Below are 41,402 nucleotides of genomic sequence, written 5' to 3' on the forward strand. Positions count from 1 at the left end.
GATTCGGCCGTCGTCTCTTTCAAAACCGTCCATTTCGGCTAGGATTTGATTGAGGGTCTGCTCTCTTTCCTCGTGGCTGCCAGCTATCCCGAAGCCTCTCATTTTTCCGATACTGTCGATTTCATCAATGAAAATAATTGACCGCCCGGCTTTTTTAGCTTGGTCGAACAAACTCCGTACTCGGCTTGCGCCGACACCAACAAATAGCTCGACGAATTCGGAACCGGAAATGGAAAAGAAAGGAACCCCGGCTTCATTGGCGACGGCACGCGACAACATTGTTTTGCCCGTTCCGGGCGGTCCCACCAATAAAACTCCTTTGGGGATTTTGGCCCCCATAGCCAGGAATTTTTTCGGGTATTTCAGGAAGTCGACAACTTCTTTTAGTTCTTCTTTCGCCTCTTTGAGGCCGGCGACGTCCCGAAAAGTGATTTTTTCTTGGGGATGGCCTTCGGCTCCGAAAAGCCTGGCTTTAGCTTTGGTAAAATCAAAAGCCTGGGCGGCGCCGACTTTCGTCTGGCGGAACATCAGCCAGAAGAACAGCCCGAAAAAGACGAGCGGCAGGATAAAGGATAGGGTTTGGACAATCTCGATCACGGTTTGGTCGTCCTTTTTCACTTCGATCCCCAGCTTTTCAAGTTTTATTTTATCAACGCCGTAGTTGACCAAAGTTTGCGACAAGGATGCTTCTTCTTCTTTCTGGACAGCGGCCTGGCTTTCGTCCACAAAAGTGATTTTGAGATTATTGCCTTCGACGAGAATTGTTTTCACCCTTTCCTGGTTGATTTGGTCTACCAGCTGGGACAGCGAGAGTTGCTGGGGAACGCTTTTCGGCTGGCCGAGAAAAGAAAAAACAGCCGAAACAGCCAGGAAGATCATGACGACGAGGAAGAAATTTTTGAGCAGTTGCTTCATTTGACTTCAGGTTAATTTTAGGGAAATTTTGAACATTAGGCGATCGGCTTTAAAAGGAGGCGGTGCTCCTTAGGATCGATCAAGAGCACCTCAAAACCATATTCAGAGCCTATCTTGAGTGATTCTTCCATTCTTTGCTTGCTTCCGAATTCAGAGATGTGGCAGAGCCCCTGGATTTTCGGCGCCACCTCGACAAAAGCTCCAAAAGGATTGAACTTAGTCACTTTTCCCTTGATGATTTTCCCTTTTTCGTAGTCTTTTTCAATATTTTTCCAGGGGTCTTCTTTCAAAGCTCTCAACGACAAAGAAACCTTATCGTTTGAGATGTCGATAATTTTCAGTTTGGCTTTCTGGCCGACTTTGACAATGTCTACGGGATTTTCGATCAGCTGCCAGTCAAGTTCGGAAATGTGGACTAATCCTTCGATGTTTTCCGGGCCGAATTTGACAAAGGCGCCGAAATCGACAACCCCGGTTATCTCGCCGTCGACAATGTCGCCCGCTTTGTAGTTTTCGAGGATCTCTTTGATTTTCTCCGTTTCTTTGATTTTCTCAGAGAGAATTAGTTTTTCCTCTTTGGGGTCTAGGTCGAGGATTTTTACTTCCATTTCCTGGCCGACGAATTTCTGAAGTTCTCTTAAAATCTTGCCGGCGTCGCCGTCTTCCACTCTTGGGTAGTTGATGGAGCTCAGCTGGGAAACCGGCAGGAAAGCGTTGATGCCGGAAACGCTGGCGAGCAGCCCCCCTTTATTGGCTCCGAGGATTTTTACCGTGATGTTTTCGCTGGCGCCTTTTTTTTCTTTCAGCCTCAGCCAGGTGATTTCGCGGTCGGCCTCAAGAGCCGAGACCTCGAAGAAGCCTTCCTCGTTTTCAAAATCGACAACTTTGACAAAAAGCTCCTCTTCTTCCTTAACTTTCTTTAAAATCTCTTTTGCCTGCAAAAACTCTCTGCCGAAGATCACGCCGGTTCCCCAACCCCCCAAGTCAACATAAACAGAAGATCGGCCCCGGCCGACGACCCTGCCTTTAATGATTTCTCCCATCCTCGGAGGCTTCAGCAGCTCGTTTTTATTTTTCGCTATCTCTTCCATCAACATATTTGGCATATTTTCCAATCTAGCACGCTTTGAGTTTTTTTTCAACAACATAATTGAAAGCAAACTCAAGATATGATAAACTAATTAATAGGTTGCTAACTATTAAATTTAACCTCGATATTTTAGGCATGCCTCGTAGGAAATGATTATGTTTTCGTTGTTTCCCAAGCTAGAGGTTTAAAGATATTTGACTTTAATCTTTCAGGGCAACCGAGAGAAATCATCCTAAAAACATAATTAACAAATATTTTCTTTTCAATTTAATTCTTATCAAATGAAATATCCCTTGCTTTACATAAACAGTCGATTAAGAAAAATAACGGAAAATATTTAATTTCCTACGGGGTATGCAAATTATTTGGAGAGGCCAATCCTGTTTTCAGATTTTGACAACCTCGGGCAAGGACAACCAGGTTTCCTTGGTTATCGACCCTTTTGGCGAAGATTATGGCTTGAGGGTTCCAGATCTGGCGGCCGACATCGTTCTCGTCACCCACGACCATCAAGACCACAACAATCTCGGGGCGGTCAAAGGCAAACCTTTTTTAATTGACGGCCCGGGAGAGTACGAGATAAAAGGCGTTTACGTCCAGGGGGTGCCGGCTTTTCACGACAAGAATTTCGGCAAAGACAGAGGCAGGGTGACGATTTACAGCTTTGAGAGCGAGGGAATGAGGGTCTGCCATTTGGGGGATTTCGGCCAGAAAGAACTCTTCCCGGAGCAGATCGAGGACATCGGCGAAGTCGACGTCCTGCTGATTCCGGTCGGCGGCGTCTATACGATCGGAGCCCAAGAAGCCCTGAAAGTTATCAGTCAGATCGAGCCGAAGATCGTCATTCCGATGCATTATTCTCTGCCCAAGCTCAAAGTCAAGCTGGAGGGCGTAGATAAGTTCTTGAAAGCCATGGGCAAGAAAGCCCAGGAGCCTTTGCCAAAGCTGACGGTCAAGAAAAAAGACATAATGGCCTCGGAAGAAACAAAAATAATCGTGTTAAGAGCTTAATTGCCTGAATAATGGAAAAGATCAGAGAGATTTTGAAGAGAATCCAGGAAAGGCCGGAGGCCGAAAGAAAGACGATTTTTTGGGTCCTGGCGGTAATTCTCGGGGTCCTGTTTTTCGGAGGCTGGCTGGCGATTACTAAAGAACGCTTGGCCGGCATCAACAAAGAAAAAGTTCGCCAGGATTTAAGGCTACCTGAATTAGAAGAAGAACTTAGCAAATTGCCCAAGCTGGAAATGCCCAAATTCGATCAGGAGCAGATAAAACAATTGGAAGAGCTTCTGCGGCAACAAGGAGAGGTATTGCCTACAGCAACGCCATGAGCAAAAAAAAGTTTAAAAAGCCCGCTTCATCGGCGGGAGCGCGGAAGAAGCGCAAAAAACAAGGCGAAGAAAAACAGAGCTTGGAGTTAAAAAAGCCGAATTTTGGCATCGGCAAGGTTGAAGTGCGGGAGATCGTAGAAGAGATGAAAGATTCCTATATCGACTATGCGATGTCGGTGATCGTTTCGCGTGCTTTGCCGGATGTCAGAGACGGCCTAAAACCGGTCCAGAGAAGAATCCTTTACGCTATGCACGAGATGGGATTGACCCACGCCGCAAAATCCAGAAAGTCGGCAGCAGTTACTGGGGAAGTTTTGGGAAAATTCCATCCTCACGGCGACCAAGCAGTTTATGAGGCGGCCGTCAGAATGGCTCAAGATTTTTCTTTAAGATACCCTTTAATTCAGGGCCAAGGGAATTTTGGCTCAATTGATGACCCAGGAGAATATGCGGCCATGCGTTACTGCGTTTCGGGGGATACGCTTATTCCTACAGAAGATGGCCTTATTTCTATTGGGAAAATTTCTCAAGGACGAGTAGAGAAAATTGAAAAAAGAGTTTTATCTAGAGATAAAGTGGTTAACCGAGCGATAAAATGGTTTGATAGTGGCAGACACCAAACAATAAAAATAAAAACCAACCACGGGTTTTCCCTGAAAGGTACGGCGAATCATCCTATTCTTGTTTGGCGATCTGGTCAGCCGTTTGGCCAACCAGAATTCTGTTGGAAATTATTAGGTGATATCCAAAAAGGAGACGTGGCAGTTTTGGACAGGACGAGCAATATTTTATGGCCGGAGAAGGGAGTTTCGCTCAAAAGTTATTACCCCCGTGATTTTGGCGCCAGGGTACAGGTAAAAAAGCTTCCTGAAAAGCTGGGTGTGGATTTGGCGCATATTCTCGGAGCCTTGGTTTCCGAAGGAACAGTGAAGGAAAAAGAAATCGAATTTTGCAATAGCGATAGTAATTGGATCAACGAATTCCAGCATCGGTGGCAAAGGATTTTTCCCGATTGCCGTTTGCACCATTTTCAACGGCAGCCCAACTCTTTCGGGAAAAAGTCTTATGAGACGTTGGAAATTCATTCCCAGTATGTGGTTGAATTTTTGAGGAATTTAGGACTCGTTCCGGTTAAGTCGGCCTTTAAAACCGTTCCTTGGGCCATTCTTGAATCTCCCAAACCCGTTGTTAACGCTTTCTTAAAAGCATTTTTTGAGGGAGATGGAAGTATTAGCTATAGCGGGAAAATGACTGAATTAAGCTGTATTTCAACCAGCGAGGTTCTCGTTAGCCAATTACAGATCCTTTTATTAAGGTTTGGCATAGTTGGCACTAAACGTTTTGATCGTCACCGGAACACTCACAAGCTTTATATCAGGGGGTTGACTAATTACCGGTCGTTCAGAGACGAAATCGGATTTGTTTCTCGTCGCAAGAACGGAAAGTTAAACGCGGCGATTCTTCGCCTTAACAAAGATTATTCGCAGACAGATTGCATTCCATTCCTAAGCGGATTTGTCAGGAGTGGTTTTGGCGAGGAAATTTCGGTCCCGGAAAAGAAGTATCTTATGAGTCATAATTTTGATCGTTATCCTAATTTTAGACGCGAATGCGAAAGAATCGCCTTGGCTGTACGTCCGAATTTAGAACAGGACCCGCGAAATTTATTAGAGAATTTGATCAGCAATAATTATTTATTTGATCCTATTATTGAAAAAGAAGATGGCGGTCTGGAAGAGGTTTATTCTTTGAAAGTAGACAGCCATTGTCATTCGTTTGTCGGTAACGGTTTTATTAACCACAATACGGAAATGCGTTTGTCTAGAATCGGCGAGGAAATACTCAAAGATATTGAAAGGAATACAGTTGATTTTATTGATAATTACGATGGTACCAGAAAAGAACCGAGCGTTTTGCCTTCGCCCCTGCCCAGTCTTCTTTTAAACGGTTCTTTTGGCATTGCCGTCGGCATGGCCACGAGCATTCCGACTCACAATTCGAGAGAAGTCTGCGACGCCCTTGTCTATTTGCTTGACCATCCCAAAGCCGACACCGAAGACCTTTTTCAGTTTATAAAAGGGCCGGATTTTCCGACCGGCGGCCAGATATTTAACCTCAAAGAGATTATCGAAGCCTATTCTCAGGGCAAGGGGCCGGTATTGATGCGCGGCAAGGCTGAGATTGTCGAGCACGAGGGGAGCGGGAAAATGCAGATTATCATTTCGGAAATTCCTTTCCAGGTTCGAAAATCAACCCTGATCGAGCAGCTGGCGAACCTGGTCAGCGAGAAAAAGATCGACGGCATCCGCGATATCAGAGACGAATCTGACAAAGAGGGATTAAGAATCGTCATTGACCTGCAGAAGAGTTCCTATCCCCAGAAGATCTTGAACTATCTCTACAAGTTTACCGAGTTACAAAGAACCTTTCACCTGAACCTTTTGGCTCTGGTTGACGGCATCCAGCCCAAGGTTTTATCTTTAGTGGAACTGCTGAGTTATTTTCTATTGCATCGCAAAGAAGTGGTTTTAAGAAGGACCAAGCACGATCTGGAAAAAGCCAGGGAAAGAGCCCACGTTTTAGAAGGGTTGCATAAATGCCTGGCCAACATCGATGCCGTCATCCGTCTGATCAAGAATTCAGCCAGCAGAGACGAGGCGGAAAAGAACCTGATCAAGCGTTTTAAGCTCAGTAAGATTCAGGCCAACGCCATTCTGGAAACAAAGCTGGCGGCTCTGGCGAAACTGGAAAGGAAGAAAATCGAAGAAGAATTGAAAGCGATTCAGCTGAAGATCAAGGAATTGATAGAGATTCTAAAGAGCCCGGAAAGGATAAAAGCGATTATCAAGAAAGAGCTGGGAGAAATCAAGCAGGTTTTCGGCGACGAAAGAAGAACCAAGCTGGTAGCTCGGGAGGTTGAAGAGATCGCCGAGGCCGACCTCGTTCCCCAGGAAGAAACGGTCATCACTCTGACCGCCGGAGGCTACATCAAAAGGATCAATCCCTCTGTTTACAAACTTCAAAAAAGAGGCGGCAAAGGCATTTTGGGGATGAAGACCGCCCAAGAAGACATTGTCGAGCATTTTGTTCCGGCGATGACTCACGACGACCTCTTCTTTTTCACCGATTCGGGCAAGGTTTTCAGGGCTCAGGCTTTTGAGATTCCGGAGGGCGCCAGAGTCGCCCGCGGCCGGGGACTTCTGAATTTCTTGGAAATCTCTTCCGAAGACAAAATTCTTTCTCTGATCGCCTCGAGCAAAAAGGACAGAGAGGAATCCAAGTATCTGGTCATGGGGACCCAAAACGGTATAATAAAGAAAACCACTATCGAAGGCTTTGCCAACGTCAGGAGGTCAGGATTGATCGCCATCACCCTTAAAAAGGGAGACTTTTTAAGAAAAGTGGTTAAGACCTCAGGAGCAGATGAAATTATCATTGTTACCAGAAAAGGCCAGGCGATCCGCTTCAATGAAAAAGACCTGAGGGAAATGGGAAGACAGGCAGCCGGCATCAGAGGAATTAGGTTGCAAAAAGGAGACGAGGTAGTCGGCATGGGAGTGATTAAGCCTTCGGCCAAGGCCGCGTCGAAGAATATATCAAAGCCGGATAAAAAATACTTGCTAGTGCTCACCGAAAACGGTTACGGCAAGAGAACCGAGATTGAAGATTACAGGTTGCAGAAAAGAGGAGGGTCTGGCATCAAAACCGGCAAAGTTACCCCAAAGACCGGGGCGATCGCTGCCGCCAGAGTCCTTTCGAACGAAGAGGATTTGATAGTCATTTCTCAAAAAGGCCAGGTTATCAGGATCGTCATCGCCCAGATTCCCAAATTATCCAGAGCAACCCAGGGAGTCAGGATCATGAAGCTTGACCAGGGAGACCGTGTTGCTTCCGCAACCTGTATCTAATACTGAGCGACTAGCGTCTAGGGATTAGCGTCTAGTAAAAATTCTAGACGCTAGAAGCTAGTCCCTAATTAACTAGAAAGGAATATGGAATTTTTAAATCCAGAACAAGTCCTTAATCAATTAGAATTGTCAGAAAGCATGCTGGCTGCGGATTTTGGCTGCGGGGCCGGCGGCTGGGCTATTCCTCTGGCGAAAAAGCTGAGAACGGGCAAAGTTTATGCTATCGACATCCAGGAAGAAGCTCTTTCCGCCTTGAGAACAAAAATAGACACGGCAAGATTGAATAATTTAAAATTAATCAGGGCCGATCTAGAACAGGGAGTGGGAAGTTCAATCCAAGCTAATCTTTTGGACTTGGTTTTGGAGACCAATCTTTTGTTTCAGGCGAACGACAAAAAAAAGGTCGTCGAAGAAGCAAAAAGAGTTTTAAAGCAGGGTGGCGAGCTTTTGGTGGTTGATTGGAAACCGCAAGCTAAGATGGGCCCCGAAGGCGGCAGAATCAGCCCCTCGGAAGTAGAAGAACTTGCCAAAAGCCTCGGGTTTGTCTTAGATAGAGAAATCGAGGCTGGAAGCCATCATTACGGATTGCTTTTCAAGAAACCGCGATAAAGCTTGCTTTTTACCGGGATTTAGTTTTAAATATATATATTATGAAAAAAGTTATTTGCGCAGTTTCTTTAATAGCCGCCGGCCTCATAGTTTTTCCGGGGATGAGCTTTGCCGCCGCCAACTGTAGCGCCAGTCCCGCGCCTTGTCCGGCTGGCTCTATTTGCGTTCCCAATCCTTTGAAATACGGCAGTTTTGAGTGTTTGATAGAATCGATTATCAATTTTATTTTCGTAGCCTCCCTTCTTTTGGCTCCTCTGATGGTTTTGGTTGGGGCTTTCTATTTGATGACAGCCGGCGGCAATCCTGCCAGAGTCAAAACAGCCCAATCGATCTTTATCTGGACAGCCGTCGGCCTCTTGATTGTTTTTATGGCCAAGGGTTTGATGTCGGCCATTAAAGCTCTTTTTGGAGTAGTTTAGACTATTGAAAAATGTTAACTTAAAGGTCGATACGAATTACCATTTAAACCTTCTTAAATAATGAAATCTTCTTTTTTCGCGTTATTCTTAATAGTTTTGGTCGCGGGATTAGTGATGCCAGTCGCAACTTTAAGGGCGGCGGACGAACCGGTAGAATGCTGCAGGATGGTTAAAGATATGAAAGTTTCCGGAGTCAACTATAGCAAAAACGATATTGTCGGGCCCGGCGACGCTGCCAGCGCTAATTGTCCCCTTGGCAATATCGTAGCCAATACCGATAACTGGGGAGTTGTCTGCTTTCTGAACATGCTGAATATTGTCATCAACTGGATCTTCATTGCCTTGATGATTTTGGTGATTATCCTGACGCTCAGTGGCGCCTTCAACTTGATGACCTCCGCCGGGGATGTAGAAAAAGTAAAGACAGGCAGGGACAGGATAATGTATGCCGCCATCGGCCTGGTAGTCGCCTTGATAGCTAGAGCCATTCCCTCGATCGTCAAAGCCATCTTCGGTTAATAACATTGATTTAAATTGAATGTTGACAAAGACAGCGATTTGGCTGTCTTTGTTTTGTCCAGAACCTTGATTTTTAAGATATCATAGCTAGAATAACAGATAGCGCGGACGGGGCAGGTTGACAGACGCGTCCCCCACCGATTCTCTTAAATTTGCTCCTGTGGCGGAACTGGAATACGCGCAGCGCTTAGGACGCTGTCCCGTAAGGGTTAGAGGTTCGAATCCTCTCAGGAGCATAAAATTTGGTGGGGGATGGAGAAACCCGTGTGGATTCGACTTCCACCGTCCGCACTAATAATACATGAACAAAGAAAGGGGTAAAAAATTTTGCAAAGATTGCGGGACGCTATCTATCTATCATGTCCAAAACTGGCTGGATGAATTTACAAATAGACTTTTTCCCCCCATATCTTTACCCCGGAAATTTGGATTTCTCTTCGATGCTTTATTAGATAAAATTTTCACCATTTTTAGGCTAGCTTCATGGAAAAACGATTTTAGGCGTTCTGATATTCAACTGCGGAGCACTTGTTTTATTGAAGAGGCCAGAAAACGCGGAGTCGAATTCAAAGCTCTTCGCGGACCTTTCGGTTATACAAATCATTTTCGGGCAGAAATCAACGGGAAGCCTTTTCGATTTGAGAGTTTGCCAATAGCAGACTTTGCCAGCAAGTTAAGCATACAGATTGTTGGTGATAAAGAAAGAACAAAAAAACATCTCAAAAAAGGCGGCTTTCCAATTGCGGACGGAAAAAGCTTTTGGTTTTGGCAAAAGAAAAAAGCTATTCAATTTGGAATAGGAAGACTCGGTTTCCCTTTAGTGGCGAAGCCACGCGGCGGTTCTGTGAGCAGGCATGTTACTACGAATATCCAGGATTCTGAAAAATTGAAAAAGGCGATTGATAACGCCATAACCTATTCGCCAGCCTTTATTATTGAGAGGTTTATTGCCAACGCGTTTGTATATCGAGCAACGGTTATTGATTTCGATTTTGTTGCCTGTGTTAAACAGGTGCCGGCCAATGTTGTGGGCGATAGCATCTCAACAATCCGTGTGTTGATTGATAAGAAAAATGGCGACTCCAATAGAGGCGGGCCGCATCAAAAAGAATTTACGCTTCATAGAATAGTTGAAAACGAAACAACAGAAAAATTATTGAGTGAAAGAGGATACACTTTTTACAGTGTGCCCAAAAAAGACGAGATTGTTTTTTTACAGTACGACCCATTTCTTAAGTTAGGAGGTGATTTAATCGAAATGACGCCACAAGTTCATCCGGACAATCTCAAGCTTTTTCACCAAGTCGCCAGATTTTTTGATATTAAGGTAGTGGGAATAGATTTTTTAGCTTCAGACATTTCTCGCTCCTGGAAAACACAACAGAGCGCCATCCTCGAGCTGAATAGCCTTCCCTGCATCGAACTTCACCATTTTCCATCTTCTGGCAGGCCGCAAAATGTGGCAAAGCCTATTACTGATTTATTTTTTAAATATTATCTGTAAGATTTCCGACACGGAAGCCAATTCATAAAATTGTTACCCACCCAGAGATTTCTGAAAGACACGACCTCGAAACATTGTTTATCTACCTCAAAGAGTAAGCCTGCGCCAACTTAAAACCCCGTCGAAACGACGGGGCTTTAAATTACTCTTTTATCAACAATTTGGTTACCTTTTCCCTTTGGATCTTTGGAATCCTGATAATCAGGATGCCGTCTTTCAGGTTTGCTTCCGCCCTTGAGGCGTCAACCTCGGAAGGCAGGACAAACTGGCGGGAAAAAGACCCCCAGTGGCATTCCTGGATAAAGTAGTTATCTTTTTCAATGGTTTCCGATTTCTGGCGGCTGCCTTTTATCTGAACAATGCCGTTTTCAATGGTAATTTCCAGGTCATTCGGCTTGACTCCGCCGATAGCCGACTGGATGACGATTTCCTTTTCTGTCTGATAAACGTCAATTGCCAGCTGCCCTTCCGACAGGGGCCAGTCACTTTCTTTTAAAGAAGGCTTTTTGACGAGTTTTTCCGCAGGTTCCGTTTCAGCTTCTTCCCAGATTTCCGGCTCTTTTGCCCCCGCCTTAATTTCTTCTTCAATCTGCGGACGGCGGCTCTTCTTTTCACCCTCTTTTGGAGATTCTTCCTCGCCTTCTTCGATGTCTTTCGGCGGGGCCTTGGATTTTAGGCTCTTTTTTGCCGGTTTCTCATAAAAAGATTTCGGAGCAGATTTTTTCTCTGCCGGTTTTTCTTCTTCTTGGTTCTGTCCGCCGATTAGCTTTTCGAAAAATGAAGCCATTTTCGTAGAGTCTAGCGTCTAGTGAATTAGCGTCTAGTAATTAACTAGACGCTAGCCGCTAATTAACTAATTATTGAAGCTCGCAGACGCTTTTTATTTCCCTCAGTTTTTTAAAGCCCAGGGAAAGGACAAGCGCTAGATTAATTAAGATCGCAAGAGGGATTAAGAATCTGGCATTCCCCTCAATTACCATTATAGAGAAGTTATAGAGTCCATGCAAGAAAATGGCCAGGAAAAATCCCAGGATCAGAAACTTATTCCTGTTCTTCGGCTGATAAAGTGAAAGAGCCAGGAAAATTCCCAGAGTTCCCGAAGCCAGGGCATGCAGGAAGACCGCCGAAACAAAGCGGCACAAACTAATAATGATTGTCCGCATCGGCGTCATGGCAAAAAGACCAGGTCCCAGTATGACAAAAATGTTCTCCACGGCGGCAAAGCCTAAGGCCGAAATGATCAAGTAAAGGGGCAGATCCATCGGTTCGTCAAAATGGGGGCTTTTCATGATTTTGTCTTTGACGACCAGATATTTGAGAACCTCTTCTATCAAGGCGACGCCGACAAAGAGAGTCAGAATCGTTTTCCAGGGAGAGTCTTTCAGAAAGGAGGTTAGGTCGAAAATGCCGAGCTGAATCAGGGCTGCCGGCAGGACCGTCAAGGCTCCGTAGATAAAGATTTTGACCACCTGGCGGTTGTCTTCGGGGTGGACGTCTTTGCGCAAGAAGTAGAGCAGCCAAATAATGCTCGGGGCCAGGCCAAAAATGACTAAGAGCAGATAATTCATGTTAATCAGAGACCGATTTTATAGACGGCAGCCTCCTCATCCTCATAGATATTAACGAATAAATTGTTCTTCTTGATATTTTCAGACATTTTGGTAAAATGCTTTTCTTTGGGAACGAGAACGTAATCGGTTCCAAGATCTTCCTTCATGATTACGGGAAGGATCTTGCCGTCGATTTCGCCATTAGTAATTTTCACCCACAACGAATAGAGAACAGGGTCTTTAAGATACATGAAGGTTTGATCAAGGCCGTTTAAATAATAATTGTGGTCGTTATAATAAAACAGCATCGGGAAGTCGTCCCAGGAGCCGTTGAAAACAACGCTGCCTTGAGGGGTGTTGTTTTTGAGGTAGCTGGCGGACTTTTCCAAATAGCTAACTCGGGTGGGGCCGGAAAGCCACGTCTTGACCGAAAAAAGGCTGTCTGAGACAAGCAGGCCAACGGCTATTAGGGCTAGCAATATCCAGTAGCCAATAAAGATGACCAGGTTTGTTATCGGCGGCAAGGACAGGGTTTTTAGGCGCTCGACTAATTTTTGCCAGTCAGCTTCCTGCCAGAAACTGTTTAAGGAAAAGGCCGTTGAAATCAGGGCAAAAGGGATAAAATACTCGCCGTAGCGCTGGGATTTGACCATAATAAGAAATAGGAAAAAGGAAAACAGAAGGAGGCCGAAGCTTTCCCTCGGTTGGCTTTTTATTTTAATGAAGAACCAAACCAGAGAGAACAGCCAGAGAAAAAGGACCAGGGCCATTCCCCAGAACAGCTGGGCAGGATTGAGGGGATACCATTCGCTGCCGACGTCGATAATATATTGAAGGTTGCCGAGGCCGATTTTTACCGCTTGGATCCAGTGAAAAGACAGGTTTTTGGGGAAATAAGGGTTGATTATCAAGCCGGCGGCCGCTCCCGCGAAAACGGCAGAAAGGAGTTTTAAGTTTTCCTTTCTAAGAAAATTCTTTACTAATGCTGTTATCGACTCCCTAATTATTTTAGCCCTGGTTCGGCAGGAACCTATTTTATCAGACAGCAGGAAAAAGCCTTCGCCGGCAATCGTCAGGACGGTTAAAACCAGGATCATTGGCCATCCGCCGTAAGTCCAGACGTAGAAAAACGACAGGAAAAAGAGCCAAGAACTTTTTTTATTCATAACCAAATAAAGAGCCAGAATTAATATCGCTAAAGACAGGGCAGGAGCTTTAACCAGGCTTAGGCGGGAAACCAGAATAGTCGAAGAAAAGAGCAGGAAAGGGTAGAAAAAAGCCCCTTTTAAGCAATATTTCTGGAGAAGCCAGTAAATCAGCCAAACGGCCAGGCTGGCGAAAATAACCTGGGAGATTTTTCCGCCGACAACGGGATTAAAAATCGTCACAAAAGGAATGAGCAGGACGTGGTAGAGAAAGTGATGATCGACAAAATTGTCTTTGAGGACAGTCGCCTGGAGCCAGGGGAAGTTTTGGATAACGCCCTTCTCTTCGATTAAAAGAGCCAGCTTCAAATGGTAAAAGGAGTCCGGGTCGGCAAGAGCAGGAGAAGCTTGGAGCCAGCTAAAAAATAAAACAGCGGTAATGAGCACCAACAGTCCTTGTTTTTTTGGATTAGCCGTGAAGGATTTTAAAGAAATCATTTTAAATCTTTGGCCAAGCCTCGACGCTCAGGCTTTTTTTCTTATTTTTTATCGGCAGTTTCTGGTAGATTTCTTCGGTGACAAAAGGCATGAAAGGATGCAAAAGCTTTAAGGAAACGATCAAGACTTTCAGCAGGGTCGGCTGCGCCTGCTCGCGGCGATCTTTAGTTGATTCGATATATTTGTCGCAGAACTTTTTCCAGAAAAACTGGTAGAGAAATTCAGCTGCCTGGCCGTAAGCATAATTATCCATGAGATCGTTGGTCCTTTTAACGGTTTTTTCCAGCTCTTTCAAAATCCATTCATCGTCTTTATTGGATGGAGGTTTTAGTTTAGAGCCTTTGGTTTTCGGTTCGCAGTCCATCATAACAAACCTGGTCGCATTCCAAATCTTGTTGGTGAAGTTTCTCATCGCCTTGATTTTGTCCTCGCCGATTTTCAAATCGGTTCCGGCGGCGTTTCCATAGACCAGAGCCATTCTCAAGGCATCGGTGCCGTATTTTTGCGTCATTTCCAGGGGATCAAAGCCGATGCCGGCTGTCTTGCTGAACTTTCTTCCCTTTTCGTCCCTGACCAGGCCATGAAGGTAGACGGTCTCAAAAGGAGGCAGGCCTGTCATTTCTAGACACATCATGATTTCTCTGGCAACCCAGAAGAAAAGAATGTCGTAGCCGGTTTCCCTGACAGTTGTCGGGTAAAAATACTGAAAGTCTTTGGTGGTTTTGGGCCAGCCGAAAACCGAGATCGGCCAGAGACTCGAAGAAAACCAGGTGTCTAGGGTATCTTCAACGTTTTTTAAGGGAATTTGGTGGCCCCACCAGAGCTGGCGCGAAATGCACCAGTCTTTGATGTTTTTTAGCCAGTGGAAATAGATTTTTTCAAATCTCTTGGGCAGAATTTTAATCTTTCCGGACTTAACCGCTTTCATAGCTTTTTCAGCCATAGGCTTGGTTTTAACGAACCATTGCTTTGAAATCAGGGGCTCGGTGGGCCTGCCGCATCTCTGGCAATGGCCGAGGCTGTGAACGTGATCTTCAATTTTTTCAATCAACCCCAGGGCTTTCAGGGCCTCGACCGTCTTTTCCCGTCCTTCTTTGACCGAAAGGCCGGCAAATTTCCCGGCCAACTCTGTTAATCTGCCGTCAAAACCGACTGCCTGGAGTTTTTCAAGGTGATGCCTTTCGCCGATTTCAAAATCAAGCTGGTCGTGGGCCGGAGTGATTTTTAAGGCGCCGGTGCCAAAATTGGGATCAACCGAGCTGTCTTCGATCACCGGGATTTCCCTTTTGGTCAAGGGCAGGGGTACTAGTTTCCCGACCAGGCTTTGGTAGTTTTCGTTGGCAGGATTGATGGCCACGGCGACATCGGCAAACATGGTTTCCGGCCTGGTGGTGGCGATCGTAATCGGCCCGTATTTGATGAAGTAGAGTTTTCCCTGTTCTTCCTGGTGTTCGTTCTCAAGATCGGAAATAGCAGTCCGGCAGCCCGGGCACCAGTTGACAATATATTCTCCCTGGTAAATTAAGCCTTTGTCGAAAAGGTTTTTGAAAGCTTGTTTGACAGCGTTAGATCTAAGAGTATCCATAGTGTAAGCTTCTCTGCTCCAGTCCAAAGAAAACCCAAGCTTTTGCAGCTGGTTTTTGATTCCTTTTCTCGAACTCGCGGCAAACTGCCTGGCTTTTTTCAGAAACTCTTTTCTGCCGACGTCCTGCTTGGTCAACCCTTCTTTTCTTATCTGTTTTGAAACCAAATATTCGACGGCGATCGAAGCGTGGTCGAATCCCGGCAGCCACAAAACAGGCAACCCCTGCATTCTTTTCTGGCGGGCCATAATGTCTTCAACTACGTACATGGCGTGGCCGGCGTGAAGGTTGCCGGTGACGTTGGGCGGGGGCAGGGTGATGACAAAAGGCTTTTTGCCCTTGACTATCTTTCCTTTGAAAAAACCGCCCTTTTCCCAAAGGCGGGAAATTTTCCCCTCAACCTTGGTATGATCGTAGGCTTTTGGAATCTCCATAATTATCCATTATATCTTAAATAATTGCTTTTTTACAACTTTTAAATTAAAGTTAAGAAAGTTGGCCCTATACAAGATTTTAAATAAATCTTGTCGGGCTCGACCAAAACTCGGTTTTGGTATAGAGGCCCTATCGTCTAACCTGGTTAGGACACTAGCTTTTCAAGCTAAGAATACCGGTTCAAATCCGGTTAGGGCCGCAGGGTTTTGAGGCCTCGCGGGCCGAAACCCCGTAGCGTCCCGCTTTCAGCGGGACTGCTACTAGGGTGACTCCCACTAGGGCCGCTATTAAACAACGTTGTTTAACTTAGTTAAACAACTAAGCGCCAAATGAAGATTTATTACAAAAGAGTGGTTAGCGATAAAGACTGGCATTGGGTCGCGAAGATTGAGAAAAAAATTGGCCATCGTTATTATCAGCCGTTCGCATTGAATAGGCTTAAAGAATATTTTAGACGGGCGATCGTTTTTCTGATTGAGGTAAGTGACAGGCCTGCGGGCTATTTTGCCTATAAGATTAATAAGAGCAAAAATGATGGCGAAATTCTGGCCATGGGAATCCTTTCCAAACATCGGAGACAGGGAGTGGCAAGTAGGGCTATCAAAAAAGCGTTTGAGGAATTGAAGGACTGTAAGAAAATAATAATCGTTGTCCACCCTGGCAATGTTCCCGCCGTGAATTTTTATCTCAAAAACGGCTTTAAAATTTCTACTTATAAAGAAAATTACTTCGGCGATAAAGAGCCAAGGTTTATTCTTTGCAAAGATAATAATAAATAACAAAAATTTTAAAATTATTATGAAAATCGCTATTTTTCTCGCTCAGTCGCGTTTCACTCCAGAGCAGCAGAAAAAATTAGCTGATTTGGGCCAAGTCGTTTATGTAAAGGATAAAAAAGAACTTTCTTTTAACGAAATCTTGAAATTAGCAGAAGGGTCAGAAATTATTGTCCCTGACCCTGATCCTTTTGGCGGGTTTGAGAAAGCCAAGCCGGTTTTGATGAAACTTATAGAGTCATTGCCGAACTTGAAGGGTGTTTGCCTTTCTACCACTTCTTTTGGCTGGATTGGCTTGGATTATTGCAAAAAAAGAAATTTACCAGTCAGTAATGTTCCCGGTTATTCAAGAGAAGCGGTGGCAGAACACGCTTTAGCTCTTTTATTGTGTTTGGCCAAGAAAATTGTCTTTTTTGACCGTAAGATACAGAAAGGTCAGTTTGAGCTGGAGATGGGTTCTGATTTGAAGGGAAAAACAATGGGCATTATTGGTTTAGGGAATATTGGCAGCAGGGTGGCGGAATTAGCCCAGGGCATTGGTATGAAAGTGATTGCCTATAACCGGAGTCCGGAACAAAAAGATGGCGTAGAAATGAAAACCATGGACGAAGTTCTGAAAGAATCGGACGCAATTTCTATCCATGTTACTCACGAGGATGGTAACCGCGGCATGATTAACACGGACCAGATCGCGAAAATGAAACCAAGTGTATTTATTGTAAATTTAGTTGACCGTGATTTAGTCAATGAAACAGCCATGGCCGAGGCTTTGAAATCCGGTAAGGTTGGTGGTTATGCTTGGGAGGGTACGAATTTACAAGACACGCCTTTGGCCGGTTTGGACAACAGCATAGGTTTAAGGATTTTTGGTTATTATACAAAAGAAACCTTGGATAATCTTTTTCGGATACTTACTGATAATATTATTGCCTCAGCAAGGGGTAATCCTCAAAACAGAGTTGTTTAAAACACTATGCGAAAACCACTTGTTCCCCATAGTTTTAAAGCTCCCCAAAAAGCCGATCTCGGCGATTATTATTTAACTCCCATTTCTACCAAAGACGTTATCGAAGATTGGCTGATCCTCTTGGATAACGCAGAGATGATTAGTCGGCTGCGTCGGGGTGGGTCCCGCCAAGACTGGCCATTTAAGTGTTCTCTAGAGGAAAACTATAAGGATTTAGCGTGGCTGGAGCTTTGCGCAAAATATCATCAGCTTTTCTGTTATATTCTGCGCAGTAAAGAAAACGGCAGCTATTGCGGCGCTGTCTATATCTATCCGATTGAGACTTTCTATCCCGAGATGGCAAGGAAATACGATGTCGATTTTTCTTTTTGGGTTATCAGGAAAGAGTATAACAATGGCAATTACGAAACAATTTTTAAAAACTTGCTAGATTGGCTCGTCAAATATTGGAAATTCCCTCGGAAAAGGATTTATCTGCGGAATAGGGAGATACCAAAGAGTTTAAAATAATGAATCTTAGAATCGCTACCTCCCGCGATTTAGAAGACCCTGGAGACAGACGGCTTTTTCGCTTTTTTGAGATCTTGCCCGGAGCCGTTTCCTGGCTGACTATTGCCTTGGCTGTTTTTCTCTCTTGGCAGCAACCCTTTCTAATCGCCGTTTTTATTCTCGCCTTTGATCTTTACTGGTTTTTCAGAGCAGTCTATTTTTCTTTTCATTTGCATTCAAGCTACAAAAAAATGGAAGAATACCAGAAGATAAACTGGCTGGAAAGGGCAAAAGAAATACCGGGTTGGGAAAGCATCTTCCACCTTTGCCTTTTTACTGTTTGCCACGAGCCCCTGGAAGTGGTCAGGGATGGGTTTTTATCCTTGGCAAAGAGCGATTATCCAAAGGAAAAAATCATTGTCATCCTTTCTGCTGAAGAAAAATACCGCAAAGTCACTGAAAAAACAATCGAGGAAATCTCTAGAGAATTTGGCAGCCAGTTTTTTAAGTTTTTGGCAACCTGGCATCCTCAAGACCTGCCTGGAGAAATTGCCGGCAAGGGCTCTAATGATCGCTGGGCCTCTGAAAAAGCCAAAGAGATTATAGATAGTTTAAAAATCCCTTATGACAAGATTGTTGTTTCTTTCTTTGACGCCGACACCTGCGTCTTTCCCAAATACTTCAGCTGTCTCAGTTGGCATTATTTGAAAGCGGAAAAGCCGACGAGAACGAGCTTTCAACCCATTCCCCTTTTCATCAATAATATCTGGGAAGCTCCTGTTTTTTCCAGGACACTTTCTCTTTCTTCAACTTTTTGGAATACCTTGTGCCAGGAGAGACCGGAGAAACTGGTCACTTTTTCTTCGCACGCCATGAGCTTTAAGACCATGGTTGAAGTTGATTTCAAGCAGCCAGACGTTGTTTCTGACGACTCGAGGATCTTCTGGCTTTGCTATTTAAAATACGGCGGCGATTATTCTGTCCAGCCGCTTTTCTATCCCGTGGGCATGGACGCCAATGTTTCTGATACTCTTTGGAAGACTCTTGTCAGCATTTACAAACAGCAGAGGCGGTGGGCTTACGGCGCGGATGAGATTCCTTACGTCTTTTTCAATTTTCTCAAAAACAAAAAGATATCTTTTAAGAAAAAGCTTTCCCAAAGCCTTTTTCTTTTTGAATCTCACTGGTCTTGGGCGACCAACGCTTTTTTGATTTTCTTTTTAGGTTGGCTGCCTTCGGTTTTGGGAAGCGAAAGGTTTTCCCAGACTTTGATTGCGCACAACCTTCCCCATCTCACTTCAAGACTGATGACAATTACCATGATCGGAATTTTGAGCTCAATCTATCTCAGCTTTTCTTTGCTTTCAATGAAACCAAAGCCAGTCAGGAAAACAAAACACCTAATTTTCGTTTTAGAGTGGCTAATCCTGCCTTTGGCAATGATTTTCTTGTGGGCTATGCCTGCTCTTGACGCCCAAACAAAGCTGATGTTCGGAAAATCCCTCGCTCCCTGGCCGACCGAAAAAGCCAGAAAATCATCCTAGCATTTTAACATTTCAGCATTCTAACATTCGTCTTAATTTGCAATGTTTAGATGTTAAGATGTTAGAATGATTCTATTCAAAATGTGTTTTCTCGCTGAACTGATTTAGTTTTTCCTTAAGCAAGGGGTAGTTTTTCAAAGTAATATCTTTCTCAAGGATTTGCCTGGCCACAGCCTTGGTTTTTTCAACCAGGGCAAAATCTCTCAAGGAATCCATGGCCAAGTCGGGAATCCCCCACTGCCTTCTGCCTCCGAACTCGCCCGGCCCTCTGATTTCCAAGTCTTTTTGGGCGAGCTCAAAGCCGTCTTGGGCTTTTAAGATCGCTCTCAGCCTCTGGCGGGTTTTTTGGCTCGGGGAATCGGTCAGGAGAAAGCAATAAGACTGATGGGAGCTCCGGCCGACCCTGCCTCTTAGCTGGTGCAACTGGGCCAGGCCGAATCGGTCGGCCCCTTCGATGACCATGACCGAGGCGTTGGGAATGTCGATGCCGACCTCAACTACCGAAGTGGCCACCAAAACCTTGATTTTATTATTCTTAAAGTCTTTCATCGTTTTCTCTTTTTCTTTCGGCGTCATTTTCCCGTGAAGCATTTCTACTTTCAGGTCCGGGAAGATTTCTTTGGCCAGCTTTTCTTTTTCTTCTTGCACCGCTTTAACGTCCGCCCAGGACGAGTATCTGGTATCTGGTATTTTGTATTTAGTATTTTTTTCGATTCGAGGACAGATGACAAATGCCTGTTTCCCCAATTCTATCTGGCTTCTGATAAAGTCATAAACGACTTGACGTTCTTTGGGAGGGACCACCTTGGTGATAATTTTTCTTCTGCCTTTCGGGAGTTCGTCGATAATCGACAGGTCCAGGTCTCCGTAGATTGTCATGGCCAGGCTTCTGGGGATAGGAGTGGCGGTCATTGATAACAAATGCGGTATATTAGTATCTAGTATCTTGTATTTAGTATTTTGTATTAACCTTGCGCGCTGTTCTATTCCAAAACGATGCTGCTCATCAATGATGACCAATCCCAAATTTTTGAACTTAACGCTTTTTTGAATTAAGGCGTGGGTGCCGATTAAAATATCAATTTCTCCTTTCAGGCATTTTTCGAGGATTTTCTTTCTCGAGGCTTCAATTATCTCTCCTTTGAGTTTCTTGGCGCAAATCTTGTCGTCTTTGCCGGTCAAGAGGGCGATGGTTAATTTGAAGTCAAAAAGCATCTTTGAAACTTCTCTGAAATGTTGCTTGGCAAGGATTTCTGTCGGCGCCATCATTGCCACTTGTAGATCCGCTTTGGCGCAGTTCAAGGCAGCGATGGCGGCGACCACGGTCTTACCCGATCCCACCTCTCCTTGGCAGAGCCTGTTCATCGGATGAGGCTTTTCCAGATCTTTCAATATCTGCCAGGCCGATTTTCTCTGGGCGTCGGTTAATTTAAAGGGCAGGCTTTTGACGAATTTTTGGACCAGGGGAAGGTTGAGAGGAATTGGTTCGGCTTTGGTTTGGAGAATCTTTATTCTTTCCCTCAAAACAAAGAGTTCGATCAGGAAAAGCTCTTCAAAAGAGAATCTTTCCCTGGCCCTGTTTGCCAGAGATAGGGAATCGGGGAAATGAATCTGCCAGATGGCCCGGGGCAAGTTTAAGAAATTGAACTCTTTCAAAACCGGCAGGGGCAGGAATTCCGGCACCTGGTTTTTAAAGACAGCCAGCAAGGGCCTGATGATATTTCTTAGCCATCTGGAAGGCAGTTTTTCCGTTTCCGGGTAGACAGGCATCAATCCTGCCACTTTTGAACCGTGCAGGAGTCCGACTCCTGTAACTTTTTCATAAGAGGGATTATTGAGATAGAGGCCGTTTTTGCCCTGGCTAACTTTGCCCGCCATAACCACTTCGTTTCCGGTTTCAAGGATGTCGGTGATATAAGGTTTAGCAAACCAGACGATCCTGACCGCTCCGGTTTTGTCGCCCACGACCGCTTGGGTCAGAGTCATTCTTTTTTTCCAGGCAAGGCTGGATTTTATTTCCAGTATTTTTCCCCTGATGGAAACGTTTTCTCTCGCCCTCAACTGGCTGATTTCGGTAAAATGAGAAAAATCCTCATATCTCAGAGGAAAGTGGTAGAGAAGGTCTTTGACGGTTTTAATTCCCAGTTTTTTTAGCCTGGTTTGCAGGACCGGGCCAATTCTAGGGACTTTTTCAACGGGAGTATAGAGGTCCATGATTTTTGTGCAGTATTCTTGAATTAGTCCGAACGCATTTTTCCGGAAAATTCCCCCCGCGAAAATTCGGAAAGGTGGCGCCTGCCCGCCGAAGCCTCGGTGCAGGCGGGGAGCCGCACCGCTGACAATTTTCCGCCAGAGGCGGATCTGCCACAGGCATGACAAGTTTTTCTTTGGCGGCAATAAATGATTTTAAAAATATTAAGAATACCGAATATCAAAATAAAAACAATTATGAAAGAAATTGCAAACTGTGGCCACAATATCCGAGTCGAATTTTCCGCTGCCGAACCTAAACGCACTTGCCATGGCAGTGGCGGATCGTAATGACTTTGATCTTGCACCACAAACCGCAAAGGCAGTCCGAGCTGGACATTCGATAATTCTTTCTGCTCATGAATTGTTACTGGAATAAAAAGCGAGGAAAAAAGAAATAGAAAGACTACTATTAAAGAAGTCGCGACAATGTATTGTCTTTTAATCGCTAGTACTAAAGCAATGGTTACTCCTAAAATAGCTGGTATGGCAATGAAAGAAAACACAAACATGCCGATAACCAATGGCCACAACAAAGTCATGTAGACAAAGGTAAAAAGATGGAAAGGAGCGCCTAGTCCTTGACCGCTCGACCAGAAGAAAAAACCTATCAGCAGATAACAGACAGCTAGAACAATAAACAAAGTTTTCTTATCAAATTTCATAAATATAAAGTTTCAATGATTAAAAAATTTTCTTCCCCCAAAATGCGAAACCGCCAATCCTTCGATACACTCAGGATTGTCCTGAGCGCTGTCGGAGGACAATTCGTTTTTGCCCCCAAAATTGAATACGAATTAGTCGCCGAGTCCTTCGATTTTTCTCAGGATAAACTCCGCGAGGCGAACCAAAACTCTTTGACTTTTCCTGACTGGTGCCCCCAGGAGGAATCGAACCTCCATTCCAGCTTCCGCAAAGCTGTACTTTGTCCGTTAAGTTATGGGGGCCAATTAACTTTAAATTAGCACGATATCCACTTAAATTCAACTTTGCAATACGATTTGAAAGAAGATATAATAGAGATAGGGTGAATCGAATGAGTATATGAGAACTTATTTTAAGAAAAACAAACAAAAGGAGTTTATTAATACGGTTTTAGCCAAGATTACCGTAGTCGAAGCGGCTCGGTTATGCAATCTGTCAACGAGGACGATTAGGGATTGGCGTCGGGAGAAATTTCTAGCCGATTACGACGCCGTAAAAATATTGAGCCGGAGGACAGGGATAAAGATTCCGTCGGATATAAAACTGATACCTGTACACTGGCGAGTTGCTTTAGGAGCTCGTAGAGGAATGATGGCAGTACTAAAAAGGTACGGTAGCGTTGGCGGAGATCCAGAATACCGAAAGCAAAGACGACGCGAGTGGTGGGAGAAAGAAGGAAAGTATCGCTCCGACTCGATTATTAAGGCTCCTTTGCCGTTCAAAAAACCTAGGTTTTCTTCAGAACTCGCTGAGTTTGTGGGTATTCTTCTCGGAGACGGCGGGATAACGAAACAACAGATCGCCATTTCTTTAAATGGCAAGGATGAAAAAGAATATAGTGAATTTGTGTTATCTTTAGCCAAAAGGTTATTCGGTGTTTATGTGGGAGTATACGATAGGAAATCAATGTCTGTAATAATAGTAAAGATTTGTAGGAGTGGGATAGTGCGTTATTGCGTAGAGAAACTGGGTTTAAAAATTGGCAACAAGATAAAGCAACAAGTAGATATTCCGGATTGGATCAAACAAAACAAGAAGTTTTCTATCGCCTGCGTAAGAGGTTTAATTGATACTGATGGCTGTGCCTTTACTCATTATTATAAAGTAAATGGTAAGCTCTACGGCTATAAGAAACTTGCTTTTACTAGTCTGTCAGAGCCATTAAGACAATCTGTTTTTCATATTTTAAAGGACCTCGGAATGAATCCTAGATTATGCAGGCGTAAAGATATATGGCTAGACGGTAAAAGAAGTATGGAACGATATTTTTCTCTCGTCGGTACGCATAATAGAAAACTATTGAAAAAATATCTAAATAAGGTATAGATTAAGATAGAATTGGAGGAGTGCGGCGAATGGTAAGCCAGCAGTTTGCTAAACTGTAACCGTTTAAAAAGCGGTTTGTGGGTTCGACTCCCACCTCCTCCGCTTTGGCAAAATTCATGCCTTCTGGCATTGAATTTTGGCAATAAGTTGGAGTCGAAGGGCGCGAGAGCGCGCAGCGCCCCGGACCCCGAGTCGGAGCGAGGGGGACTCCCACCTCCTCCGCCAGTTGGAAAAAGAAGCGTTTGGCTCGCCCGCCCCGACTTCGCTAAAGCTACGACGGGCAAGTACGCGGGCTCGTCAGCCGATCCTTCGGCCACGCTCAGGACAAGTTTTTGAGCGCAAAATTGAATTTTTTATCTTTACCCTGCTACTGCAGGGCTGGCCAAAAGCGGGCTTATTAAAAAACAAGGAAGGACAAAACGAAATACTTTATCTACACTCGCAAATCAACGGATTCAGAAGAAAGGCAGGTTTTAAGTATTGAAGCTCAGCTTACTGAGCTAAAAGAATTTGCCGCTGAAGAATTATCATGTTTAAAAGAGGGATCAGAATGAATAAAAAATACCTGATTATTATTGCTGCCATAATTATCTTGGCAGTGCTAATTGGTGGCTTTTTTTTATTGCCAAAAATCTCCCAAAAATCAACCCAAAAATCCAATTGTCCAATTAAAACATATAATGGTGTTGCTTGGACCGGTAATGTCAAACCCGAGGAGTTTAAAGAAATCGGCTCGGAGTTTGTGGAAGTAGTGGTTTGGCCGCAGATTTTAGATGATGAGACAATTTTAGTCAGTTCCGAGTCCTATTCGGGCGGGCCAAAATATTCATTAGAACAAATTAAAGCCGATGCCGCAAAAACTGAGGAAACTGTCCGTAATAGAATCCGCCAGTTGAAACAAAATAATCTCAAAATTTATTTAGTGGTCTATCCCGAGTGGCTTTACACTCACGAAAGGAATTATTTAATCAAAGATTCGGATGCTTATGAAAAACGAACATGGGAAATTGCTCTTACTTGGGCGAAAATTGCCGAAGAAGAGAAAGTGGAGATTTACTCGCCCCTAAACGAGCCGTTTTTGCATATCGGCCATCAGAGGTCACTTGCTTGGTACAAGGAAATTTTACCGGAGTTACGCCAAGTTTATCATGGCTTACTTGCTCCGCGCGGTTTGCAGGCCTATCATTTTGAGCCGGATCTGGGTTTGATTGAGCGGCCCGATACCCAGTTTGATTTTACGGGCTGGGATTTAATCGGCTTTGATGTTTTTGCCAGAAATACGCGTAACTTTGACGAATATCGCCAATATGTGCAAGCAGTAATTGCCAAAGCAGAAGAAATTAAAGAAAAAACCGGTGACAAAGGGATAATTCTTGGCGAAATCGGTGCGCCCAACAAAACCGAACAAAGTTTTCCCGGGCTTGATCCAATTGAGCTGACCAAACAATCCTGGCAAGAAATTTATAAGGAAAGTTATGGTTTGGTTGATTATCTGTTCTTTTGGGATTGGACTGGCTCACCGCAGGAAGAAAATGGTCAGCGTATAGATTATCCGGCCGATGGGAAATTAAAAGATACTTTGAAGAATTTATTTACTAAGGCACAAAAATGCGCTTCCACTCCGCAAGCCCTGAAAAGTCCGAATTTTACCATTCAGCCGCCAGAGAAAACGATTTTTGCTGACGATTTGAATGATTTATCGTGGTGGCGAAAAGAACAGGGGGAGTGGCAGATTGAAAACGGTGTAGCCAAAAGCGCCGAACAAGGGAAAAGTTTGCTTACTTATGATCAAAATATTGCCGACGGACAAATAAAAGTTCGCTTTCGGACCACAGACGGCACTTTGGATCTTAAGTTGCGGCGGACGCCGCAGACGCCAGCCGGCTATGAAATAGTGCTTAAACCACAGCGAGCAATGGTGAGTGCTGCGACTAAGAATGATAAAATCACTAAATTAGCCGAGATGCAATTTTATTTTGATACTGGCTGGCATGAGGTAGTTGTTGACTTTCGGGATAATCGGATCGTAGTTAAAGTAGATGATATCGGCGTTTTTGAAATCTTCAATGATTCATATAAAGAAGGCATTATTTCTTTAGGCGCTGACGGTCCGGTAGAGATTGATCGGGTGGAAATTACTGAATGAAATTAAAATTCAAGAATTTGCCGCCAAAGAAAAACTTGCCTGCCCGTCCGAAGCTGAAAGCGAAGGCGGGAAATTGTTCTTTTCGCTTCCGCTTCAAGGCGAGACGGGCCCCGCACAAATCCCTTCGGGATTATGCGGGGTAAACTCCAGGGGGCTAGGGGGAATTTTTACCCCGCACTTCGAGCCTCGCACCAGAGCAAGCTCGGTGCGGGATAAACTCCGCGAGATAGTTGCGGGGCCGCCCGCCCTACAAATTTTGGGCGGAATCAGTTCGAATTTTTTCGAATGCACACCGTTTTGATAAAATTCATGTCTTCTGGCATTGAATTTTGACAATGAGTGGGATTCGAAGGGGTTAAAGCAAGCTTGCTTTAACGGGCGGTTGCGTCGCCCAGGAAGAGAGCGCGCAGCGCCCAGGCTCGAATCGGAGCGAGAGGAATTCCACCCTTTCCGCCATGACAACTTTTTATCGGCATGACCCGAGTGGCATTATGCCCAAACATTCACAAATAGAAACATATAATATCGTGATCATTTTGTGTGCAAGGCCTTTGAATTTGAAAAATATTTAAAATCCGATTCGGGTCGAACTTTTATCAAAAGGCACGCTATCATAAGAGATAGCGTCGGCAGACCTCTGGGGTCTGGGAGAGCTATCATTAAAATTAATTTAGAATACTAATGACCTTAAAGAATAAAGTTATCGTTGTTACCGGAGCGAGTCAGGGATTAGGCGAGGCCCTGGCCCTGAAAGCGGCTGAACTTGGCGCAAGAGTTGTTTTAGTGGCGCACACAGAAAAATTATTACAAAGGGTTAAAGAAAAGATTTTAAAGAATGGCGGTAAGGCCGAGTGTTTTGTCTGCGACATTCGCGACTTAGGGCAGGTGAAAGCCGCGGTCAAGACGATAATTCAAAAATTCGGGACAATTGATATTCTGGTTAACAATGCCGGTGTTTGGACGGACGAGGAGATTGAAAAACAGAGGCCGGAACAAAGAAAAGTTGCTTTAGAAACAAATGTTTTAGGGCAAATCCAAATGACAAAAGAAATCCTACCATTAATGAAAAAGAGAAATGATGGTTATATTTTTAACGTTATTTCAGGCGCTGGATTGGCTGATTCTGACAATACCAGATGGCAAACCTACGGAGCCAGCAAATGGGCAATGACCGGTTTTACCAAGGCTTTAAGAGATTATTTGAAGGGGACTAAAATTAAGGTCACGGGATTTTTTCCCGGAGGCATGGATACCAATCTTTATGAAAATGTCGGCCGTCCAGATGCTCACAAGCAGCCTTGGATGATGAAAAAGGAAGATGTAGCTGACATTATTGTTTTTGCCCTGACCCGGCCAGACGACGTTTTAATGGAAGGGATTACTGTAAGTAAAATTCAATAAGGCCAATAATTTAATAAATAAGAAATGAAAGGATTCATTGATTTTATCAGAAGACAAGGAGTGGTGGGGCTGGCAGTCGGCTTCATCTTAGGCGGCGCCGTCGCCAAATTGGTTTCAGCCCTGATTCAGGACCTGATTAGTCCCTTCATCGGCCTGATTACTGGTTCAGCAGGCGGCTTGGCCGAAGCAGCTTTAAATATTGGCCCTATTAATCTGATGTGGGGGCATTTTTTGAGCGTTTTGATAGATTTTCTGGTTATTGCTATTGTGGTTTATTTTGGAATCAAGGGTTTGGGACTTGATAAATTAGACAAAAAAGATTAAAACCTAAATAAGTTTTAAGGCGGGATGCGAGAGCGGTTTATTCGGATGGTCTTGAAAACCATTGTATCCGCAAGGGTACCGCAGGTTCGAATCCTGCTCCCGCCGCCAAGTCAAACTTGGCTGGCACGTTTGACGTGCCGCAGCCAGCATTTTTTATGAGTCGCCTTTCAGCGCCTCGAAATACGAGAGACCGACTTGCCCTTCCGAAGTTCCGCGAAGCGGAACGAAGGAGGGGATGCCTCAAAAATCGCCATTTAGGCGATTTTAGGTTTAAGATTTATTGTCTATGTTGTTGCAATTTTTACGATACTTCTTTTTCGATAACGTTCAATAACCTCATCAAGCTGTCTTCAAATTTCTCCAACGTTAAAAGATTAGGCAATTCTTTCATAATGTTGGCAATCGAGATATCCCTAATATTCTCGGCGATAGTGTCTATTTCGATCCGGGGATTCAGTTCCACAATGGTGCTGTCTAGTGTTGAGACCGCTCGAAAATATCTTAGTGTATTTGCCGGGACAACGATATTGCATTTCTGCAAGATTTTCAGCGTTTTGAATAGTTTTTTCCCGATTATCTGTTTTAAACCGCTGATATCATTCTCCCCCTGGTGATTTTTAAACGCCCCTAAGGATTCAAGAACAATCCGGTCGTGCTCTTTTTTTAATTCAATTTGGTTTTGAGCAGATGGTATATTACAAAGCTGAACCAGCGCCTCAAAGGCGTTATCGGTGTCGCCGTAACAAACAGAACGTATGTATTTTAAGCAGGCAAAACGGGTTTTTTTATCCAACTTGCCCACTATCCCAAAATCTATATACGCTAATTCATTGTTTGGCATAAAAATGATATTCGCCGGATGAGGATCGGCGTGGAAAAAACCGTCAAGATAGATTTGTTTCAAGCTATTTTTAAGGAGGATTTCGGCTGTTTTCTCTCGGGAAAACTCCATTTTTTCCAATTTATCTAAGACGTCCCTATTATTGTTTCTGATTGCCAAAAGGATATTTGAAAGGGTAATCCCCTCTATAAATTCTGCCGTTAAGATTCGCGGAGAGCAAAACTTACGGTATATTTTAGGTACAGCCATTTTTGTTTTGTCCTTATCGTAGCGGTCGTAAAATTCTTCGGTATAGTTTGCCTCGGTGGCATAATCTAATTCCTCCAAAGTCCATTCTTCAAATTGCCTGACCATCGGCGCGAGCTTATTGGGGCCCAGGGGCAGAAGGTCTATGATTTTAGCCAAAATCTTCATCAATTTAATATCGCGGGCAACCGTTTCTTTAATTCCCGGCCGTTGAATCTTTACCGCCAATTTTTCTCCGCTTTCTAAGTACGCTTCGTGCGCTTGGCCGAAGGAAGCGGCGGCAAAAGAAGTTGTTTTGAATACAGAAAAAAGTTTGTCCGGCGTGGTATTAAAATCCTCCTTGAACGCCTTTATGACTTCTGCGGATGAAAAAGGGGGTACGTTCTCCAGCAGGTAGAAAAGCTCTCGGCAATACTCCGGAGGCATAAAGTCCGGTCTCAAAGATAGAAATTGACCGAATTTAATAAAAACAGAACCCAGGTTTTCTAGAGTCTGCCTCAAAAGGAAAGCTCTTTTTTGAGTGGCTTCCGACGTATTCCCCCTGGTTTTAACAAAAGCCCGCCAGAAGTAAGAGTAAAAGGCAGAGATTATTTTAGAGAACCTTTTTAGGCGACTCCAATAGTCCATGTTAAATCTTTATTTTTTACTTTCCCCTCGGCATTTTGCACAAACAATTATGTTGCGAGAGGGCTTTTCCAGGAAAGCAATGAATGCCCGGCCGCTTTTTTTAATATTTCCTTTGCATAAAGCACACGACAAATCTTTTTCAGCGGTTATCGGCTGGAATCCGATGATATCCTGCTTTTTGTACAGATAGTCATTGATTTTGTCGTTTATTGCTCCCAGGACATCAGATTGAATATCTAAATAATCCTCGGCCAAACTCCTTACAAGGTTGGAAACAGTAACTCTGTGCCTCTTGGCCTTTTCGGCAATTTTTTCATAGAGTTCGTTAGAAACTCTGGCGTGGAGCACTTTATCGCGACTATGGTTTTTCATGATTGGGAAGGTAATTATTAATATGTATACATTGTATCACGATATTAATCATTGTCAATCCATCTATCGTTTTAGGTTAAAATAATCCTGACCGAGACGCCTCAAACGGAAAACTGTGAATCTGTTGAGGCCTAACCTCAACGGTCGTCTCAGTAAACCGGCAGGCGCCGGGTTTTTGAGCTCATTGAAAACAACCTTTGTCTTTATTACGGCACAAGTGTTATAATTAACGCAGTTAATTTTCCTTCCGGACATAATAAAAAATACAAACTCGTGGCCTTTACTCCTTTCGGTTTAGTCAAAAGAAGTTGCCTCGGCATTGACATTGGCTCTTCGGTGATCAAAGTCGTCGAGCTCTCCAAACTGGGAGAAAGAATTAAACTGGAAGCTTATGGAGAAATCAAAGCAGAAGCCATCTACGACAAGCCTTTCAGAACCCTTGAAAAGAACACGATTTTGTTTCAGACGATGGATATTGCCAGGGCCGTGGGAGCCGTGATCGACGAAGCGAAAATGTCGTCCAGGAAAGCGGTTTTTTCGATTCCCGATTTTTCGACTTTCTACACCACTTTTGAACTGCCACCGATGTCGTCTCAGGAATTGCCTCAGGCCGTCCGCTTTCAGGCGAGGCAGCAGATACCGGTGCCCCTGAACGAAGTCGCTCTGGACTGGTCGATTGTCCAGGGAGAAGTCAGCGATCATCACGGTTCAAACCTCAAGATCTTGCTGGTGGCCGTTCCCAACGAAATCATCAACCAGTATCAGGAGATCGCCAAGATAACAGATCTCAATCTTTATGCTTTGGAGGCTGAGGTTTTCGGCTTTTTAAGAGCGGCCAGTCCGGACAGGAGCAAGGTGGTGGCGATTATTGACATTGGCGCTCAGAGCACTACTTGTAGTATAGTTGATAAAGGGGTCTTGAAGTTGAGCCGGAGCTTTGAACCGGCGGCAAACGAGATAACCGAAGTTTTGAGCAAATCATTGCAAATCGATTTTAAAGAAGCCCAGGCTTTAAGGGAAAAGTACGGATTGGCGGCCGGAGACCTGGAAGAGGGCAACATTGCCGAGACCATTCTGACGATCGTCGACGCCATCCTTATAGAAGTGGACAAAACCATCCAGGGATTCTCCTTGGTTGAGGGCAAGATTCCAGAGCTTATTGTTATGGCAGGAGGCATTGCCCTGACGCCGGGCTTAAAAGAGCATTTTGCCAAAAAGCTTGGTAGAAAAGTTGAGATAGCCGACCCCTTTTCCTACATTTTCTATCCGCCGATACTCGAAAAAACCTTGAAAAACCTCGCGCCTTCTTATGTCATCGCCGTCGGTGCGGCCATGAGGGGGTTAGAATAATTGTCATGAGAATTGGTTTAATTCCTAAAAAACAAATAGAAGCGCCGCCCTGGCAAACAGCCCTGTTTGTCTTTTCGGCCGTCTTTTTGATTCTCTCTCTTTTGGTTTTTGCTTTATTGGCGAGATCGGCCAAAAAGACTAGCCTCGAGATCGAAAGTATCAACCAGGAACTGGCCAAAGACAGAACCCAGGCAGAGATTGATGCCGAAAAGGAGGTTTTAATCTCCCAAAAGAAGATTGTTGCTTTCGGCATTCTCTTAAACCAGAGAAAACAGCTTTCCAGAGTTTTTGACCTCATTGAAAAACTGGTCCATCCCGAAGTCGTTTTTAGCAAGATGGGCTTCACTGTAGAAGACAATACGGTTTGGCTTTCCGGCAAGGCCGACAACTTCCAGGCTCTGGGCCAGCAATCGCTCCTTTTTAAGACGCAGCCCCTAATCAAAGAAAGCAACTTGATGCAGGTCGGGATCGGAAAGCATGGCGGGGTCGAGTTCGGCTTTAAGATAATTTTTGACCCGCAGTTTTTTAAAGTCGCAGAATAATATGAAACAATATTTTTTTGCCATCGGCAATTTCCTGTTAGGCTTTCTGGTTTTGGTTTTGTTGATCCTGCCGAAGAACCAGGACGTCAAAAATCTTAAAACCGAATCTTCTCAGAAGCGGGTGGATTTACAAAATGAGCAGGATTACTCCGAAAATATTCGTTCCCTCCACGGCAAACTCGAGAAATACGGGCCAGAGCTGGCCAAGATCAGCTCTAGCCTTCCCGGCGACCCCTCGATGCCGTCCCTGCTGGATTTTATACAAAAGACGGCTTCCCGCGAAGGCCTGGTTTTAGGGAAAATTAACTTCGGGAAAACCGTTCTGGTAATAGAAAACCCTAAAGTCGAGAAAACAGAAGTTTTCATAGGAGTAGACGGCCCTTATACTTCTTTTAAAAAATTCGTTTCCGGTTTAGAAAAGAGCTCGAGGCTGATTCAGACAGAATCGCTGTCGTTTTCCATTCCAGAAAAAGGAGAAGTTTTCACGTTCAGTTTGCTCGTTTCGGCTAATTTTCTGCCCGAGTAGAAACCATGGATTTTGGCAGTCGTATCTTCAGCGCACCACACGGAACTAATCAATAATTTAACACTACATGGCCATAGTTTTTTCTGAAAACAGAAAAAAGCAGCGATATTTGATTCTGATTTTTGTCGTCGTCGCCCTGCTGACAGCTGGAATCTTTTGGTTTGGCGTCCTCAGGAAGCCGTCGCCTGAATTGCCGGCGTTTTCTCTGCCGGCCAAAGGGGTGAATATCGATTTTAGCGTTTTCAAAAAGCCCATTTTAAAAGATCTGGAGTTGTTTGAAGAAATTCCGAACTTTGAAGGCGAAAGCTATAGGGAAAATCCGTTTTCACCGGCACCGGCGCCCGAGCAACCAGAAGCAGAATAATCTAGCGAAAAATGTTTTTAATTCAAACATTGTTAAAAAAAGGGATTATTGACCGCGAAAAGGCCAGCCTTTTTGAGTCGGAATCAAAAGAAAAGGCAAAGAAAGAAGAAGAAGTAATCCTGGAAAGCGGAATCGTCGACGAAAACCTCCTTTTCCGGATAAAAAGCGAAGAATTAAAGATCCCTTTTAAAGAGGTTTTAGCCGAGGAAGTTTCTCTTAAAAGCCTCGAGTTCATCCCGGAAGATTCGGCCAGATACTACAAAATGATTCCTTTAGCCAAGAAGGAAGATGTTCTTGAGGTTGGCATGGTTTATCCCGAAGACATTGCCAACCAAGAGGCTTTGAAATTCCTTTCTAGGCAAGGTAAATGGCGCAGTCAGATTTTCCTGATCAGTTTCAGCAATTTCAACAATCTTTTGAAACAGTACCGAACCATGAGGAAAGAAGTTGAAAGAGCTCTCGGCCAGCTGGAAAAGGATTTGGAGGAAGAAAAGATCAAGCCGGGAGGGATGCCGACGCCGGCCGAGTTTGAAAGGCTGGCCGAAGAAGCGCCGATTACCAAGGTGGTGGCGGTGATCTTGGGCCACGGCGTTGACGGTCGGGCCTCGGACATTCACATTGAGCCGACCGGAGACAACCTGAGGGTGCGCTATCGCCTTGACGGAGTTTTGCACTCCTCGATTTTTCTGCCCTTGAGGTTGCTGCCGGCGATTATCTCCAGAATTAAGATTCTGTCTAACATGAAGATTGACGAGGTTAGGATTCCCCAGGACGGCAGGTTTTCCGCCAAGTTCGACGACAAGAGTGTTGATTTCCGGGTGGCGACTTTTCCGACGGTTTTGGGGGAAAAAGTCGCTATCAGAATTTTAGATCCCGGCCAGTGGCTGAAAAGCCTTGACGATCTGGGCTTAATGGGAAGGAACCTCGATCTGGTAAAGCAGGCTCTCGAAAAGCCCTACGGCCTGATTTTGCTGACCGGGCCGACGGGATCTGGCAAAACCACCACTCTTTACACGCTTTTGAGGATGCTCAACAAGGAGGGAAAAAACATTGTCACTCTCGAGGACCCGGTGGAGTATTTTATCGACGGCGTCAATCAGTCGCAGATCAAGTCAGAAATCGGTTATACTTTTGCCAACGGCCTTCGCCACGTCTTGAGGCAGGCTCCGAACGTCATCATGGTTGGCGAGATCAGAGATGAGGAAACCGCCAACCTGACGACTCACGCCGCCCTGACAGGGCACTTGGTTTTGTCGACCCTGCACACCAACAATGCCCTGGGAGTCATTCCCCGCCTGATTGATTTGGGAGTGAGATCGTTCTTGATCCCGCCGACTTTGGAACTGGCGATCGCCCAGAGGCTGGTCAGAAAGCTTTGCCCGGAATGTAAGAAAAAAATCAAGGCCAGTAAAGAAATGAAAGCTATCATTTCAGGGGAGTTGGAGTCTTTGCCGCAATCTCAAAAACAGGAGATCAAGAACTCTCCGGATTTTGAAATTTATGAGCCCCGAGGCTGCAAAAAGTGCGGCTTCGACGGGTTCTCCGGCAGGACCGGCCTTTTCGAGATTATGGAAATGACCAAGAATTTGGCAGAGCTCATTTCCGAAGAGCCTTCGGAAAGCAAGATCGCCCAAGAAGCTTTCAGGCAAGGGATGATCACGATGAAGCAGGACGGAATTCTGAAGGTCCTACTAGGGATAACCACCATAGAAGAAGTTATAAGGGTGGCCGAGGAGAAGTAATTAATAACATCCTAACATCCTAACATTCTAACATCCTAACGTGTTAATATGTTAAAAAGTTAAAATGCTTATATGAAAAACATACTATTAGTCGAAGACGATCCGTTTTTAGTCGACATCTACACCACCAAGTTTAAGGAAACGGGTTTTGCCATTGACGTGGCTCCGGACGGCAGCCAGGCGATCAGAAAGATGACGGAAAAAAAGCCGGATTTGGTCTTGCTAGACATAGTTCTGCCGCACCTTGACGGCTGGGAGATTTTAGAGAGGATCAGAAGTGACGAAAATCTTAAAGACCTGAAAGTCGTCATTCTTTCCAATCTCGGCCAGAAATCAGAGGTAGACAAGGCTTTTGCCATGGGTGCGACCAAATACCTGATCAAGGCGCACTATACGCCTAGCGAGGTCGTCGAAGAGGTAAGAACAATACTCAAATAAAAAGACACATTAATGGATTATCCATCTAAGCTCAAGGAACTTTTAAGTCTGACCGTCAAAGAGCAGGCTTCAGATCTCCATCTTTCGGTTTCCCATCCGCCGATCATCAGGATTAATGGGAAGCTGATACCCTTGGTAAAACACGAGGTTTTGACCAATGAGGATACCACCGCATTAGCCTCTGTTTTGATGACCGAAGATCAATTCCAAAGATTCCAACAAGACAAAGACATCGATTTTTCTTACAATTTTGAGAACAGAGCAAGGTTCAGAATCAACATCTTTTTCCAAAGTGGCGACGTCAGCTGCGCCATGAGATTGATCCCGACGAGAATTAAGACGGTCGAGGAGCTTAAATTACCGTCGACCCTGCATCAGTTCACGACTCCGAGCCAGGGCTTTGTTCTGATCACCGGCCCTTCGAGCCACGGCAAATCGACTACCCTGGCTGCCCTAATTGATGAGATCAACCACACCAGAGCCGACCACATCATCACTATCGAGGATCCGATCGAGTACATTTTTGAAGACGATCGTTCGGTCATCGATCAAAGAGAAGTTTATCAGGACGCCGCCAATTTTTCCCGGGCCCTGAGAGCGACTTTCAGGCAGGATCCGGACGTCATCATGGTCGGAGAGATGAGGGATCCGGAGACCATGGCGATTGCCATTACCGCTGCCGAAACCGGCCACCTGGTTTTCGCCACTCTCCACACTAATTCTGCCAGCCAAACAGTTCATCGGATTGTCGATTCTTTCCCGCCGGAGCAGCAGGGCCAGGTCCGAGCCCAGTTATCGGGCTCTTTGCTGGGAGTGGTTTCCCAAAGGCTGATTCCCTGTCTGAAAGGAGGATTGGTTCCCGCTTGCGAGATCATGCTCTCAACGCCGGCCGTCGCCAACCTGATTCGGGAGAATAAGATCCACGAATTGCCTTTGGTCATTGAAACCTCGGGAGAGTCGGGAATGATTTCCTTGAACAGGTCGCTGGCCGATCTGGTGAAGAAAAAGGAGATTTCTTTGGAAAACGCCATGATCTATTCTTTGAATCCGGTAGAGTTGAGAATGCTCGTCAGACATTAATCGCTAATAAGCGTCTAGGGACTAGGGACTAGGGACTAGGGACTAGGGAGACTAGGTCGTTTACTAAGACGCTAGACGCTAGAAACTAGACGCTAATTAACTCATGAAGTTCAATTATCAGGGCCGGACCAAGGAGGGCGACATCCAGGCCGGAGTTGTTGAAGCCGCTTCCCAGGAAGTAGCCGTCAAGGTCCTCCAGAGTTACGGCTTGGTGGTTACTTTTCTGGAAAAGGCCGGCGAGGAGCCTTTTTACTTAAAGAGCCTGAGGATTTTTGAAAGGATTACCCGCAAGGATCTGGTGGTTTTTCTGCGCGAATTAGCGACGATGTTCAAATCGGAAATCTCCTTGATCGAGGCTTTGCGGACGCTGGCCGAGGAAACGGAAAACCAGACTTTTAAAGAAAAGATACTAATGATAGGAGAATCGGTTGAGGGCGGCACCTCTTTTTCCGAGGCCTTGGCTATTTTCCCTGAGCTTTTTCCACCCTTTTACATAAATCTAGTCAAGTCCGGCGAGGTTTCGGGCAAACTCTCTGAAGTTCTCGAATACCTGGCCGACCACTTGGAAAGGGAATACGAACTGTCCCAGAGGGTCTTGGCGATGACGGTTTATCCGGTCTTTGTTCTGGTCGTTTTCAGCGGGGTTCTCCTGGCCATGGCTATTTTCGTCATTCCCCAGCTGGTCAAGGTTTTGTCGGCCGAGCTCCAGCAGCTGCCGCTGATCACCAGAATGGTTATCGCTTTTACCGGCTTTCTCAGGAAATACATTCTTTTAATCATTGTCGTCATCGGCACCCTGATTTTTTCTCTGAGGAGATATAAAAGGACGCCGGAAGGAAAAAAGAGATTCGACACCCTTATTCTAAAAGTGCCTTTGGCAGGGAAGATCTTGAAAATGATTTTCGTGACCAGGCTTGCCGAAAACCTTTCGACTCTGATTTCCGGAGGCCTGCCGATCACCAAGTCTCTGGAAATCCTGGCCGGAGTCGTTGACAATTATTGCTACCAGGAAATTATTCTCGAAGCCAAGGAAGAGGTCAGGAAAGGAGAAATGATTTCCCGGGTTTTGAAAAAGCATCCCGAGTACATCCCGCCGTTTGTCAGCCAAATGGTTCTAGTAGGAGAGAAAACCGGCAGGCTGTCGGAAGTTTTGCTGAACATAGTCCGTTTCTACGAGAAAGAGATTGAAAAGGGCATCGCGGTCCTTTTGAGCCTGTTAGAACCGCTTTTGATCATCATCTTGGGCGGAGCCGTCGGGGTCCTCATCGGCTCGATTCTTCTTCCTCTTTACCAGGTCGGGCAGGCGGTGCCGATCCAGTAAACTATTCAACTAGCATGAAAAAACAAGGATTTACCCCCACACCAAACCCGCGTTTAGCTAGTAAATCTTCATTGGCCATAAGGCGAAGCCGCCTATCGGCTTCAGTTAGTGTAAACAGACAGCCTAATAAAGGTTTGGTGTGGGGGTTTACCCTAATTGAGCTATTAGTGGTTCTGACCATCATCGGCATTATCGCTTCGGTAGCTTTGGTGTCGATGCAATCTGTCAGGACAAAAGCCAGGGATTCAAGGAGGCTGACAGACATCAGGCAGTCAATGCTGGCTTTGGAGCTCTATTACGACGATCATCTGGAATATCCGGAAAAAGGGGCCGTTGGCATAATTGATGATTCCCCCTTGAGCATTGTTCCCTATTTAGATCCAATGCCGAAAGACCCGGGCAATACTCCTCCTGCTTGTTTGCCTGAAGGCTACCGGTGGTGGGGAAATACCGGCCAGACGCAAAAGTACTGCCTTTGGGCCTGTCTTGAATCGGGTGCCTTTTTTGCCGCTTCTCCCAAGGGGACCAGGGCCATGGAAAATCCCCCTTCCGGGCTTGACTGCTGGTGAGCTTCTTTGAAAGGTGATATAATAAAAAATGTTATGGTCGCTAACGCTTCCATCCCATTTTTTGATTTCCACGGCTATACTATGCCGCGAAAATTAAAAACGATAAAGGTCGACTTTATTAAGCAACGATTCTATCGATTAAAAATAAAGAATACTTAATATGAGAAATAAGAAAGGTTTTACATTGATTGAGCTTTTAATCGTCATTGCCATCATTGGTGTTTTGGCCTCGATCGTCCTGGTTTCGATGGGCGGAGCAAGGTCAAAGGCCAGGGATGCTGTCAGGCAGGCCGATATGCGCCAGATCGCCTCGGCTATGGAAATGTATTACGGAGACCTTGATGCTTACCTGAAGCAGGCCGACGTGCCAGCCGCCATCGGCACTTATATGGTGACAGTGCCAAAGGATCCGAAGTCCAAGGCCGTTTATGACTGGTTTAGCAACCTTGCAGACGACCAGAAATTCTGCATGTATGCCACTATGGAGAACAAAGGAACCTGCACCACCACTCGCTACTATGCCGCTTCCCACAAAGGCACCCTTGAAGCTTGCGATGTCGGCACCTGGACGCTGAGCTGTCCGTAATTAAAAGTCCGACTTTGGCGAAAAAAAGTCGGACTTTAATCCAAAAATGAAGAAACGACAGAGCGCAAAGAAAACAAAATTTGGCTTTGGATCAGAAACTAATGGTTTCACCCTGGTCGAATTATTGGTCGTCATTGCCGTCATCGGGCTTTTGGCTTCGATCGTTCTGGTTTCAATGGGTTCGGCCAGAGAAAAAGCCAGGGATGCTCGGCGCCAAGCAGACATCAGGCAGATCGGCACCGCCATGGAGCTTTATTATTCCGACAACAGCGAGGAATACTTGTCGACTGCCGGCGGAGTCGATGCCGTCACTGCTATTCCGAACCCTTGCTCAGCTACCCTTTGCTATTTGCCTGCGGTCCCCAAAGATCCCAAGAACGTTACCCCTCAGCAGTATACCTGGGCGGCCAATAGCGCCAACAAGCAGAAGTACTGTGTTTATGCAAAGTTCGAGTCTGGCACCAATACCTATGTCTGCTCGTCGGAACGGGGAACTCTGAGCAAAGTCTCTGCCACAGCGCCGACCCTCACAGCCTGTTGCTATTAGATTTAAGGAAAGACAACAAAACAAACCTCCTTCCCGCTGCAAGCGGGAGGGGTTTGTTTTTGATTGGTAAGCCTAGTTATTGTTTGATATAATAAAAAAGCAGGAAGATTATCATTAAATATTTTTATGACAAGTAAAAACCATAAAAAAGGTTTCACCCAGCACCACTTTGGAAATTTCTCGCAAAGTGGTGCGGGGTTTACCCTGGTTGAACTGCTTGTCGTCATTGCCGTCATCGGACTTTTGGCTTCGATCGTTCTGGTTTCAATGGGTTCGGCCAGAGAAAAAGCCAGGGATGCTCGGCGCCAAGCAGACATCAGGCAGATCGGCACCGCCATGGAGCTTTATTATTCCGACAACAGCGAGAAATACTTGTCGGCTACCGGCGGAGCCAATACCGTCACTGCTATTCCGAACCCTTGCTCAGCTACCCTTTGCTATTTGCCTGATGTTCCCAACGATCCCCAGGATACTGCCGCTACAAGGCAATATACCTGGGTGGCCAATAGCGCTGACCTACAGAAGTACTGCGTTTATGTAAAGCTCGAGGCTCCCACCGCCAGCACTTACGTGTGCTCTTCACAAAGGGGAACCTTGGGCAAAGTCTCTGCCACAGCGCCGACCCTCGACGCCTGTTGCTACTGATAACTTTATCCCAAAATCGCCCGAATACCCCGCTGCTTGCAGCGGGGATGAAGGGCGCGATAAAGTCCGTAGCAAGTACTATGGGGGAGAAGATACCCCGCAGCTTGCTGCGGGGAGATTCATATATAAAAGGAAAACTTATCCTCTGGCTTATCCCAGAGGATTTGTTTTAGTTGGTGAATTTATTTTCTTTATCTGGTATAATTATAGTAAACAAATATGGGACTTCTTTATTTATTCGTTTTTGTTCTCGGGCTGACTATCGGCTCCTTTCTGAATTGTTTGATTTACCGCTTAGAAACCGGCCAAGGATTTGTCTCCGGTAGGTCATTTTGCCCTTCGTGCCGTCATCTTCTAGGATGGAAGGATTTGATTCCGGTTTTAAGCTTTATCCTTTTAAAGGGAAGGTGCCGCTATTGCAAAAAGAAGATTTCTTGGCAGTATCCTCTTGTAGAAATATTAACCGGGTTAATATTCCTTCTAATTTTCAATTTTTCCGCCTTCGCCCAAGACTTCGGCGGACAGGCAATTTTCCAATTTTCAAACCTAGTTTATTTACTAGTCATCAGCAGTCTTTTAATAGTGGTTTTTGTATTTGATTTAAAGCACTATCTTATTCCCGACGAAATCATCTACTCCGCTATTGTTGTATCTGGCATCTGGTATTTAGTATCTAGTATAATTTTCGGTTTATATACTAAATACGAGATACTCAATACTATATACTCGTCATTTGGCGTGGCTTTGTTTTTCTGGTTAATCCATTATCTCTCGCAAGGCCGCGCCATGGGCTTTGGCGACGTCAAACTCGCTTTTTTAATGGGTTTACTTCTGGGCTTTCCAAAAATTCTGGTTGCCCTATTTTTTGCCTTTTCTACCGGCGCTGCCATCGGGCTCGGATTGATGGTTTTCAAGAAGAAAACACTGAAATCAGAACTGCCTTTCGGCCCGTTTCTGGCGGCCGGGACTCTTTTCGCTTTGTTTTTAGGGACAAGAGTTTTTAACCTTTACATTCACTTTCTGGCGTTTTAATATATACCAAAAGCACTGAAAACATTAAAAGGTCACGCCTCGCATTATTTTAAAGGAGAAGCTCATTTCTAAAAACATGTCATATCTAAATCTACGCTTCATTAAGCCTCGCCCGCGAATTGGAGACGAGGCTAACGAGTCAAGGAAAACCATTGCCTTATCGGTCGGAGTTTTGGCAATGGTTTTTTTTATAAGTTTAATTGTTCGGGCTTGGACCGAACCTTCACTGGCTCCCCCGGGCGGAAATGTCTCGGCGCCAGTTAATGTTGGCAACATTGAGCAAGCCAAGTCAGGAAGATTAGGAGTTGGAGTTAGCGATGCGGATGATAATTATGGTTTAACAGTTGGTGCCAAGGGAATAAAAATTACTAATACCGGCACGAGTCCTTCTCTATTTGTCGAAGATCAATCAGGCGATGCCACTCCTTTTATGATTGATACTAATGGCAAAGTCGGCATCGGGACATCGAGCCCAGGGGCGAAGCTTGAGGTTGGGGGACAGGTTAAGATTACCGGCGGTTCTCCGGGCGCAGACAAGGTTTTGACTTCAGATGCCAGCGGCCTTGCTTCTTGGGTGACACCTGCTAGCGCTGTTGGTGGAAGCGGAATAGACAATTACATTCCGAGATGGTCGGGAACGAGTGCTTTAGAAAATTCCGTCATTTATCAAACCGACACTGGCAACGTCGGCATCGGGACGGCGAGCCCAGGGGCGAAGCTTGAGGTTGGGGGACAGGTTAAGATCACCGGCGGTTCTCCGGGAGCAAACAAGGTTTTGACTTCAGATGCTACGGGCCTTGCTTCCTGGCAAGCAGTCGCAGGTACTTTGCCTTCAGGAACTTCCGGTCAAACTTTAAGACACGATGGCGCGAGCTGGATAGCGAACAGCGTGATTTTCAACAATGGCACCAATATCGGCATCGGGACGGCGAACCCAACAATTAAATTAGCGATAGGAGACACCGATACAGGATTGAACTGGGCCGGAAGTGGACAGCTCGATTTGTATTCTGACAATACAAGGACGCTTAGTCTAAGAGGTGGCAACGTCGGCATCGGGACGATTGGGCCGACAATTAAATTAGCGATAGGAGACACCGATACAGGATTGAACTGGGCCGGAGACGGACAGCTCGATTT

Annotated in this window: 39 protein-coding genes and 5 tRNA genes (1 of these 44 running past the window's edge); 33 read left to right on the plus strand and 11 right to left on the minus strand. The window is 45.1% G+C overall.

What is annotated here, in order from left to right; genetic code table 11:
* Both ftsH and Q8N16_04140 read right to left on the minus strand, forming a co-directional pair.
* Positions 1 to 915, minus strand: the start of a protein-coding gene (gene ftsH, locus Q8N16_04135) for an ATP-dependent zinc metalloprotease FtsH (GenBank protein MDP3093912.1). 969 nt of this gene lie to the left of the window's left edge; 915 of the gene's 1,884 nt are visible here — the first part of the coding sequence; its start codon is at positions 913 to 915; its stop codon lies off the left edge, out of view.
* 35 nt (positions 916 to 950) lie between these two features.
* Positions 951 to 2,021: a S1 RNA-binding domain-containing protein gene (locus Q8N16_04140; GenBank protein MDP3093913.1), complete on the minus strand. Its 1,071-nt coding sequence runs from the start codon at positions 2,019 to 2,021 to the stop codon at positions 951 to 953.
* Positions 2,022 to 2,359: 338 nt separating this feature from the next.
* On the opposite strand from Q8N16_04140, the gene Q8N16_04145 reads away from it, so the two are divergent.
* The 8 genes from Q8N16_04145 to Q8N16_04180 all read left to right on the plus strand — a co-directional run bounded on the left by Q8N16_04145 (position 2,360) and on the right by Q8N16_04180 (position 10,295).
* Positions 2,360 to 3,016 (plus strand): MBL fold metallo-hydrolase, encoded by a 657-nt coding sequence (locus Q8N16_04145; GenBank protein ID MDP3093914.1) that lies wholly within the window; start codon positions 2,360 to 2,362, stop codon positions 3,014 to 3,016.
* An 11-nt stretch (positions 3,017 to 3,027) separates the two neighbouring features.
* Complete coding sequence (locus Q8N16_04150; GenBank protein MDP3093915.1) at positions 3,028 to 3,336, plus strand: hypothetical protein; 309 nt, start codon at positions 3,028 to 3,030, stop codon at positions 3,334 to 3,336.
* A complete protein-coding gene (locus tag Q8N16_04155) occupies positions 3,333 to 7,244 on the plus strand; it encodes a DNA gyrase subunit A (protein ID MDP3093916.1) in 3,912 nt (1,303 codons plus the stop codon). Before Q8N16_04150 ends, Q8N16_04155 begins: the two co-directional genes overlap by 4 nt.
* Before the next feature lie 84 nt (positions 7,245 to 7,328).
* The gene (locus tag Q8N16_04160; GenBank protein MDP3093917.1) at positions 7,329 to 7,853 is read left to right on the plus strand and encodes a class I SAM-dependent methyltransferase; all 525 of its coding nucleotides are present in this window, start codon (positions 7,329 to 7,331) and stop codon (positions 7,851 to 7,853) included.
* Between the two features lie 41 nt (positions 7,854 to 7,894).
* Positions 7,895 to 8,272, plus strand: a complete 378-nt coding sequence (locus tag Q8N16_04165; protein MDP3093918.1) for a hypothetical protein — start codon at positions 7,895 to 7,897, stop codon at positions 8,270 to 8,272.
* Positions 8,273 to 8,386: 114 nt separating this feature from the next.
* A complete protein-coding gene (locus Q8N16_04170; protein MDP3093919.1) occupies positions 8,387 to 8,791 on the plus strand; it encodes a hypothetical protein in 405 nt (134 codons plus the stop codon).
* 154 nt (positions 8,792 to 8,945) lie between these two features.
* Positions 8,946 to 9,027, plus strand: a tRNA-Leu gene (locus Q8N16_04175).
* A gap of 65 nt (positions 9,028 to 9,092) precedes the next feature.
* Positions 9,093 to 10,295, plus strand: coding sequence for a hypothetical protein (locus Q8N16_04180; protein MDP3093920.1), 1,203 nt, complete (start codon positions 9,093 to 9,095; stop codon positions 10,293 to 10,295).
* A 142-nt stretch (positions 10,296 to 10,437) separates the two neighbouring features.
* On the opposite strand, the gene Q8N16_04185 is transcribed toward Q8N16_04180, so the two are convergent.
* From Q8N16_04185 to Q8N16_04200, 4 genes are all read right to left on the minus strand, one after another.
* Positions 10,438 to 11,082, minus strand: coding sequence for an Hsp20/alpha crystallin family protein (locus tag Q8N16_04185; GenBank protein ID MDP3093921.1), 645 nt, complete (start codon positions 11,080 to 11,082; stop codon positions 10,438 to 10,440).
* A gap of 70 nt (positions 11,083 to 11,152) precedes the next feature.
* Positions 11,153 to 11,863: a PrsW family intramembrane metalloprotease gene (locus Q8N16_04190; protein ID MDP3093922.1), complete on the minus strand. Its 711-nt coding sequence runs from the start codon at positions 11,861 to 11,863 to the stop codon at positions 11,153 to 11,155.
* Positions 11,864 to 11,868: 5 nt separating this feature from the next.
* Entirely contained in the window at positions 11,869 to 13,488 is a 1,620-nt protein-coding gene (locus tag Q8N16_04195; protein ID MDP3093923.1) for a hypothetical protein, read from the minus strand.
* 1 nt (position 13,489) lies between these two features.
* Positions 13,490 to 15,505 (minus strand): valine--tRNA ligase, encoded by a 2,016-nt coding sequence (locus tag Q8N16_04200; protein MDP3093924.1) that lies wholly within the window; start codon positions 15,503 to 15,505, stop codon positions 13,490 to 13,492.
* 126 nt (positions 15,506 to 15,631) lie between these two features.
* Between Q8N16_04200 and Q8N16_04205 the strand changes: the two genes are divergently transcribed.
* The 5 genes from Q8N16_04205 to Q8N16_04225 all read left to right on the plus strand — a co-directional run bounded on the left by Q8N16_04205 (position 15,632) and on the right by Q8N16_04225 (position 19,282).
* Positions 15,632 to 15,705: transfer RNA gene (locus tag Q8N16_04205), tRNA-Glu, on the plus strand.
* Positions 15,706 to 15,835: 130 nt separating this feature from the next.
* The gene (locus Q8N16_04210) at positions 15,836 to 16,285 is read left to right on the plus strand and encodes a GNAT family N-acetyltransferase (GenBank protein ID MDP3093925.1); all 450 of its coding nucleotides are present in this window, start codon (positions 15,836 to 15,838) and stop codon (positions 16,283 to 16,285) included.
* Between the two features lie 19 nt (positions 16,286 to 16,304).
* Positions 16,305 to 17,249, plus strand: coding sequence for an NAD(P)-dependent oxidoreductase (locus tag Q8N16_04215; GenBank protein MDP3093926.1), 945 nt, complete (start codon positions 16,305 to 16,307; stop codon positions 17,247 to 17,249).
* A 6-nt stretch (positions 17,250 to 17,255) separates the two neighbouring features.
* Positions 17,256 to 17,759, plus strand: a complete 504-nt coding sequence (locus Q8N16_04220; protein ID MDP3093927.1) for a hypothetical protein — start codon at positions 17,256 to 17,258, stop codon at positions 17,757 to 17,759.
* A complete protein-coding gene (locus Q8N16_04225) occupies positions 17,759 to 19,282 on the plus strand; it encodes a glycosyltransferase family 2 protein (GenBank protein MDP3093928.1) in 1,524 nt (507 codons plus the stop codon). The genes Q8N16_04220 and Q8N16_04225 overlap by 1 nt, the downstream gene beginning before the upstream one ends.
* A gap of 72 nt (positions 19,283 to 19,354) precedes the next feature.
* Here Q8N16_04225 and recG read toward each other — a convergent pair whose 3' ends face one another.
* From recG to Q8N16_04240, 3 genes are all read right to left on the minus strand, one after another.
* Positions 19,355 to 21,496, minus strand: a complete 2,142-nt coding sequence (gene recG, locus Q8N16_04230) for an ATP-dependent DNA helicase RecG (GenBank protein ID MDP3093929.1) — start codon at positions 21,494 to 21,496, stop codon at positions 19,355 to 19,357.
* A 23-nt stretch (positions 21,497 to 21,519) separates the two neighbouring features.
* On the minus strand, positions 21,520 to 22,197 hold the full coding sequence (locus Q8N16_04235) for a hypothetical protein (GenBank protein MDP3093930.1): 678 nt from the start codon (positions 22,195 to 22,197) through the stop codon (positions 21,520 to 21,522).
* 207 nt (positions 22,198 to 22,404) lie between these two features.
* A tRNA-Arg gene (locus Q8N16_04240) sits at positions 22,405 to 22,479 on the minus strand.
* Between the two features lie 97 nt (positions 22,480 to 22,576).
* On the opposite strand from Q8N16_04240, the gene Q8N16_04245 reads away from it, so the two are divergent.
* The 6 genes from Q8N16_04245 (at position 22,577) to Q8N16_04270 (ending at position 27,542) form a co-directional block, all read left to right on the plus strand.
* Complete coding sequence (locus tag Q8N16_04245; GenBank protein ID MDP3093931.1) at positions 22,577 to 23,563, plus strand: hypothetical protein; 987 nt, start codon at positions 22,577 to 22,579, stop codon at positions 23,561 to 23,563.
* Between the two features lie 14 nt (positions 23,564 to 23,577).
* Positions 23,578 to 23,665: transfer RNA gene (locus tag Q8N16_04250), tRNA-Ser, on the plus strand.
* Positions 23,666 to 24,092: 427 nt separating this feature from the next.
* Positions 24,093 to 25,709: a DUF1080 domain-containing protein gene (locus Q8N16_04255; protein ID MDP3093932.1), complete on the plus strand. Its 1,617-nt coding sequence runs from the start codon at positions 24,093 to 24,095 to the stop codon at positions 25,707 to 25,709.
* 681 nt (positions 25,710 to 26,390) lie between these two features.
* Complete coding sequence (locus Q8N16_04260; protein MDP3093933.1) at positions 26,391 to 27,110, plus strand: SDR family oxidoreductase; 720 nt, start codon at positions 26,391 to 26,393, stop codon at positions 27,108 to 27,110.
* Positions 27,111 to 27,134: 24 nt separating this feature from the next.
* Positions 27,135 to 27,434 (plus strand): MscL family protein, encoded by a 300-nt coding sequence (locus Q8N16_04265; GenBank protein ID MDP3093934.1) that lies wholly within the window; start codon positions 27,135 to 27,137, stop codon positions 27,432 to 27,434.
* An 18-nt stretch (positions 27,435 to 27,452) separates the two neighbouring features.
* A tRNA-Ser gene (locus Q8N16_04270) sits at positions 27,453 to 27,542 on the plus strand.
* A gap of 193 nt (positions 27,543 to 27,735) precedes the next feature.
* Here Q8N16_04270 and Q8N16_04275 read toward each other — a convergent pair.
* The gene (locus Q8N16_04275) at positions 27,736 to 29,148 is read right to left on the minus strand and encodes an AarF/UbiB family protein (protein MDP3093935.1); all 1,413 of its coding nucleotides are present in this window, start codon (positions 29,146 to 29,148) and stop codon (positions 27,736 to 27,738) included.
* Between the two features lie 9 nt (positions 29,149 to 29,157).
* A complete protein-coding gene (locus tag Q8N16_04280; protein MDP3093936.1) occupies positions 29,158 to 29,520 on the minus strand; it encodes a hypothetical protein in 363 nt (120 codons plus the stop codon).
* A gap of 273 nt (positions 29,521 to 29,793) precedes the next feature.
* Between Q8N16_04280 and pilM the strand changes: the two genes are divergently transcribed.
* The 14 genes from pilM to Q8N16_04350 form a co-directional block, all read left to right on the plus strand.
* The gene (gene pilM, locus Q8N16_04285; GenBank protein ID MDP3093937.1) at positions 29,794 to 30,870 is read left to right on the plus strand and encodes a type IV pilus assembly protein PilM; all 1,077 of its coding nucleotides are present in this window, start codon (positions 29,794 to 29,796) and stop codon (positions 30,868 to 30,870) included.
* A 5-nt stretch (positions 30,871 to 30,875) separates the two neighbouring features.
* The gene (locus Q8N16_04290) at positions 30,876 to 31,412 is read left to right on the plus strand and encodes a hypothetical protein (GenBank protein ID MDP3093938.1); all 537 of its coding nucleotides are present in this window, start codon (positions 30,876 to 30,878) and stop codon (positions 31,410 to 31,412) included.
* A 1-nt stretch (position 31,413) separates the two neighbouring features.
* Positions 31,414 to 31,938 carry a type 4a pilus biogenesis protein PilO gene (gene pilO / locus Q8N16_04295; GenBank protein ID MDP3093939.1) on the plus strand — a complete coding sequence of 175 codons (525 nt, stop codon included), beginning with the start codon at positions 31,414 to 31,416 and terminating at the stop codon, positions 31,936 to 31,938.
* A 67-nt stretch (positions 31,939 to 32,005) separates the two neighbouring features.
* Complete coding sequence (locus Q8N16_04300) at positions 32,006 to 32,302, plus strand: hypothetical protein (protein MDP3093940.1); 297 nt, start codon at positions 32,006 to 32,008, stop codon at positions 32,300 to 32,302.
* An 11-nt stretch (positions 32,303 to 32,313) separates the two neighbouring features.
* The gene (locus Q8N16_04305) at positions 32,314 to 34,044 is read left to right on the plus strand and encodes a GspE/PulE family protein (protein MDP3093941.1); all 1,731 of its coding nucleotides are present in this window, start codon (positions 32,314 to 32,316) and stop codon (positions 34,042 to 34,044) included.
* Between the two features lie 72 nt (positions 34,045 to 34,116).
* Entirely contained in the window at positions 34,117 to 34,482 is a 366-nt protein-coding gene (locus Q8N16_04310; protein ID MDP3093942.1) for a response regulator, read from the plus strand.
* Between the two features lie 12 nt (positions 34,483 to 34,494).
* Positions 34,495 to 35,562: a PilT/PilU family type 4a pilus ATPase gene (locus Q8N16_04315; protein ID MDP3093943.1), complete on the plus strand. Its 1,068-nt coding sequence runs from the start codon at positions 34,495 to 34,497 to the stop codon at positions 35,560 to 35,562.
* Positions 35,563 to 35,665: 103 nt separating this feature from the next.
* Entirely contained in the window at positions 35,666 to 36,883 is a 1,218-nt protein-coding gene (locus tag Q8N16_04320) for a type II secretion system F family protein (protein ID MDP3093944.1), read from the plus strand.
* Between the two features lie 14 nt (positions 36,884 to 36,897).
* On the plus strand, positions 36,898 to 37,452 hold the full coding sequence (locus Q8N16_04325) for a type II secretion system protein (GenBank protein MDP3093945.1): 555 nt from the start codon (positions 36,898 to 36,900) through the stop codon (positions 37,450 to 37,452).
* A 160-nt stretch (positions 37,453 to 37,612) separates the two neighbouring features.
* Positions 37,613 to 38,038 (plus strand): type II secretion system protein, encoded by a 426-nt coding sequence (locus Q8N16_04330; GenBank protein MDP3093946.1) that lies wholly within the window; start codon positions 37,613 to 37,615, stop codon positions 38,036 to 38,038.
* Positions 38,039 to 38,084: 46 nt separating this feature from the next.
* Positions 38,085 to 38,585, plus strand: coding sequence for a type II secretion system protein (locus Q8N16_04335; GenBank protein MDP3093947.1), 501 nt, complete (start codon positions 38,085 to 38,087; stop codon positions 38,583 to 38,585).
* Positions 38,586 to 38,711: 126 nt separating this feature from the next.
* Entirely contained in the window at positions 38,712 to 39,230 is a 519-nt protein-coding gene (locus Q8N16_04340; protein ID MDP3093948.1) for a type II secretion system protein, read from the plus strand.
* Positions 39,231 to 39,449: 219 nt separating this feature from the next.
* Positions 39,450 to 40,262: a prepilin peptidase gene (locus Q8N16_04345; protein MDP3093949.1), complete on the plus strand. Its 813-nt coding sequence runs from the start codon at positions 39,450 to 39,452 to the stop codon at positions 40,260 to 40,262.
* A 76-nt stretch (positions 40,263 to 40,338) separates the two neighbouring features.
* On the plus strand, positions 40,339 to 41,402 hold a 1,064-nt coding region (locus tag Q8N16_04350), incomplete at its 3' end, for a hypothetical protein (GenBank protein MDP3093950.1).

This window comes from bacterium, assembly GCA_030693425.1.
Classification (GTDB): domain Bacteria; phylum Patescibacteriota; class Minisyncoccia; order Minisyncoccales; family GWA2-46-15; genus GWA2-46-15.

Coding starts and splice junctions, on each gene's coding strand:
- Q8N16_04140 (MDP3093913.1), bottom strand. CDS start 2,021: ATGCCAAATATGTTGATGGAAGAGATAGCGAAAAATAAAAACGAGCTG.
- Q8N16_04145 (MDP3093914.1), top strand. CDS start 2,360: ATGCAAATTATTTGGAGAGGCCAATCCTGTTTTCAGATTTTGACAACC.
- Q8N16_04150 (MDP3093915.1), top strand. CDS start 3,028: ATGGAAAAGATCAGAGAGATTTTGAAGAGAATCCAGGAAAGGCCGGAG.
- Q8N16_04155 (MDP3093916.1), top strand. CDS start 3,333: ATGAGCAAAAAAAAGTTTAAAAAGCCCGCTTCATCGGCGGGAGCGCGG.
- Q8N16_04160 (MDP3093917.1), top strand. CDS start 7,329: ATGGAATTTTTAAATCCAGAACAAGTCCTTAATCAATTAGAATTGTCA.
- Q8N16_04165 (MDP3093918.1), top strand. CDS start 7,895: ATGAAAAAAGTTATTTGCGCAGTTTCTTTAATAGCCGCCGGCCTCATA.
- Q8N16_04170 (MDP3093919.1), top strand. CDS start 8,387: ATGCCAGTCGCAACTTTAAGGGCGGCGGACGAACCGGTAGAATGCTGC.
- Q8N16_04180 (MDP3093920.1), top strand. CDS start 9,093: ATGAACAAAGAAAGGGGTAAAAAATTTTGCAAAGATTGCGGGACGCTA.
- Q8N16_04185 (MDP3093921.1), bottom strand. CDS start 11,082: ATGGCTTCATTTTTCGAAAAGCTAATCGGCGGACAGAACCAAGAAGAA.
- Q8N16_04190 (MDP3093922.1), bottom strand. CDS start 11,863: ATGAATTATCTGCTCTTAGTCATTTTTGGCCTGGCCCCGAGCATTATT.
- Q8N16_04195 (MDP3093923.1), bottom strand. CDS start 13,488: ATGATTTCTTTAAAATCCTTCACGGCTAATCCAAAAAAACAAGGACTG.
- Q8N16_04200 (MDP3093924.1), bottom strand. CDS start 15,505: ATGGAGATTCCAAAAGCCTACGATCATACCAAGGTTGAGGGGAAAATT.
- Q8N16_04210 (MDP3093925.1), top strand. CDS start 15,836: ATGAAGATTTATTACAAAAGAGTGGTTAGCGATAAAGACTGGCATTGG.
- Q8N16_04215 (MDP3093926.1), top strand. CDS start 16,305: ATGAAAATCGCTATTTTTCTCGCTCAGTCGCGTTTCACTCCAGAGCAG.
- Q8N16_04220 (MDP3093927.1), top strand. CDS start 17,256: ATGCGAAAACCACTTGTTCCCCATAGTTTTAAAGCTCCCCAAAAAGCC.
- Q8N16_04225 (MDP3093928.1), top strand. CDS start 17,759: ATGAATCTTAGAATCGCTACCTCCCGCGATTTAGAAGACCCTGGAGAC.
- recG (MDP3093929.1), bottom strand. CDS start 21,496: ATGGACCTCTATACTCCCGTTGAAAAAGTCCCTAGAATTGGCCCGGTC.
- Q8N16_04235 (MDP3093930.1), bottom strand. CDS start 22,197: ATGAAATTTGATAAGAAAACTTTGTTTATTGTTCTAGCTGTCTGTTAT.
- Q8N16_04245 (MDP3093931.1), top strand. CDS start 22,577: ATGAGAACTTATTTTAAGAAAAACAAACAAAAGGAGTTTATTAATACG.
- Q8N16_04255 (MDP3093932.1), top strand. CDS start 24,093: ATGTTTAAAAGAGGGATCAGAATGAATAAAAAATACCTGATTATTATT.
- Q8N16_04260 (MDP3093933.1), top strand. CDS start 26,391: ATGACCTTAAAGAATAAAGTTATCGTTGTTACCGGAGCGAGTCAGGGA.
- Q8N16_04265 (MDP3093934.1), top strand. CDS start 27,135: ATGAAAGGATTCATTGATTTTATCAGAAGACAAGGAGTGGTGGGGCTG.
- Q8N16_04275 (MDP3093935.1), bottom strand. CDS start 29,148: ATGGACTATTGGAGTCGCCTAAAAAGGTTCTCTAAAATAATCTCTGCC.
- Q8N16_04280 (MDP3093936.1), bottom strand. CDS start 29,520: ATGAAAAACCATAGTCGCGATAAAGTGCTCCACGCCAGAGTTTCTAAC.
- Q8N16_04290 (MDP3093938.1), top strand. CDS start 30,876: ATGAGAATTGGTTTAATTCCTAAAAAACAAATAGAAGCGCCGCCCTGG.
- pilO (MDP3093939.1), top strand. CDS start 31,414: ATGAAACAATATTTTTTTGCCATCGGCAATTTCCTGTTAGGCTTTCTG.
- Q8N16_04300 (MDP3093940.1), top strand. CDS start 32,006: ATGGCCATAGTTTTTTCTGAAAACAGAAAAAAGCAGCGATATTTGATT.
- Q8N16_04305 (MDP3093941.1), top strand. CDS start 32,314: ATGTTTTTAATTCAAACATTGTTAAAAAAAGGGATTATTGACCGCGAA.
- Q8N16_04310 (MDP3093942.1), top strand. CDS start 34,117: ATGAAAAACATACTATTAGTCGAAGACGATCCGTTTTTAGTCGACATC.
- Q8N16_04315 (MDP3093943.1), top strand. CDS start 34,495: ATGGATTATCCATCTAAGCTCAAGGAACTTTTAAGTCTGACCGTCAAA.
- Q8N16_04320 (MDP3093944.1), top strand. CDS start 35,666: ATGAAGTTCAATTATCAGGGCCGGACCAAGGAGGGCGACATCCAGGCC.
- Q8N16_04325 (MDP3093945.1), top strand. CDS start 36,898: ATGAAAAAACAAGGATTTACCCCCACACCAAACCCGCGTTTAGCTAGT.
- Q8N16_04330 (MDP3093946.1), top strand. CDS start 37,613: ATGAGAAATAAGAAAGGTTTTACATTGATTGAGCTTTTAATCGTCATT.
- Q8N16_04335 (MDP3093947.1), top strand. CDS start 38,085: ATGAAGAAACGACAGAGCGCAAAGAAAACAAAATTTGGCTTTGGATCA.
- Q8N16_04340 (MDP3093948.1), top strand. CDS start 38,712: ATGACAAGTAAAAACCATAAAAAAGGTTTCACCCAGCACCACTTTGGA.
- Q8N16_04345 (MDP3093949.1), top strand. CDS start 39,450: ATGGGACTTCTTTATTTATTCGTTTTTGTTCTCGGGCTGACTATCGGC.